This window comes from uncultured Roseovarius sp. (assembly GCF_963972555.1).
GTDB lineage: Bacteria > Pseudomonadota > Alphaproteobacteria > Rhodobacterales > Rhodobacteraceae > Roseovarius > Roseovarius mucosus.
In genome coordinates this window covers 1-55369 of record NZ_CAXAUM010000022.1, presented here as the reverse complement: position 1 = coordinate 55369, position 55369 = coordinate 1, and the positions used below count along the sequence as shown (strand labels likewise).

Sequence of the window (55369 nt, the reverse complement as noted above, 5' to 3'; positions counted from 1 at the left end):
AGATTGCCGCCGATGGCCTCAAGCCCCTTGGGGTTGGTAAAGCCGACAAGGTCGATCTGACCGAGCAACTGTGCTTGGGCCGTATCCTGAAAGAACGCAAAAACCTCGCCTTCGGCGTTTACGGTGATGCTGCGGGCATCCTCTGGGATGGTGATTTCGGGGGCGACGGGAAAGCCTTCGGAATTGACGATGACCCCATCCGCCGAGCGTTTGAGAGCGCCGTCGCGGGTATAGCCGGACTGGCCCGAGGGCAATCGGACCTCGAGATAGCCGCTCCCGTCGATGGCGAGGTCGAGATCGCCATTGGTCTGGGTCAGCGACCCTTGCGCCAGTTGCACCGAAATCGCCGAGGGCCGCACGCCGAGGCCCAGTTGTACCCCCGTGGGCAGGACCGTGCCATCGGCAGCATTGATAGTGCCTGCGCGGGCCAACTGCTGATAGTGCAGATCGGCGAACTCTGCCCGGCGCGCGTTGTAGCCGGTGGTGGACATATTGGCGAGGTTGTTCGAAATCGTTTCGACCCGCATCTGCTGGGCGGCCATTCCGGTCGCCGCGATCTTGAGGATATGCATGGCACACTCCTGGGTTATCGGATGAAGGACTCGAGGGCGGAGGTCACGCGCTCATGTTCGCTATCGAGAAAGCTCTGGCCCATTTCATAGGCGCGCTGCACCTCAATCATGCGGGCGACCTGGCCGATGGGATCGACATTGGCACCCTCCAGAAACCCTTGGTGGATGTGCCCCTCTTCGACCGGCTCAATCTCGCCATCGGCGCGGAACATGACGCCATCCTCGCGGACCATGGCAAAGCCGTCGACGGGGCGCACGAGACCGATCTGGGCCAAGGGGCGACCGTTATCGCTCAGCGTGCCGTCGGGCGAGAGGCCGATATTCGTGGCGTCGGGCGGAATGAATACAGGCGCCCCGCCGGCATCCAGCACCCGAAACCCGTCAGGCGTCACCAGATCGCCCTGAGCCGAGAGCGTGAAATTGCCCGCGCGCGTCAGGCGCTCGCCCGAAGGGGTCTCGATCAGGAAAAAGCCTTCGCCCTCTATCGCCAGATCAAGCATGCCGCCGGTGGGGGCAAGTGGCCCTTGTAGCATAGAGGTCATTCGCACATTGCCGCGTGCCATCGAGAGCGATGGACCGCCTTCGGTTTGCTTGACGAATTCGGAAAAGATCAACCCCTCCTGACGATAGCCGGTGGTTGCGGCATTGGCGATGTTGTTGGCGACAACCTGCAATTCGCGCAAAAGCCCGGTCTGTCGGGTGAGCGTCGTGTAACCTGCGCTTTCCATCTCAGCCTCCTGTGATGATCGGGATGAGCCGGTCCTGAAAGAATGTGACCAGCGTTTGCGTCATGAACCCCATGGTGATCCAGAATACGACGATGATCGCGCCCAGCTTGGGCACGAAGGTCAGGGTCAGTTCCTGTATCGAGGTGAGGGCCTGAAAGAGCCCGACCACGAGGCCCGCCACCAGCGCCACGGCGAGGATGGGCAAAGAGATGATGACCGATATCCAGAGGGTTTCGCGCAACGTGTCAAAGAACAGGACCTCGTTCAGCATCGGATCAGACCGGCATGCGGAGGATTTCCTGATAGGCCTCCACCACACGGTCGCGCACCGTGACAGCGGCCTCAACCGCGAGTTCGGTTTGTGCGAGCGCTTGCACGAGAGAATGCGGATCGGCCTTGCCGATCATGCTCGCCTTGGCGAGGGTCTCGCCCTCGGAGAGCGTGGCAGCAAAATCCTTGGCGAGGGTCTGAAAGGCGCTGCCGGCGGCGGCCTGACCAGCCAGCGGTTCGGTGGCCTGTCGCGAGGCAGAGTATTTCTGGGCGGCATTCAGTGCTGTAATATCCATTCTGGATCTCCTTTATCGGCGTAACAGGTCCATCAGCCCGGCGGACATCTGCCGCACCTGATCGAACATCTTGAGATTGGCCTCGTAACTGCGCTGTGCTTCGCGGGCGTCAGCGATTTCGATCATCAGATCGACGGTAGACCCCTGATAATGCCCGCTCTCATCGGCAAGCGGGTGGCTGGGATCGTAGATCCGCTGCGGTTCGCTGCGGTCGAGGTTGACTCGGCTCACTGCGACGGCGCCATCGGTGCCAGTCCCGGTGAGGGTCGTTTCGAACGACACGGTTTTGCGCCGATAACCGGGCGTGTCGGCATTGGCGATATTCTCGGACACATGGCGCAGGCGTTGGGCCTGTGCCTTGAGACCGCTGGCAGAAACGGAAAGGGCGTCGGAAAAATCGCTCATGTCCTGCCCCTATCGCCGCCCGATCGCCGTGCGCAGCACGGTGAGCGAGGATTTGTAGATCGCAAGCGCGCGGTCATGTTGCCGTTTCACATCGACCGCACGCAGCATTTCGGTCTCGAGCGTGACCGAGTTGCCATTAGGGTCCGCGACCGCAGTCGGATCGTCGGCCACAGTGAATTCAAGGCGCGTCTCGGACCCGAGCATATGCCCATCTCGCGTGATGCGCGGTGACTGCGCACCGCCATCCGAGTCGTAGACCTGCGCGAAGGCTGCAATGTCGCGCGCGGCATAGCCCGGCGTATCGGCATTGGCCATGTTCTGCGATACCACGGCCTGACGGGCACCCGCATGCTGCGCCAACGCATGGGCCATGCGAAAGATTTCCATAGTCTCAAACATCGGGGCTTCTCCCTCGATTGGCTTCAACCAAGGCTTAACCCTGATTCCTTTAGAAATTGTTTGCGGGATCAGGATTGGAGCAATCGATGCAGAGACAGGACATGGCGGCGTTGCGGGCGGAACTCTCTTCGTTGCGCATGTCGCGGGTGATGGGGCGGGTCAGCGCGGTTCAGGGAAATACCTTGAGGATCAGTGGCCTATCCTCTGAGGCGCGGCTTGGTGACAGGGTGGATATCCGGCGTCGCTCGGGCGCCCCGCTTACGGGCGAAGTGATCCGGCTCGAGGCGGCCTCGGTGATGGTCCTGCCTGATTCCAGCCCTGAGGGGGTCGCGCTTGGCGACCGGGCGATGTTGGGGCAGGCCGAGTTCATTGCGCCCTCTGCGGGCTGGTTGGGTCGGATCATTGATCCCTTTGGCACCCCGCTTGATGGTCGCCCTATGTTGCGGGGGGCCGAGGCACGGATGCTGCGGGCTGATCCCCCAGCACCTGCGCGGCGACGTGCGCTTGGCGTACGGCTGGAAACCGGGATGGCGGCGTTCAACACGATGCTACCCATCGTGCGCGGCCAGCGTGTGGGCTTATTTGCCGGATCGGGCGTCGGCAAATCCATGCTGCTTGGGCATCTGGCGCGGCATATGCAGGCGGATGTCGTGGTGATTGCCCTCATTGGCGAACGCGGGCGTGAATTGCGAGAGTTCGTCGAGCATGTCCTGGGGCCAGAGGGTATGCGCCGCAGCGTCATTGTTGCTGCCACCTCGGACCGCTCACCGCTCGTTCGTCGTCGCTGTGCCTGGACGGCGATGGCGGTGGCCGAGTTCTTTCGTGATCAAGGGCAGCAGGTGCTCTTTCTTGCCGATTCGATCACACGTTTTGCCGAGGCGCATCGAGAGGTGGCGACGGCAGCAGGAGAAATGCCGGCACTGCGCGGATATCCCGCATCAACCTCGCATCTCATCATGTCTCTTTGCGAGCGGGCGGGGCCGGGGGAGGATGGGGCAGGGGATATCACCGCGCTCTTGACTGTCCTCGTCGCGGGCTCGGATATGGAGGAACCGATCGCCGACATTCTGCGCGGGGTTCTTGACGGACATGTGGTGCTGGATCGTCAGATTGCGGAACGTGGACGCTATCCAGCGATTGATCTCTTGCGGTCCGTATCGCGCAGCCTGCCACGTGCCGCAACCGAGGAGGAGAACGCACTGATTTCACGTGCGCGTGGCCTTTTGGGCAGCTACGCCAGATCTGAGACAATGATCAGGGCCGGTCTCTACTCAGAAGGCAGCGATCCAGATCTGGATCAGGCGATCCGGGTGTGGCCTGAGTTGGACGGATTCCTGGCCGAGAAAGAGTCGGTTTCGGTCAAAAACAGCTTTGCCCGCCTTGGTGTCATCCTGCGGCGGGCAGGCACCCCACCCGCGCGCGGAGCGGCGCGTTGAGCAGGCTCATGCGGTCATATGCCGTGCCCGTGCGCCGCGTTCGATGGCGGCGGCATGCAATCTATCGATCGTGAGTTCATAGCGAATCTCTTCGAGCAGACGCAGCTCGCGCTCGTTCAAAGTACCATCCGCCGCGGCCACATCACAGGCAAGCGCATAGGCCGTCTCGAACAGCCGTTCGGGCAGATTGGCACGCACCAGACCAAAGAGCGCATCAAGACCGTCTTCTACCGTGAAAAGATCGAGCACGGTTTGCGACATCAGCTTCAGCCGATCCAGATCGTAATCGGCAAAGATCGGTAGATTGTTCACCGTGCTCTCTATCTTGATGAGTTCGGCGGTGCGCATGTCCTCGTCTGAGGCCGAGACAGCGATCATGACCGCCACAAGACAATCCTGCGGTGTGAGCGGGTGGGGCATCGGTTCGGACATATGCGGGCCTTTCGCGCGGGGCTATGTTGCGGTGCAGAATATTGACTGTCACGCCCCCCGGCAATAGGAAGCGCAGATGCCGCGCCGGGATTTTGGCGAGGCGCAACCTGGAGTGTGACAGATGTCCGACCTGCGCGACGCCGCGATGAATTCGAAAGCCTGGCCTTTTGAAGAGGCGCGCCGCGTGCTCAAACGCTATGAAAAAGCACCGCCGGAAAAGGGCTATGTGCTCTTCGAGACGGGCTATGGCCCCTCGGGCCTGCCGCATATCGGCACCTTTGGCGAGGTGCTCCGCACCACGATGATCCGCCGCGCCTTTGAGGTGATCAGCGATATTCCGACCCGGCTGATCTGTTTTTCCGACGACCTCGACGGCATGCGCAAGGTGCCGGGAAATGTGCCCGACCGCGAGATGCTGATGGAGCATCTGCAAAAGCCCCTCACCTCCGTGCCGGACCCCTTTGGGACGCATGAGAGCTTTGGCCACCACAACAATGCCATGCTGCGGCGGTTCCTCGACACCTTTGGGTTCGAGTATGAATTTTATTCGGCCACTGAATTCTATCGCTCTGGCAAGTTCGACGCCGTGCTCTTGCGCGCCGCCGAACGCTATGACGCGATCATGAAGATCATGCTGCAATCCCTGCGCGAAGAGCGGCAACAGACTTATTCGATCTTTCTGCCGATTCATCCCGAAACGGGCCGCGTGCTCTATGTCCCGATGAAAGAGGTGAACGCCAAGGACGGCACCATCACCTTTGACGACGAGACCGGGCGCGAATGGACCCTGCCGGTGACGGGCGGCAATGTGAAACTGCAATGGAAGCCTGATTTCGGGGCCCGTTGGGCGGCACTCGGTGTGGATTTCGAGATGTATGGCAAGGATCACTCGACCAACACGCCGATTTACGATGGCATCTGCCGCGCGCTGGGCGCGCCCGCGCCAGAGCATTTCACCTATGAACTCTTCCTTGACGAAAGCGGACAGAAAATCTCGAAATCCTCGGGCAATGGCGTGTCGATTGACCAGTGGTTGACCTATGCGGCCACCGAGAGCCTGTCTTACTTCATGTATCAAAAGCCCAAGACCGCCAAGCGGATGCATTTCGATGTGATCCCCAAGGCGGTGGACGAATATCACCAGCAATTGCGCGCCTTCCCCGATCAGACGCTGGAGCAGCAATTGGCCAATCCGGTCTGGCATATCCACGGTGGCAATGTTCCCGAGAGCCGGATGGTCGTGCCCTTCTCGATGCTGCTCAACCTTGCCTCGGTCTCTGCCGCAGAGGACAAGGAAACGCTCTGGGGGTTCATCCGTCGCTATGCGCCGGACGCGCGCCCCGAGACCCATGCCGACCTAGATGCCGCCGCAGGCTATGCGGTGCGCTATTACGAGGATTTCGTAGCCCCCGAGAAGGTCTATCGCGCGCCCACCGATCTGGAGCGTGAGGCGCTGATGGACTTGCGCGATCAACTGGCCGCCTATGATGGCCCAGCTGAGGACGAGGCGCTGCAATCCATTGTCTATGCGGTTGGTCGTGACCGTTTCGAGCCGCTGCGCGACTGGTTCAAGGCGCTCTACGAGGTTCTGCTGGGGGCCTCGCAGGGGCCGCGCTTTGGCGGGTTCATAGCGCTCTATGGCGTCACGGAAACCGTGGCCCTGATCGACAAGGGGTTGGCGGGCGAGCTGTCCTGATCAGGGGCGTTGCGCAGTCATGGGGCTCTTGCTACCCTTGGCGAAAACAAAGGGGCGAGCGATGCGTATCTTGGCAATCCTGACCGCCGCAGGTGTTGCGGCCTGTGCGGCGACCCAATCCATGCCCGACGCGGGCGAAGGGGCCGCGATCTATGACGCCAACTGCGTCCAATGCCACGGGGCATCGGGCAAGGGTGACGGGCCTTGGGCCTCTGGTTTCACGCCGCGCCCGGCGGATTTGACGCGGCTCTCGAACGATGGGGTGTTTCCCCGCGCGCATGTGCTGTCCGTGATCGACGGCTACGACCGCACAGGCCTACCGGGACAAGAGATGCCGGAATTCGGTCTGTTACTGGAGGGCGACACCGTGCCGCTCGACGTGGGTGATGGCAGGCTTACACCCACACCGCGCCCACTTGCGGCGCTGATGGCCTATCTCGAAAGTATCCAGACCAAATAAAAAGGGGGCTGACCGGGATGCGGTCAGCCCCTTCTTGCGTTTCAGGAACCGTCAGGCGTTCGGCAGGATCACGATCTCTACGCGGCGGTTCTGTGCCTTGCCCTCGCTGGTGAGGTTCGACGCGACCGGCTGATCCTCGCCACGGCCAAAGGCGCGGATACGGCCATAAGGCACGCCGCCGCTGGCAAGCACATCCGCAACCGCATTTGCGCGACGTTCGGACAGGCCCTGATTATATCCTGCATCGCCGTCGCTGTCGGTATGGCCTACGACCTGCACGGTGGTGTCGGGATAGGCCTGAAGGCTCTGCGAGACCTTGAAGAGGTCGTCACGCAGGGCAGGAGCAACGGTGGCTCCGTCCACCGGGAAGAGAATGTCTTGCGGCATGGTCAGGATCAGGCGGTCGCCGGTATTGACGATCCGCACATCGCTGTCGAGTTGCTGGCGCAATTCCGCCTCTTGCCGGTCCAGCGCACTGCCGATGGCGGCGCCGCCCACGGCCCCCAACACGCCACCAAGCAGCGCGCCCTTGCCCTTGCTGTCGCTGACAATTGCGCCGGTCCCAGCCCCGATGAGGCCGCCGATGATCGCCCCCTGCTGGGCCTTTTGATTGGGGTTGGGGCCGCCCACATAGCCCGGATCGGTGCAGGCCGCCGCCAGCAGCAGGGATGCGCCAGAGAGCATCAGCAAGGATTTTTTCGCTCGTATCATGGTATTCGCCTCTTCGGTTCAACTGGCCCGATGGATCGGGTCTGGTGCGATGATATGCAATATCACGCGGTATCCCAAGGGACATTCACGGGGAAAAGACGCGCTTGGCGTGCAACTTTCCGCCTACCCGTCGGCGCGCGCGCCCTCCCAAGCGAGCATGGCGCGTTTGACTGGCAAGCCCCAGTGATAGCCGCCCAGCGCGCCAGATTTGCGCAAGGCCCGGTGGCACGGGATGAGATAGCTGACCGGATTGCGGCCGACTGCTGTACCCACAGCCCGCACCGCGCGCGGGTTGCCGATGGCGCAGGCGATTTCCGAATAGGTGGTCACGTGACCCGACGGGATTTGCAACAGCGCCTCCCAGACCTTGATCTGGAACGGCGCGCCGATCATGTGGAGCGCAGCCTCGCCGCGCCCGCCAAAGGCTGCATCTACCCAACCTGCGATCCTTTCGGGAGCCTCGGTGTAAATGGCCTTGGGCCAGCGAGAGCGCATGTCCGCCATCGCCACGTCACGCCCGAACTCCTCGGAAAAGGCCAGACCGCAGAGACCACGATCCGTACCCATGGCAAGTGCCTCGCCAAACGGGCTGTCGAACCAGCCGTAATGGATCGTTAACCCGTCTCCCCCGCGGGCGAAGTCACCGGGGCTCATCGCCTCCCACCGCAAGAAGAGGTCGTGGAGCCGCCCGGTGCCTGACAGCCCGGCCTCATCTGCCGCCGCGAGGGTGGTGAAACGTTCGGTGAGCAGCGCCTTGGCATGTCCCAGCGTCAGGTACTGCTGATAGCGTTTCGGCGACACTCCAACCCATTGCGAAAAGAGCCGCTGGAAATGCGCGGCGCTCATGCCCATCTCGCGCGCCAATTCTTCGAGTGTCAGTGCCGTATCGCGGCTGTCGATGAGGTCAATCGCGCGGCGCATGACGTGGTAGTGATAACCGGGTTCAGGTTGGGCGTTCATTATGGTCGTCCTGTCGTTGCGCAAGCAAGATATGACGCCCTATTGCAGTATGCGACCCGAATGTTGCGCATCCCGCCAAATCCCGGCATAGAGCAGCCATGGCACGCCAACTTGACTATCACACGATCCGCGAGATTTTTACCCGGTTTGAGGCCACAGAGCCGGAGCCCAAGGGTGAGTTGGAGCATGTCAACGCCTATACGCTCGTAGTCGCCGTGGCGCTCTCGGCGCAAGCCACCGATGTCGGCGTCAACAAGGCGACGAGGGATCTCTTTCAGGTCGCTGACACGCCACAAAAGATGCTCAATCTGGGCGAAGAGGGCCTGATCCAGCATATCAAGACGATTGGCCTTTATCGCAACAAGGCCAAGAATGTGATGAAGCTGAGCCGCATCTTGGTCGAGGAGTATGGCGGCGAAGTTCCCAATTCCCGCGCGGCACTGCAATCGCTACCCGGTGTCGGGCGCAAGACGGCCAATGTCGTGCTCAACATGTGGTGGCAGTACCCGGCGCAGGCGGTGGATACGCATATTTTCCGCGTGGGCAATCGCAGCGGCATTTGCCCCGGCAAATCCGTAGATGCGGTCGAGCGCGCCATCGAGGACAACGTGCCGGTGGATTTTCAGCGCCACGCGCATCATTGGCTCATCCTGCACGGCCGCTACACCTGCAAGGCGCGCAAACCCGCCTGCGGCACCTGCCTTATTCGTGATCTCTGCTTATTCGAGGACAAGACTCTATGACCAAATATCAGGCCGTTGGCATCGGCAATGCCGTGGTGGACGTGATCAGCCAATGCGACGATGCCTTTCTCGCACGCATGGGCATCGAAAAGGGCGTCATGCAATTGATCGAAACAGAGCGTGCCGAATTTCTCTATGAAAACATGACTGACCGGCGGCAGGCCCCGGGCGGGTCGGTCGCCAATACCATAGCGGGACTGGGTGCGCTTGGCCTCTCGACCGGATTTATCGGACGGGTCAGCGATGATGACCTCGGGCGCTATTATGCCGCGGCGATGACTGAGGTTGGCACCGACTTCGTCAACGCACCGCGTGGCGATGGCGTGCTGCCCACCTCGCGGTCGATGATCTTTGTCTCGCCCGATGGCGAGCGCTCGATGAATACCTATCTGGGCATTTCGACAGAACTTGACGATGCAGATGTGCCCGAAGCGGTGGCCGGGCAGGCCGAGCTTTTGTTCCTGGAGGGCTATCTTTTTGACAAGCCCAAAGGCAAGGCGGCGTTTCAAGCAGCGGCACGCGCCGCGCGGGCCGGTGGCGGCAAAGCGGGGATCACCCTGTCGGACCCGTTCTGCGTCAATCGGCACAGGGATGATTTCAGGGGGCTGTTGCGCGAGTTGGACTATGTGATTGGTAACGAGCACGAATGGTGCGCGCTCTATGAGACTGAGGATCTAGGGGCGGCATTGGAACAGGCTGCGTCTGAAAGCGGTCTCATTGTCTGCACCCGTTCGGGCCATGATGTCGTGCTGGTGCAAGGCGATGAAACCGTGACCGTGCCGGTGCATCGCGTGACCCCGGTCGACACCACTGGCGCGGGGGATCAATTTGCCGCTGGCCTGCTCTACGGTCTTGCAACCGGTCGGTCATTGACTGTTTCCGGGCGCATGGGGTGTATCGCGGCGGCCGAGGTGATCGGCCATTACGGTGCGCGGCCTGAAGCGGACGTCAAGGCGCTCTTTGCGGCTGAAGGGTTGATCTGAGAGGTTGGCGTCTGGCGGCAGAGCGTGGAGTTTGAGTATTTTTGCCAAGAAGAAGCGCAAGGCTTTATTAACCTTGATGTGAGATCCTTGGCCTGCAGTACAGGCTGGAGAGCCGATGACCGCCCATGAAGAAGCCGCGCCCGGGTGTTGCGTGTGTCAAACCCGGGCGCGCGTTTCCATGTTTCTTTATGGTTCAAATTTTTCGGAGTGAATTGGCCGCAGGCCAAGAGGGGCAGCACCCCTCTCGCTGCAAACGCGCTTACTTGTCGCGGAACTGCGCCTCGCGCTTTTCGGCGAATGCGGCCATGCCCTCTTTCTGATCTTCAGTCGCAAAAAGCGAATGGAACACGCGGCGCTCGAACAAGAGCCCTTCGCGCAGTGTGGTCTCGTAAGAGCGATTGACTGCCTCCTTGGCTGCCATTACGGAAATCTGCGATTTTTCGGCAATCTTCTGCGCTACCGCCATCGCCTCTTCCATCAGCTTTTTGGCAGGCACCACGCGGCTCACCAGCCCCGAACGCTCTGCCTCTTCAGCATCCATGAAGCGCCCCGTAAGGTTCATGTCCATTGCCTTGGACTTGCCCACCAGCCGTGTCAGGCGCTGCGTGCCGCCAATGCCCGCGATCACGCCCAGATTGATTTCGGGCTGGCCGAACTTGGCGGTGTCCGAGCAGATGATGAAATCGCACATCATCGCAAGCTCGCATCCGCCACCCAACGCATAGCCCGATACGGCGGCGATGATCGGCTTGCGCACCCGGCAGATGGCGGCGCTGTCGGCGGTAAAGAGGTCCTCGGTGAAGACATCGACAAAGCTCTTCTCGCTCATCATCTTGATATCGGCCCCGGCGGCAAAGGCCTTTTCCGAGCCGGTGAGAACGATACAGCGCACTTTCTCGTTCAGTTGCGCCTCTCCCAATGCCTCGGCGAGTTCCGACATCAACTGCGCATTCAGCGCATTGAGCGCGTCGGGGCGGTTGAGCTTGATGAGGGCGACGTGGTCTTCTATTTCGACGATGATCGTCTCATAGGCCATGAAATCAGCTTTCATTTGTTGTCATCAGGGCCGATTCATTACCATTGTTGGCCGCGCGTTCAACCTATCTTTGACACTGTGTGCAATAGAAGCTGGATCGCCCGGCCTGAGTGACACGCGCGATATGGCCTTTGCATCCGGCGCTGCGGCAGGGTTCGCCTTCGCGCCCGTAGACATCAAAACTGTGCTGGAAATAGCCCAACTCCCCGTCAGCCTGTCGAAAATCCCGCAATGAAGACCCGCCAGCGGTAATCGCATCGGTCAAGACTGCGCGGATGATCGGCACTAGGGCAGCGGCACGTTTGCCCGACAGGGTTCCCGCTCGGCGCAAGGGCGAGATGCGCGCGCGAAAGAGCGCCTCGCAGACATAGATATTCCCGAGACCCGCAACGATTCGCTGATCCAGCAGGGCGGATTTGATCGGCGTGTTGCGGCCTTTGAGAGCGGCCACAAGATAGGGTTCGTCGAACGTATTTCCCAAAGGCTCGGGCCCCAGCCGGGCGAGCAGGGGGTGCGTCTCCGCAGTCATGGTGGGCAGCAGGTCCATTGCCCCAAAGCGCCGCGGGTCGTTGAACGTGATCCGCGCGCCTCCCTCCATATCGAGCACGACATGGTCGTGTTTCTCGGGCGCCGGGTGTTCGTGGACAAACCGGCCCAAGGGATCGCCCGACACCAGCATGCGGCCCGACATGCCCAGATGAATGAGCAGGCTCTCACCCGATGTCAGATCGGCGAGAATGTATTTCGAGCGTCGCCGGAGCGCCGTCACCGTCTGACCCGTCAGGCGGGCGGCCATGTCGGGCGGGAAGGGCCAGCGCAGGTCGGGCCGGTTGACAGTGGCGCGGGCAATGACCTGACCCACCATCACCGGGGTCAGGCCGCGGCGGACTGTCTCAACCTCGGGCAATTCTGGCATATCGGACCTCTATCGGGACAAGGGGCGCATTGTAACCCTCTGTCATAGCCCTATAAGAAAGGCGAGACACAAGAGCGGCAAGGCCATGAACGAGAAAACCACGCATTTCGGATTTCAGGATATCCCCGAGTCAGAGAAGGCCGGGCGCGTGCGCGGCGTTTTTGGCAGCGTGGCCAGCAAATACGACGTCATGAATGACGCCATGTCCCTTGGAATTCACCGGATCTGGAAGGATGCGATGATGGACTGGTTGGCCCCACGCGCAGGCCAACGCCTGCTCGATGTGGCAGGGGGCACTGGGGACATCTCGTTTCGTTTTCTCAAGCGCGCCGGGTATGGCCAAGCCACCGTGCTAGATCTGACAGAGCCGATGCTGGTCGAAGGACGAAAGCGGGCCGAGGCCGAGAGCATGGCCGATAGCCTCGATTGGGTGGTGGGCGATGCGATGGCGTTGCCCTTTCCGGATGCAAGTTTCGACGTTTACACCATCAGCTTTGGGATCCGAAACGTGACCCGCCCGCAAGAGGCGCTTAACGAGGCGTTTCGTGTGCTCAAACCCGGCGGGCGGCTGATGGTGCTCGAATTCAGCCAGATTCCAAATGATCTGATGCAAAAGGTCTATGACCTCTACAGTTTCAACATTATCCCGCGGTTGGGGCAGATGATTGCCAATGATCGCGACAGCTATCAGTATCTGGTTGAATCCATCCGCCAATTTCCCGACCAGGAAACATTTTTGGGGATGGTGCGGCAGGCCGGTTTTGAACAGGCGAAATATCGCAATCTGAGCATGGGCATCGCCTGTCTGCATTCCGGCTGGAAGATCTGAGCGATGCGTGGCCCGCACAACATTCTGCGCCTCATTCGTACCGGGGCGACGCTGGAACGCACGGGTGCGATGGGTCTCATCATGGATGCTTTCGAAGCCCCGCCTTTGGTGCGCGGCACGATGCGTTTTCTGGCCTGGCCGTTTCAGTGGTTGGGCGACAAGGGCGATCTCGCGACCCCGCCCGCGCCGCGCGCGCTGACCGCTCTTGGACCTGCTTATATAAAATTCGGCCAAATCCTCAGCACGCGCCCCGATTTGGTGGGCGAGGAATTGGCGACGCATCTGCGGGTCTTGCAGGACAAGTTGCCGCCCTTCTCGGTCGATGTGGCCAAGCGCAGTATCGCGCAGGAATTGGGCCATCCGGTCGAAGACATCTTTGACGATTTCAGCCAGCCGGTTGCCGCCGCCTCGATCGCGCAGGTTCACAAGGCGCGGCTGCGCGAAACGGGCGAGGAGGTGGCTGTCAAAGTGCTGCGTCCGGGCATCGAGCGGGCGTTTCGCCGCGACATCGACGCCTTTTATTTTGCCGCGCGCATGGTCGAGCTTTTGGCCCCCGGCGCACGACGCCTCCGCCCGACAGATGTGATTTCCCATTTCGAGGGCGTCGTAATGGGCGAACTCGATCTGCGGCTTGAGGCGGCCTCGGCCTCGGAATTCGCGGCCAATACCGCCAAGGATGCCGGGTTTCAGTTGCCAACGGTGCAATGGCCTCTTTCTTCGCGCCGAGTGATGACCATGTCTTGGGCCGATGGTTTGCCGCTTGGGGACAATGCCGCGCTGGATGCCGCAGGACATGATCGCGCCGAATTGGGTGAACGGGTGTTGCAGCTTTTCCTCAGCCACGCTCTGCGTGATGGCTATTTCCACGCCGATATGCATCAGGGCAATCTCAAGGTTTCCGGGAACGGCGATATCATTGCCTATGATTTCGGTATCATGGGGCACATCGACGAATACACCCGCCGGGTTTATGCCGAGATCCTTTATGGATTTATCAAACGTGATTACCGCCGCGTCGCCGAAGTGCATTTTGAGGCGGGCTATGTGCCTGCGGATCGCGATGTCGATGCCTTTGCCCGTGCGCTACGCGCTGTGGGAGAGCCAATCTTTGGCATGGATGCCAGCAAGATTTCCATGGGCAGCCTGCTCAGTTATCTCTTTGAGGTCACAGAGCGGTTCGGCATGGAAACACGCACCGAACTGATCCTGCTGCAGCGCACCATGGTCGTAGTCGAAGGTGTGGCGCGTAGCCTCAATCCGCAGATCAATATCTGGCAGGTCGCGAAGCCCGTGGTCGAGGATTACATCAAGCAGACGATTGGCCCCCGCGCTGCCTTGCGCGATATGGGGCGCACGGCCATGGTGCTGTCGCGCTATGGTCCACGTCTGCCGGGACTGGTTGAAGCGGCGCTCATCCGGCAAACCGCAGCGCCGGTGCCGATCAAGCGTGCGGTCTGGCCAGGGCGTGCGCTTTGGGCGGGGCTTGGGGCGCTGGTCGGGGCGGTTGGTGTGGCGCTCGCGGCATTTCTGGTTGGGATGTGACGGATTTCTGCGCATAACAGAGGCAATCCGGCCAACAGCGGAAACTCACGTTGCCGTGTCGCGCTGTGATCGTTATGGTCGCCCGGGAGAAGTTGCAAGGCGCTCGGAACCGGTGAACAGTCGATGACAATCAGATTGCGAAACATCTTGGGCGCGGTGGCCATTCTGACGGGGGCCACCGGCGCATCCGCAAACGATCTGGTCACGACTATCACGAACAATTACGGCACGCCGGGCGGTCTAATCGACATGCCGACCGCCGAAATGGCACCGGATGCGCAATTGTCCACGACCGTTTCCTATTTCGACGGGTTCAGCAAGACCACGCTCAGTTTTCAGGTGGCCCCGTGGCTGACGGGCAGTTTTCGCTACGCTGGCACGCGGGATCTCACGCCGCAATTCGATACCTTCTACGACCGCAGCTTCGACTTGCGGTTTCGACTGTTCGAGGAAACCGATTATTCACCCGCCATTGCCGTCGGCCTTCAGGATTTCCTGGGGACCGGGGTTCTTGGCGGGGAATATGTTGTTGCCACCAAATCCGTTGGCACGCGGCTGCGGTTGACCGCCGGTCTGGGATGGGGGCGGTTCGGATCCAACAATTCGATCGGTGGATTTGGCACCAGAGCGCCGTTCAACTTTGCCGGGGTCGGCACCGGCGGGGATGTCAGCATCTCGAACTGGTTCAAGGGTGATATCGGCCTGTTTGGTGGCTTCAGCTACGAGGTATCGGACAAGCTGTCCTTTGCCCTCGAATATTCCTCCGATAGCTACGAAACCGAACGACGCGCCGGCATTTTCGAGCAGAGCACCGCGATCAACGCCAGCCTGACCTACCGGATTGCGCAGGATGCAAGTGTCCGCGCCTTCATTCTGCATGGCGAAGAGATCGGCGTGAACTTCACGATCGGGATCAACCCGCGTGGCATGCCCGTACCGGGCGGTCTCGAAGCTGCGCCGCTGCCGGTTGCGGTGCGCGATCCCGACGCCGCCCGCGATCTTGGGTGGGCAGACCAGCCAGCCGCGCGTGCACAGGTTGCAAAATCGCTCGACGAAACGCTGGCTCTGGATGAGATTGACCTGATCCGCCTGCGGCTCGAAGGACGTGCAGCTTATGTCGGCATCCAGAACGAGACTTACGACCGGACCTCTCAGGCGCTCGGCCGTACCGTGCGCGCCATGACCCGCGCACTGCCAGCCTCGGTCGAGGACTTCCACGTCACGCTCTACACCAAGGGTATCCCGGCGAGCACGGTCAGTTTCAGCCGAACTGACATTGAGCGTCTGGAACACAAGGCCTCGGATGAGGCGTTGGCGGCGGCAACCTTTCGCGACAGCCTGCGCTTTGGAAATCTTCCCGAGCCCCTGCCGGGCAAGTTCCCGCGCTACGGCTGGAGCATTTATCCCTTCACGCGGATCAGCCTCTTTGATCCCGACGAACCACTGCGCTTTGACGTAGCATTGCGTGTGCAGGGGCAGGCGGAATTGGGGCGGGGCTGGATGGCTCGGGCGGCAACATCGGTCAAGCTGTTCGGTAATCTGGATCAATCCAACCGTTTCAGCAATTCGCGCATTCCGCGCGTGCGCTCGGATGCCGCGCGATATGCCCAATCCGATGCGCCGCGTGTCGACTGGCTGACACTCAGCAAGTATCAGCGACTTGCGCCGGATTACTACGGGCGGATTACTTTGGGATATCTGGAGCAGATGTATGCCGGCGTCTCGACCGAGGTCCTCTGGCGACCCGTGGATAGCCGCATCGCCATTGGCGCGGAACTGAACTATGTCCGCCCGCGCGATTTCGATGGCGATTTCGGGCTGCGCGATAGCAACACGCTCAGCGGAACCATCCCGGATTTCAACGGGCATGCTTCGGTCTACTACGATTTCGGCGGGGGCTATCATGCGCAGGTTGACGCAGGGCGCTATCTGGCAGGCGATTGGGGCGTGACCATCGGTTTTGACCGAGAGTTCGCCAACGGCTGGAAGGTTGGGGCCTTTGCAACCAAGACCGACGTCTCGGCGCAGGATTTCGGTGAAGGGTCCTTTGACAAGGGCATCCGCATCACTGCCCCGATTTCATGGCTGTTCGGCAAGCCCACGCAGCAAGCGCCAACCGCGGTGATCCGCCCACTGACCCGCGACGGGGGCGCGCGCGTCAATGTGACGGGCCGGCTGTATGAAACCATTCGCAATTCGCACGAGCGCGACACCGTGGCAAGCTGGGGGAAATTCTGGAGATGATCGCTGCGTCCCTGCCTCGGCTGAGCCTTCTGGTTTGCGCCATGGTTCTTGCCGCCTGTTCGAACCAGCGCAGTTCGGAGAATGTTTTTACCGTCACCAAGAGAGTGATCGAACAACGCCGGGTCAAGCCTGCGGTCCCTGATCCGCAAGTCGTGCAAGCGGTAGCGATCGACGCGCTCGCCAAGACGACAGGCCCTGTGCTCCTCTACCAATTGGAGGATCGCAAGGCCGTCGCCATCCTTCGACCGATTGCCCAAAATGGCGCTTATCAGACCTGGGCCGCCTATGGCAGTTCCGAGCGGCTGAGTGCCACCACATTGAACGGTGTGCTGGTCTCGACACGCGGCCTTGGAAATGACCTGATGTCGTCCCGGGTAGAACCGCTTCTCGAGGTCGTCGCGCGTCGCGAGGATGGGGTAGCCACGATCCAGCAACGCTATCTGGATGGGGAAAACCAGATTGTGAACCTGAAATCCGACTGCAAAATCACGCGTGGCGAGACCGAAATGCTGGCCAGTGTCAGTGGATCAGTTCCAGCGGTGCGGATGACGGCGGAATGCTGGCAGGCCGATCGCAGCGTCGAGAATTCCTATCTGGTCGATGCAAATGGCGCAGTGGTACAATCCCGTCATTGGGCGGGGCCGACCATGGGCTATAGCACCATTCAGCGCCTGCGCTGACCGATCAGAGCGCGCTATCTGCGGACTTGGCTGCGTTGGGATTTATGAAATATTCGTCATCCGTCGGCAGCGCCCGTCGCCCCGCCAGATAATCGAGCGTGGTTTCGCAGCGCAACCCGCCAAAAAAGCGTGCGAGCACATGATCAAAAATTTCCGGGCCGCCTGCTTCGGCAAAGAGTGTCGCGCAAGACTGGAGCTTGAGCGCGTCGATTGGACCCAAAACCTTTTCGGCAGAAATATCCTCAAGGGCCACCATCGCGGCGCAGGTTTCAATCAGCCGCGGCCCTAAAACGGGATGCGCCAAGTAGGCGCGCGCATGATCCAGATCGTCAATGGCAAAGGATTTCGCGAACTCAGAGCGCCCCAGCCCCTTGACCTGCGGTAACGTGAACCAGGCCCAGTGATGCCTCTTTTCCCGATTCCGAATTTCGGTCAGAGGCAGCGGCCAGATCCGATCCTGTGTCGATACGAAACGCTCCAAATTCATGGCGTCACCTTTTGTTGGTTAATACTGGATCATGTCAAAATACCTGGAAGGTTTAACCCATGTTCGCGTGCGCAATCCAGCGCAATCTCATACCCCGCAACCGCGCCACCGTCGATATTCCGGTGATCCGGCAAGAGGTGGCGGCCCTTGGCATGAGCTATGGCTATCGCCATCTGAACCATGCGCAGGTTACCCCCCTACACGGCGTCGCGTTCAGGAATTGCGGCGACGCCACTTACGTCTGTGTGAATATTACAGCGCTGCATCAGGATTCGAGTGCTCGCTTCGTGTTCGAACCTTGTTGGATCAATCTGCAAATCGTCGCGGCCGCTGCCACGCAGGATTTTAAAACAACCAGTGCCAATGAGTGGCTCTTGGCCCTTGTGCCTTATACTCATGGGAGAATCCGCTTTGTAGCTGAGGCCACAACACCTGATGAGGCGCGCCTTTTGGGCAATGATCCTGACGCGCCCTTTTTGTCATGGAGCGACGGACAAGGGATTATGCGCGGGCCGTGACGCTTGCGCGCCCCTGATATGCGCCGGCAGAGCGGTTCGTGAGCCCATTGGGCACCGCCCCTGACCCAAGGCGGCGATGGTCATGGACGGGTCCGCTTGCTTGGGCTATCAGGCGGGCAATGCAGACTACTCAAGAGGCGCATCATGTCCGGCCACGGCACCCCTATCCCCATGACCTCTCACCGCTCCGGGCCGCTGTCCGGTGTCGCCGATGTGCCGGGGGACAAGTCGATCTCGCACCGCTCGCTGATCCTGGGCGCGCTGAGTGTGGGTGAAACCGTTATCACCGGGCTTCTCGAAGGCGAAGACGTGCTTGATACGGCCAAGGCGATGCGGGCCTTCGGAGCAGAGGTGACGCGCGACGCGGCGGGCGTATGGCATGTGCATGGCGTGGGTGTGGGTGGCTTTGCAGAGCCCGACCACGTCATTGATTGCGGCAATTCGGGCACGGGCGTGCGGCTGATTATGGGGGCAATGGCCACCTCGCCGATCACGGCTACCTTTACCGGCGACGCCAGTCTGAACAAGCGCCCGATGGCGCGGGTCACAGACCCCTTGGCCCTTTTCGGGACACAGTCGGTCGGGCGCGCAGGCGGGCGGCTTCCCATGACCATCGTGGGTGCGGCCGAGCCTGTTCCAGTGCGCTACGTCGTGCCTGTGCCCTCGGCGCAGGTCAAGAGCGCGGTGCTCTTGGCGGGTCTGAATGCGCCGGGGCATACCGTGGTGATCGAACGCGAGGCGACGCGCGATCACACCGAACGTATGCTGGCCGGGTTCGGGGCAGAAATCACCACCGAAGAAACCGAAGAGGGCCGGGTCATCACCCTCACCGGTCAGCCGGAGTTGCGCCCACAGACAATCGTTGTGCCGCGCGATCCCTCGTCGGCGGCCTTTCCTGTCTGTGCCGCCCTGATTGTTCCCGGTTCGGATGTTCTGGTGCCGAATATCGGGCTTAACCCGACACGCGCGGGGCTCTTTACCACGCTGCGCGAGATGGGGGCCGACCTCAGCTATGAGAACCTGCGCGAAGAAGGTGGCGAGCCTGTCGCCGACCTGCGCGCGCGCTTTTCGCCGGACCTCAAAGGTGTCGCGGTGCCACCCGAACGCGCGGCCAGCATGATCGACGAATACCCTGTCCTCTCGGTGGTGGCGGCCTTTGCCAGTGGCGAGACGGTGATGCGCGGCGTCAAGGAATTGCGTGTCAAGGAAAGCGACCGGATCGAGGCCATGGCCGCCGGATTGCGCGCGGGCGGTGTCGAGGTCGAGGATGGGCCGGATTGGTGGATCGTGCGCGGGCGTGGTCATGGCAATGTGCCCGGCGGCCAGACCTGTGCCAGCCATCTCGATCACCGGATTGCCATGTCTTTCCTCGTGATGGGCATGGCCAGTAATTCGCCGGTTCAGGTTGATGATGCCAGTCCAATTGCCACCTCCTTTCCGGTTTTCGAGGCACTGATGGCGCAACTTGGCGCAGAGATACGGCGTGACTGAAATGCGAGCGCTCGGTCGATCGCGGGTCATGCAAATGCACGTGATCTGCACGTGAGTCCCATTGTGCGCGCGAAGGCGCTGGGCCTAGACTCGCCCTATGGATGACTACACCCGCCCTGCCATGCCTCCCGTGCCGCCTCCTGTGAAAACCGGCCTGCTGCGCACGGTGGTGCGCTTGGCTGCTTTGGCAGTTTTGGCCTTTGCCTTGCACCTCTTGTTTGCGTGGGCTGAAGGCTACATCCTTGAAAATGAACAGGGTTGGGCGATGCCGGGGTTCCTCGTGGTGGCCTTGCTGATTTATGCCGTACTTATCGCGATCCCCTTTGTGCCGGGGATCGAAATCGGGTTGATGGTGTTGGCCGCAGGCGGGGGCGATATCGCGCCCTTTGTCTGGCTGGCCACAGCCTCTGGCTTGACGATGGCCTACATGGTGGGGTGCAAAGTGCCCTATCGCTGGCTACACCGTGTTTTGCTCGATCTGCATCTGACGCGTGCCTGCCGCATGTTGGAAGAGTTTGAGACCCTGTCGCCGCCAGAGCGTGCCGGGTTTATCGCGGCGCAATTGCCGGGGCGCTATCTCGACTGGATTGTCCATTATCGCTACTTGCACCTAGCGGTGCTGATCAATGTTCCGGGCAATTCGATCATTGGCGGTGGCGGTGGCATTGCCTTTGTCTCAGGCCTTTCCGGCGTTTTTCGCGCGCCTCTGGCGGTCTTGACGCTCTTTGTGGCGACGGCCCCGGTGCCGCTGACGATCTGGCTCTTTGGCTGGTCGCTGACCTGACAGGCCCTGCCGGAGCGCAGCATGCCGCCTGCCGACGATTTTCTGACGCTTGTGGGCTGTCGGACAAGCGCCTATGGCTTATGTTCCGCCCAAGCAGCGCCTCAGAAGCAGGATTTCGCATATGTCGACCGACCCACTTGTCGTTTTCACGCCCTCCGGCAAACGCGGACGTTTTCCCAAGGGAACGCCGGTTTTGACGGCCGCGCGCCAGCTTGGCGTCGATCTCGATTCGGTATGTGGCGGGCGCGGTATCTGCTCGAAATGCCAGATCACGCCAGGCTATGGCGAATTTTCCAAACATGGCGTCACCGTCCACCCCGACGCTCTGTCAGAATGGAACGCGGTCGAGGAACGCTATGACCAGAAACGCGGCTTGAAACCGGGCCGCCGTCTGGGCTGTCAGGCACAGATCATGGGCGACGTGGTGATCGACGTGCCCCCCGAAAGCCAAGTTCACAAACAGGTTGTGCGCAAGGCCGCCTCTGCCCGCGTGATCGAGATGGATCCGGCCACACGTCTCTATTTCGTTGAGGTGGACGAGGCCGACATGCACGAACCCACCGGCGATTTCGAGCGGTTGAAACGCGCGCTCAAGGCTCAGTGGGAGATCGACAACATCCGCGCCGATTTGAGCCTTTTGTCCAAATTGCAACCTGTGCTGCGCAAGGGCAAGTTTCAGGTGACGGTCGCCCTGCACCGCGGCCATGTCGAGAGCCCGGCACAGGTGCTGGAGATTTGGCCCGGACTGCATGAAGGCGGCCTCTTTGGTCTGGCTATCGACCTGGGTTCGACCACGGTCGCGGCCCATCTCACCGATCTGGAAACGGGCGAGGTCAAGGCATCATCGGGCATCATGAACCCGCAGATCCGCTTTGGCGAGGACCTGATGAGCCGCGTCAGCTATGCGATGATGAACCCCGGCGGTGACCGCGAAATGACAGCGGCGGTGCGCGACGCGATCAACACCTTGGCCGAGGAAATCGCCAAAGAGGCCGGGATTGATGCCAACCTCATCGTCGAAACGGTGTTTGTCTGCAACCCGGTGATGCATCACCTCTTGCTGGGGATCGACCCAGTGGAATTGGGCCAGGCCCCCTTTGCGCTGGCCACCTCGGGCAGCATGGCCCTGAACGCCCGGGAACTGGATCTGAGCGCGATCAATCCGCGTGCGCAGGTCTATGTGTTGCCCTGCATTGCGGGCCATGTCGGGGCCGATGCCGCCGCCGTGGCGCTCAGCGAAGAGCCCGGCAAATCCGACGACCTTGCGCTCATCGTCGATGTGGGCACAAATGCCGAAATCCTCTTGGGCGACAAGACGCGCGTGCTGGCTTGTTCGTCGCCCACAGGTCCCGCGTTTGAAGGCGCGCAGATTTCCAGTGGCCAACGCGCCGCCCCCGGCGCCATCGAGGCTATTCGCATCGACCCAGTGACCAAGGAACCCCGGTTTCGGGTGATCGGCTCTGACATCTGGTCGGATGAGGACGGTTTCGATGAGGCTGTGGGCGACGGAGGCATTACCGGCATTTGTGGCTCTGGCATTATCGAGGCTGTGGCCGAAATGCGCATGGCGGGGCTATTGGATGAAAGCGGTCTGATCGGATCATCAGGGGCCACGGGCACGGCGCGCATGATCGAGGACGGGCGCACCCATTCCTATGTCATCCACGATGGCAGCGCCAAGGGCGGTCCGGTTATCACCGTGACTCAGGGCGATATTCGCGCCATCCAGCTTGCCAAATCGGCGCTCTATGCCGGGGCGCGCTTGTTGATGGATGAGCGCGGCGTGGACAAGGTTGACCGCGTTGTTCTGGCCGGTGCCTTTGGCGCGCATATCTCGCCGCTGCATGCGATGGTTCTGGGCATGATCCCCGATGTGCCGCTCGACAAGGTGACGTCGGCGGGCAATGCGGCAGGCACCGGCGCGCGTATCGCGCTTTGCAATGTCGCTGCCCGGCGTGAGATTGAGCGCGTGGTGGGTGAGATCACAAAGGTCGAAACCGCCATCGAGCCAAAATTCCAGGAGCATTTCGTTGCCGCGAATGCGATCCCGCACAAAACCGATCCTTTCCCGGAACTGTCCAAGATCGTGATCCTGCCCAATCCCAACTTTAACACCCATGGCGATGGCAGCGACGGAGGACGGCGCAAGCGGCGACGGTGATAACGCAAAATCGATGCTTTCCATTGTCATAGGGGCAGGATATGAACGCGCACATTCTGTGAAAAGGTAATCAGATGAAACAGTTGTTCGTGCCAGCCCTTCTGTCAATTTCCCTCCTGAGCGCATGCGGAGGTCGCACGCCTGACCCAGTCGCCGAGGTGCAGCCCGGTGACAGCGCCCTCAGCTGCACGCAGTTGCGCGGCGAGATCACGGCCAACACCCGCGCCATCGAAGGCCTGATCAAGGAACAGCAAACCAAGACCGCGCAGAATATTGTTGCCGGGACCGCAGGCGCCTTTCTGCTCGTGCCGTGGTTCTTTATGGATATGAAGGGTGCCGCAGGTGACGAAGCCCGCGCTTATCAGCGCCGCAACGAATCGCTGGTCAGCCGCTACAATGGCATGGCCTGTAAACCAGAGATGAAGCTGGCAAAGCCAACGGCAACTGCCGAGTAAAGGCATCCCCATAGCAAGCAGGTGGTCGATGCGCTTCGGCCTATGGGCTTGCGCTTGGTCCTCTGCCACGCGACACTTGCAATGTGTCGGAGGGCAGAGCATGGCAGATCTCGAGCAACGCATTGCACAGGGCCGCGGTGATGAGCCCGCAGACCTCGTACTGCGCGGTGCTCAGGTGTTCGATCTTGTCACCGGGGATATGATTTCGGGTGATGTGGCTATCTGCGGTGACTCCATTGTTGGCCTCGGTGCGAGGTATGATGGGCGCGAGGTGATTGACCTTGCAGGGCTGATCCTTGTGCCCGGCTTTATCGACACCCATCTGCATATCGAAAGCTCGCTCGTAACGCCCTTTGAATTCGACCGCTGCGTGACGCCGCATGGCGTGACCACCGCGATCTGTGATCCCCATGAGATCGCCAATGTTCTGGGGCTGGAGGGCATCCGTTATTTTCAGGCGGCTTCCGAACATACCCTGATGGACATCCGGGTGCAGCTCTCGTCCTGCGTGCCGTCGAGCCATATGGAGACCTCGGGCGCCGAGATTGACGCCGAGAACCTGCGCGCGGTGATGGGGCATGCTTCGGGGATCGGTTTGGCCGAGGTGATGAATTTTCCCGGTGTGATCTATCGCGATCCGGGGATGATGGACAAACTGCGGCTCTTCGAGGGAGGGCATATCGACGGGCATTGCCCGCAACTCTCGGGGCGCGATCTCAACGCTTATTGCGCGGCGGGCATTCGCACTGAGCACGAGGCGACCACCGCCGAAGAAGCGCGCGAGAAACTGCAACGCGGCATGCGCGTGCTCATTCGCGAGGGCTCGGTCAGCAAGGATCTTCATGCGCTCGCCCCACTGCTGTCGGATATAACTGCCCCCTACATGTGTCTCTGTACCGATGATCGAAACCCGCTCGATATCGCGGAGGAAGGGCATCTTGATTACATGATCCGGGTGCTGATCGCAGAAGGGGCATCGCCTCTTGCCGCCTATCGCGCGGCATCGCTCTCGGGGGCAGAGGCGTTTGGGCTGCGCGACCGGGGTCTGATTGCGCCAGGTCGACGTGCGGATATCGTGGCCGTGGGGTCGCTTGCGGCTTGTGATGTGCAGCATGTGTTCTGCGCCGGGCGGCGTGCTGATGCGGCGGCCTTTGCCGCGCGGGGCACCGTGCCCGCGATCGGGCGACATTCGGTGCGTGCACCCGCGATCGGCCCGCAGGATTTCCGCCATGCCAGCAATCGCGCGGAGACGGATGTGATCGGCATAATAGAAGGCAAGATCCTGACCGCGCATCTGCACGAACGGATTGAGCCGGTGAACGGAGATAAGCGCCCCGACGTCGCACGCGATCTCGTTCGAATCGCGGTGATCGAGCGGCACGGCAAGAACGGCAATATCGCAACCGGATTCGTGCACGGTTTTGGGCTCGAATCCGGGGCTATTGCCTCGACCGTTTGCCACGACCACCACAATATTGCCTGTGTCGGGGTGGATTATGCGGATATGGCCCTTGCCGCCACGCGGCTGGGCGAGATTGAGGGGGGCTTCGTCGTTGTGCAAAGCGGGCAGGTTTTGGCGGAACTACCCTTGCCGCTCGCAGGGTTGATGAGTCTTGAGCCCTTCGAGGCGGTCCAAGCCCGTCTTGTCGACCTGCGCGCTGCGGCACGATCTCTTGGTGTCACCTTGCAGGAACCCTTCCTGCAACTGGCCTTTCTCGCGCTGCCGGTCATCCCGGCGCTCAAGATCACGGATCGCGGTATGATTGATGTCACCCGGTTCGAAATCTTGAGCTAGAACGCCTTGAACGTCAGGGTCGTTTCAGTACGCTCGATCCCGGCGATATCCAGTAGATTGTCGTTGATGTATTTACCGACATCCTCGGTCTCGGGGATGTAGAGCTTGAGCAGCAGGTCAAAGGGACCGGAGGTGGAGTAAAGCTCTGAATGAATTTCGCGCAGGGCGATGGCCTCGGCCACCCGATAGGAATGCCCCGGTTTGCAGCGGATATTGATAAAGACGCAGCGCATGTATCTCTCCTGTTGCTCAGCCCCATAGGGCTTTTACTCGCGGGCAATTGCAACGGCAAAATCAGAGATTTCTCATTGCAGCGACGTAAGCCACACAAGGGAAAGCTCGTATCAATTCCCGCGCGGAACCGATTGCAGCAGCGTCAGAGCGATGGCCTGCGAGGATTGGACATTTAAGCCGGCCACCTGATCACGCAACAGGAAACGTCGGATCAATTGTTCGCGCAGGCTTTCATCGCTCAGATCCGAGAGGGAACCAATGTTCAACTGTCGCGCGCTGCGCGATTTGATCTCGTCCAACTGCCGGTCAAGATCTGCCTGTGCGAAACTGTCTGGCAGACCAAGCGCTACCTCGAACACGCGCCGCAGGGGTGGGTTTCCTAAAATTCGAAACCAGCGCGTGTCCTCGGATTCCGCGTCGCCTGCGATGTCGCCCAGCTCGCGCTGGACGTTCAGGGCCAGACGCAGGGCCTGATCCTGATCTCCGACAGCGACCTCAAACTCCCGACGCCTGAATTTCTCGGTGATTTCGGTGCCGAAACTCAAGAGTTGCGTGCGCGGGACCGGGCGGTCTGCAAAGGCAAACGCTTCGGACAGTTGTTTGTAACGGTCATCCGCAAGGCGATTGGCAAGCGCGTCGTCCCGAATCGTGCCTTCCTCAAGGATGGCGCGGATAAAGGCACGGCTGTCGATATCCTCCTGAAGCCCAAAGGCTCCCAAGGCCACCCGTAACAGTCGGCGATCAGAGACCAATCCCTCTGCCGTTGTGATCTTGCCGATGTTCTGCTCGAAATACTCGGTATCGCGCACGATCTGCGGGGATTTGTTGAACAGATCCGTCTGACGCTCAAACGTGCGTGACAAGAGCGCCCAACCCGGCAATCCTCCAATGGTCAATACAGGGCTAAAGTTCATGATGCGCGATGCGCCAAGAGGCGCTCTTCACGCGGCAGCAGGACGCGCAGCGCCTTGAGACATTTGTAGTGTTCCCCATCCAGAAGTGCCTGCGTGGCAAGGGTCAGCTGGGCTCGGCTGTCGGGATCGCGCAACACCTGACTCAACTCCTCGATGCGGCGCAGGACCTGACGGCGTGCGTCCTGAGGATCGCCATCGCCCGAGAGTAGAAGCTGTGTGGCAAAACAGGCCCGGCGCACAGGAGTCGTTGCGCTTTCGGGGTGAATCGCATCCCGAAGGCGCAGTATATGCGCATTCGGCGTCATGATGGACAGCCGCGAGCGACGATCGCCATTCTCGATCACGGCACCGTTGATGAGCACCCGCTCCTTCGGATTGAGTTTGAGGACAAGGCCGCTCATTGGTCTGCCCTCCGGTCACTCAGCCCACGCATGATGGCGGTGTTAATGTCGATCAAGGGCTGTAGCGATGCCTTGGTGTTTAACACCGCACTGCTATGCTGATGACAAAACTGCGCGAGATAGACAATTCGCGCCCGCAGGGACGCTGGCAGCGGATTCTGAGCATCGGCCACATCGGTCGCAAGGATGGTCCAGAGCCGCCGGTTGTCATGCAAGGCCGCCGCAAGATTGACCATATCCTGTTGGTCCTTTCCAGCAACCATCACAAGGCGTTGGGTTACGCGGGCAAAGGCATCATATTCCAACCCACGGTCAGTCCGCACGGACCGGGCTTGGTCGCGATAGGCGCTCTGCGCAAGACGGGTCGCATTCACGTCATGTCCTTTCAAATTCAGTCTGTCACAGGTCACGTGTCAGGGACGCCCCGAAGAGCGCCCCTAAGTGGTTTAGTTCCTGAACAGCGACAGGATTGCCTGCGGGGCCTGATTGGCGATGGACAAGGACTGTGTCGCCAACTGCTGTTGCACCTGCAATGCCTGCAATCGCGCCGAGGTCTCTTCCAGATCGGCATCGACCAGCGCGCCGATGCCGGATTTGATCGCATCCGTGACCTTGCTGACAAACTCGTTTTGATCCGAGATCCGCTTGGCCGAGGCACCTAGCGCGGCCGCGCCATCCACCGCCGTCTGGATATGAACTTCAATCGCCGCGAGTGAGGTATCGGCAGCCGCAGAATCCGACACGTCGATGTCGCTCAGGTCAAGATTTGTTTCGAAATCGACAGAGGCCACAGTGATATTCGAGGCTGTCACTGTGCCGGTTGCGTCGCGGTCAAGCGACGATAGTACGGTGATGTCACCACCTGCCGTATTGAGCAGGTTCGCCCCGTTGAATTGTGACGCGCCGATGATCGACGTGACCTGATTCACCAACTCGTCGACATCGTTCTGGATCTTGCCGTGATCGACGTTCTCACCGGTTGCGGCGACGACCTTCTCCTTGATCTCATTGAGGAGGTTGGTGATTTGCTCGGCCCCGGCCGATGCAACGGCGACGGTCGATTCCCCTAAGGACAGCGCATCAGACACGGCCTTAAAGCCGCTCACATCGGATTCCATCACTTTGGAAATGGCGAAGATTGCGGAATTGTCCTTGGCCGTCGCCACGGCCTTGCCCGTCGAGATCATATCCTGGGTCTTGGCGAGGTTGGAGTTCACGGATTGCAGGGTCTGAAGAGCCACCATGGCGCTGTTGTTGGTCAGAATACTGGACATATCAAGTTCCTTTCGGGTTTGGCGTATTTCGCCATTTCGGTGTCCGTTTCCCAGTTGGGGAACGATCTGGGCTGTCTTTCTGACGATTGCAGGATGCGGGATGCCCCGGCTGCGCCATCCGTTCGGGATGCAAGAGGCAGAGTGCCTTCAAGATGCTAACGGAGTGCTAAACCCCTCTGCCGAAACTCCGAGAATTTTAGCCAAACTGTCAGGCGCGTTTTTCGAGATGGTGCGCAATCTCGCCGGGAATGGAGTGTTTGCGTCCATTCTGGTCATATGTGTCCAAGGAACGTCGAATGCGCCGATGCGCTGCGAGGCGGGCGGCCACGGTGCGAATCCCCTGCAACGCCCCATCAAGCAGCGCCTGATTGCGGCTCAGCTTCCCGTGAACCGCTGTCAAATCGCCAGCTGTCGTTGCACTGGCGTTCAGCGCGTCAATCAGGCGTTCCTTTTCCGAAATGAGCGCCGTGATCTGCGAGAGATCCCCGCGCAGCAACGCGTTGCGCTCCTCCTCCAGAATGACATCAAGCTGCTGGATCAAGCGGTTGCTATTGTCAGGCGTCATTGGCGCGCTCCATCATGGATTGAAAAAAGACATCCGCAAGCCCGATGCCCCCGGCCTTGACCATCTCCTGCGCCAAAGCCTCTCGATGAAAGGAGGCGAATTGCGATTCGCCCGTGCTTGCCCCGAAACCGTCGCTCTTGGGCTCAAGCCCCCCGAACTTGAGCATTTCGGCGAGAAAACTTGCCTCCAGTCGCTCGGCCACAAGCCGGGTGGGGCTCGGGGTATGTGCTGGCCGGTCCACGGAACCGGAGGCGACAGATACTGGATCAGTCATTGGAATCCCTCAAATTGATCACATTAGGCAAGAGAAGAACCGAAACCGGTAAAGAAGCAGTAACCGGTTTCTGCGATCTTCGACGAAATCGTCACGCCATGACTGAGGGGGCCGATGTCTGCTATACCCGCCACGAATTCTCTGCACCCCACGCTTGAGCGCTCACCGGCATCGCTGACCGGTTTGCGGACGGTGGCCGTCGGTGCCCTGCCATCTGAAGGCGCGCGAACATTCGCTGGCGTCTTCCGAAGTGTTGAAGAGGGTGCAGTGGAGCGGCAAAGCGAAGAGGAGGATTTGTCAGATTCCGGGCTTGCCGCATCCCCCGCGGACGTCACCCGGACCCAGCCCCACGAGGGGTCGTTGCCTGAGGCTGGTTTGCCGGTCACCGCTGCCGCGTCCGGACCCCGCGTCGGATCGGTGCCCACATTGTCGGACGCCACCCACCACCACGCGCAGGTAGTGCCAATGCCCTCTGAAAAAGTGTCTTCTGATATGGGCCGTGTTTCTCTGTCAGAGCCGATCAAGGATCACTTACCCACGCAAGATTCCCTGAACTCTCTCAATCGCACGCAACCCTTGGTCGGGCAACCGCAAGCGGATGAGGGCAGGCCCCCGGGTCAGGGGCAAAAAAAAACGCCTTGGGCTGCCGATTACACGGCTGCTCCCCCTGTCAATCAATCGCAGGGTCCTGCGCCAGAGACCTCGCAAGAGGGATCCAACCAAATGGATCAAGATGCAAGGGCAGCGGCAAGGACAGAGTTGGAAGAGCGCGACAAATGGCTCTTGGAATCGCGCGCGGGCCTGGCCAAGCCTCAGCCCCAGGCGTTGACTGAATTCGGCCTTTCCCTACCACCAGGTATGCGCAACTGGGCCGGGCTTGAAGGCCCAGCTCTGGCCGCTTTTGCGGGGCAATCTGAACTTGACCCGGACAATGCTTCGGATTCAGATCCGACCACCGGCTTGCCGTGGGAGGCGAGATTTGGTTCGGGCCAGCCTTTTCTTTCGCAGAGGGATCTAGGGCCATCGCCCCTGGCACCGTTGGCGATGCGATCACCGGGGCTCTCCGACCTCAACGCACGGGATGCCTTTTCACTAGTTACTCTGTCTGCCGACGCAAAAGCGACTGATCTCGGACACGAGGGGGGCACGCCAACGGGCACGGAAGTGTCCGACTGGCGCGTCGTCCCCTCTACAGGACCAAATCAGCCTCTTAGCGGATTGGCACGACCCGATCTTGCACAGGCGATTGCCCGGCAAATTGCGGTGGCGGTGCAATCAAGTGATGGGGGGAAACCGACCGTTGATCTCAGGCTCGCGCCCGAGGAACTGGGCCGGGTGCGCCTGAGGGTGAGCAGCCATGAGGGTGTTGTGACCGTTGCGGTCGTCGCGGAGCGTTCAGAAACGCTTGATCTTTTGCGGCGGCATGTCGAGGCGCTTGCGCGGGGGCTGCTGGATGTCGGGTATCAAGAGGCGCGATTCTCCTTTACCGGGCAGAACTCCGGCGAGAACGCGGCCAAGGCACCTAAAGCACAAGGTTTCCACCAGGCCGAGGAACCGGGATTGGGCCCTATTCTGGATATGTCCTTGCCCCCGACGTTGCTTTCGCTCGCGATGGCGGGCGCACGCATCAATGTTTTAATTTAGAGGAAACAAGATGGATGTGACGACGATTTCACCGGGCACCGCGTCGGGTCGCGCAGCGGCAGCCGCCCCTCAGCTGGATGCCACCGCTGCGCGACCCGCGACCGGATTCAGCTCTGATTTTGAGACCTTTCTCAAGATGCTCACGACCCAATTGCGCAATCAGGACCCCCTCAATCCAATTGAATCCTCGGATTTTGCCGTGCAACTGGCGACTTTCTCGACGGTCGAACAACAGGTTCTGACCAACGACCTGCTCACCGATCTGGGGGCGCGACTGGGCGCACGGGGCTTGTCGCAAGTGTCCGGATGGATCGGGATGGAGGCGCTGGCAACCGGCCCTGTCGCCTTCTCCGGGCAACCGATTTCCCTGATTGCTACAGTCGACTCCCAGGCGGATGCCGCCGAAATTGTTGCAACTGACGCCCAAGGCATCATCGTGAACCGCCAAGCGATCCCGGCGCGCTCTGGCCCGATTGTTTGGTCTGGCCTCGATCCGGCAGGATTCCCGCTCGCGCAGGGGGAATACACGCTCACGGTGCACTCCCTCGCGGATCAAGAAACCCTCGCGCGCCATACCGCAAGCTTTTATCGTCAAATCGCCGAAGCACAGTTCGAGGCGGGCGAGACCGCCTTGATTCTCGAGAATGGCGAACGGATCGCCCCGGCGCAGGTTCTTGGCCTGCGTCCGGCACCGAGATAGCGGTTCGCTCGTGATGTTGGTTTTGCGTATGGCTTGGCGTGCCCTGCCGTCATCATCCCACGAACTCTTGCGCGGCTTGGGGCAGCAGATAGGGCACATGTCCAAGCGGCAGCGTGCTGACCCTGAGAGCGCAGCCGTAAACCGCCGAGAGTCTGCCAGAGGTCAGTACCTCGTGCGGCTTGCCGGCACCCGCAATCTCGCCCTGTTGCACCATCACGACATGATCGGCGAACATCGCGGTCAGGTTCAGATCATGCATCACCGCGACCACACCGCCCCCCGCCTGCGCATAGTTGCGAGCAATCCGCATCACGCTCAGCTGTTGGCCGATATCGAGGCTCGATACCGGTTCGTCCAGGAAGAGCCAGTTTGCACCGCCCGGTCCAACAGGTTCCCAGACCTGAGCGAGAACGCGCGCCAACTGGACCCGCTGCTGCTCGCCGCCCGAGAGATCCTGATAGAAACGATTGGCCAGATGCCCCAACCCCACGCGCGCCAGCGCGCGGTCAGGAATGTCGGCGCGGGTCGCATGTTGTCCCGCGCCATGCCCGATACGCACCAGTTCGATCACCGTGAAAGGGAAAGCGATCCGCGTGGCCTGCGGCAACACCCCGCGCCGCGCGGCAAGGGCTGTGGCCGCATGCGGATGCACATCCAGGGGGCCAAGCCGTACCACGCCCGCAGCGGCGGTCTCGCCGGTCAACACCCTCAACAGGGATGTCTTGCCAGAGCCGTTCGGGCCCACAATGGCCGTGATCTCGCCTGCTCGGGCCGAGAGACTCGCATCATGCAGGATGGTCTTGCCCCCAATCGCGAGCGTGATCGCTTGCGCGCATAGCATCAGAAATCCCCCATCGGGCGCTGCCGTAGCAAGATCCAAAGAAAGACGGGTGCACCGACTACGGCGGTAACTATTCCGATAGGCAGTTCCGCCGGTGCGATGATCACCCGGCTGACAATATCCGCGCCGAGCAACAGGCTTGCGCCCAACAGTGCCGCGTTAACAAGAAGCGGGCCATGGTCTGGCCCGGTCGCCAACCGAAGCAGATGTGGCACCACGATGCCGATAAAGCCTATCCCGCCCGAGACTGCGACGGCACCGCCAGTGGCCGCTGCTACCGCGAGAATGGCCAGCGTCTTGACCCGTTGCACCGGAATGCCCAAGTGAAGCGCCGTCGCTTCGCCAAAGGCCAGCCCGTTGAGACCGCGCCCAAGCGTCATAGCCCCCGCCATGGCCATAAGCAGGATCGGCGCGGCGGTGGCCACCTTGGCCCATGTTGCCCCGGCCAGCGATCCAAGTCCCCAGAATGTCAGATCACGCAATTGCTGATCATCCGCCGCATAGACCATGAGGCCCGATACCGCGCCCGACAAGGCGCCAAGAGCAATCCCCGCCAGAAGCATGGTTGCCACCGACGTCCGTCCGCCGCGCGTCGCGACGCCATAAAGCAGAAGCACCGAGGCCCATCCCCCCAAGAACGCCGCGACCGGGACCAGAAATGGCCCCAGACTGTCGCGCAGCGCGATGGGCAAGAGGCTGCCCAACACAATTGCCGTGACCGCCCCAAGACCGGCCCCGGCGCTGACCCCCACGATCCCCGGATCGGCCAGCGGATTGCGAAAGAGCCCCTGCATCACCGTGCCCGAAACCGCCAACGCCGCGCCCACCAGCACCCCCAAAAGCACGCGGGGGAGGCGCACCTCCCACAGAATGATGCCTTGCACGGGCGTATCCGCCGCCCCGGCGCTCATCACCGACCAAAGAGATACGCCCGAAGCCCCCGTTTCGAGGCTGATGGCGCAGGTCAGAACCAGACAGAGACCCAGCCAAAGATGCGCTCGGCGCGCCCGCGCCCGGCGATCCTGGCGATGGTCGTGGGGCAGCGCATCAGCTTGGGTCACGGTCATCGTGCGCGGCCTTCGCGGTGCCATAAAGTGCCCTGTTCAGATCCAGCGCCGCCCTAGCGGTGCGCGGCCCAAAGCCCAAGAGATAGAGCCCATTCATCCGCACAATCGATTCAGTCGCACGCGCGGGCGTGACCCGGATCGAAGGCAGGGCAAAGAGCTGTTCGTCAAGGATGGCATGATCCCCCGTGCGGTCCATCATGAGGATCACGTCAGGGGCGGCTTCTGCCACGGCTTCGTCGGTCATTTGCTTGTAGCCGTCAAACTCCGTTACAGCGTTGATGCCTCCCGCCATTGCGATGATCGCGGCGGCTTGCGTGTCGCGCCCGGACGCAAGGATGCGCCCGCCTTGCAGGCTGAGGATGAAGAGCACGCGCTTGCGCGCCGTCTCGGGCAGCTGCGCCGTGCGTTCTGCGGCGGCCTCGAGTGCGGCGCGTGTCTCTGTCGCCAAGGCTTCGGCGCGGTCGGGCACGCCCAGTGCCGCGCCGACGGCGGCGATCTTGGTCAGGATGCCCTCTGCGCTTTGCGCCTCGGGGATGCTGACAAAGGTCACGCCAGATTGCGCGAGGACCTCGATCGCCTCGGGTGGGCCAGCCCCTTCTATGGCCAGGATGAGGGATGGCGCGACCGAGAGCACGCCTTCGGGGCTGAGCGCGCGGGCATAGCCCACGTCGGGCAGTTCCGTCACTTTGGGCGGAAAGGTCGAGGTGGTGTCGCGCGCGACCAGCCGATGCCCCTGTCCCAAGGCATGTACGATCTCTGTCACCGATCCGCCGATGGAGAGCACGCGGTCTGCCTCTTGCGCAAGGCTCGCCCCGGCCAGAGCCAAAACCGCCACCTGGGCCAAGAGCAACCGGCGCGTCAGGGTGCGTCCGCTCATGTCAGCGCCTCCGCATCCGCCTTTTGCAGGCCCGGCAAGGCCTCGACGATCTGGCCAAAGGCCGCGCGGCTGTCGCGCCCCTCTTTGCCCAACCCGAAGATCTGAAAGATCAGCGACCCTTGGGCGTCGAACGCTTCGACGGAAATCGCGGCACCGCGTTGGGTGGGTTTGTCCACAGCCCAGACCTCGGCCACGTGATCCAGCCGCAGATGCAGGTTAAAGCCCGGATCCATCACGTTTTGCCACGGCCCCATGGGTTTGAGCGTGACAATCGGGCCCGAATGGATCTGGATACAGCCCCGATTGCCGACAAAGATCATCACCTCGGTGCCCGACAGTACCAGTTTGGTCAGCAGCATATTCACGGCTCCGGTCGCCAATGCACGCACAAACGGCGCACCCGCGATGCGGTAGGCCCCCAGCCGGTTCATTCGTAACCTGGACGTGAGGCGCAGGAATTGATGCGTATCGGTCATGCGCCGCCATTCCTCGCGCAGAATGTCGAGTTTGTCGGTATTGGATTTCGCGGCCTCGGGGGGCTGGCGCGGATCGACCGTGAGGGTCGGGGATTGTTCTGGCAGGGCCAGCGAGAGGCGCAGCGCCTCCCATGCGGTCAAGGACGAGGTATCGCGCAGGAAAATCTTGTGTACCGCGTCGCCTGAAGCATCGAACACTTGCAGGCTGCGTTTGGGGCCAGAGTCGGTCTCGGTCTCGACCATGAAGGCATGCCGCCAATGGCTTGGGAACATCCTGAGGTCGATCTCCTCGGTCAGCACCATCGCCGCGTGTTGGCCGGTGTGATAATTGTCATACCGCCCCACTTTTTCATGCACGCAGCTCTCGTTGCGGGTGAGGGCCATCACCTCACCCAGCCGTTGAGCAGCTCCAATCACCTGATCGGGATGGGCGGCGATTGCGGTCACGCCGCGCCCGACATGAGCGGCGACAAGCTCTGCTTCACTGATTCCAAGGCGGTCCGCTTGATCGCGGCTGCGCATCTTGGGGTTCTCGGCCTGAAAGGCGCGGATTGCGTCGGGGGTAAGGGGAGCGGGGTTTGTCATGCCGGCCTCATGTCTGGGTGGATGGGCTGGCTGCATCGCACCTCGGGCGCGGACGTGGCTCTGAGCTGCGATCCCTGAAATCCGGATCGCAATCTTGACTCTTTTACTCATAAAAGATTAAGGAGCGCAAGGCCGATCCGGAAAAGATCGCGCAACTACTGAAACCAAAAGAAAAAACCGTGCCAGCCTTTCGCAAGCACAACGGTGTGACAGCCATTGTCAACGAAACGAAAGGGACACGTGATGACATCGCGCAGGCGCTGCATATTACTTACAACAACCTGCCTCTGCATTGGGCTTGGCCAAGGATCTGCCGGTCTCGCTCAAGAGACCTTACCGCAAGAGGGCTTTCTTGGCACCCTGACGCTCGGAGAAAGCAAGCGCGCGGTGCAGACCGAAACCGCCACGCCTACGACCGTGATCGACGAAGAGGAAATTGGCGACCGTCAAGCCGGGTCTGTGGCCGAGCTGCTGGTAACGGTGCCTTCGGTGGCCCTGCTCAACGGCGACACGGCGCAGGGGTCTGGCATCTCGATCCGGGGCTTTGGCTCGAATGACACATTCGGCACGGATCAAAAGGTGTTGATTCAGGTCGATGGTGCCACGCGCGGGTCCGAGGAGCTTTACCGTATCGGAACGCAGCTCTTTACCGATCCGTTCCTCTTCAAGGAGGTCGAGGTGATCCGGGGCACGGTCGGGTCGTTCGAATTCGGGTCTGGCGTTGTGGGCGGCGTCGTTCGGCTCGAAACCATCGACCCCGAGGATGTGACCGAAGGCGAGACCGGCTTTGGCCTGCGTCAAACGCTGGAATTCCAGACCAACGGTAATGGTGTGACGTCTTCGACCATCGGGGCGTGGCAACCGACCGAGAATTTCGGCCTGCTCTTCAACTATGTCAGCCGCAGGCTGGGTTTCCCCAAGGATGGCAGTGGCACTGTCATCAACCCGCTCAGGGCGCGGATCGACGATCCCTCGATGTTGATCAAGGCCAAGTATCGCTTTGGCGAGGACAAGGCCCATTCCATCGAGGCCAGCTATCAGGACACCCAAAGCTCGCAATTCGACGTGCCGTTCGACAGCTTTGGCAATCTCACCTTCTTCGGCAACGTCGACCGCGAGGTCGAGAGCCAGACAAGCATCCTCAAGTACAATTTCAACCCGCTCAACGATCTGGTCGATCTGACGCTGCAATATTCGCATGTGGATGAATCAATCCTTCAGGCCCCTGTCTCTTGCCCAGGCAGCCCACCGGCTCCGATCAGCATTTGTTCGGCGCTGCTTGATGCGGACCATGATTACGAAACGACCACGCTTACGCTCAAGAACAAATCCCTGTTCGATACCGGCGCATTGCGCCACGATCTGACAGCGGGGGTCGAATACATCAACCGCGAGCGCGTCAATGCCTTTGCCGCACCGGGGGGAGAAGATAACCGCTGGGCGATCTTTGCTGTGGATGAGATCGACATCGGCCGCTCTTGGACCGTGACGCCCGCGATCCGCTACGAGACATCCGAGGTCGAGGGCGATACCGCCCCCAACGACGGGCGCTTTTCCGAGGATGCGCTGATGGGCGGTCTGTCGCTGCGCTATGCGTTCAACAACGGTTTCGCCCTGTTCGGCAGCGCCGCCTATACCGAGGTCTTGCCGATCATCGACGATCTGGAATTCCCTATCCGGATTGGGCGGAGCGAAAAATCGCGCACCTATGAGCTTGGCTTTTCCTATGACCGTCGCGGTCTCTTGCGCGACAGTGACAGTCTGGCGCTCAAGGTCACGTATTTCGACAGTGAACTTTGGGATGTGAATTCCTTTGTCGATACCACGCCCGCCCAAGCCCTACTGGATGAAATCCAGACCCAAGGGCTGGAGTTTGAGGCGTCCTATGCCATGGAAAACGGCTTTTACGTCGATCTCAACGCCACAATCTCCGATGGTGAAGAGGTGGACGCCTTGGGCGGGGTCCGTGATTGGCGCAACCTTGCCGCCAACAGCCTGCGCGCCACGGTGGGTAAGGTTTTTGACGACACCTATGACCTGAGTTGGGAGGTTGTCAGCGCCGACTCCATCACCGTGAATGGCGTGAGGGACGAGGGGTATACGGTCCACAACCTGCGCGCCACCATCGCGCCCAAGCGCGGTGTCTGGGAGGGAACCGAATTTCGCGTCGGCATCGAGAATCTGTTCGATGAGCAATACATGCCCAACCTGGCCACCCGCCCGGCGGTAGGGCGAAATTTCAAGCTGACGCTCGCCAAGACATTTTAAGAACGGATCAGGGGGCAGGGCGCTTCGACTTGCCCCCTTGCTACCGCAGCTTCGAACCGTGCCAACAGCTTTCAGACCTTGCGCGTGCTGGATCGCTCGATCACGCTGGCGACGAGCGAATCCAACCCTTCGCCTCGATACGCCGTGTACGGTCGGCAGGGTCCGACGAGACACCATGGTGAGGGGAATTTGAACACCAAGGAGCCAAGGCATGAAAGACATTGATCCCGATGCAACACCGGTCATCCCAAAGCCACTGAACCTGATTGGCAACGCGTGGGTCCCCGCACTCTCGGGCAAGGTGATGGATGTGCTGTCGCCCATCGACGGCTTGCCCTTTGCCCAGATTGCTGACAGCGACGCCGCCGATATCGACGCGGCGGTCGCAGCGGCGCGTGCGGCCTTTGATGGCGGCGAGTGGTCCAGACTAACCGCCGCAGAGCGGGGCCGCCTGATGATCCGCCTCTCCGAGCGTATTCTTGAGAATGTCGAACCGCTGGCACAGCTCGAGCGGCGCGATAACGGCAAGCCGATTGCGCAGGCGCGCACCGATATGAAAGTCACCGCCCGCTATTTCGAGTTCTATGGCGGCGGCGCGGACAAGGTGCATGGGGAAATCGTGCCATTTCTCAACGGCTATAATGTCGAAGTGCACCGCGAGCCCTATGGCGTGACCGGGCATATCATCCCGTGGAATTATCCTGCGCAGATGTTTGGCCGTTCGGTCGCTCCGGCGCTCGCCATGGGTAATGCCACGGTCCTGAAACCCGCTGAAGACGCCTGCCTCAGCGCGTTGCGGATTGCTGAACTGGCGATCGAGGTGGGCTTTCCCCCTGGTGCCATCAATATCGTCACCGGGCGCGGTGCCGTGGCCGGTCAGGCGCTGGCGGATCATCGGGGGATTGATTTCATGTCCTTTACCGGGTCGCCAGAGGTGGGCGTGATCGTCCAGACCGCTGCGGCCAGGAACTTCATCGGCTGCACGCTGGAACTGGGGGGCAAGTCACCGCAGATCGTGTTCGACGACGCTGACCTTGAGGCGGCGATGCCGGTGCTTGTCAATGCGGTGATCCAGAATGCCGGGCAGACCTGCTCGGCGGGCACCCGCGTGCTCTTGCAGCGTGGCATCTACGACCGCGCCGTGGCCGAATTGACGGCCCGGTTCAGCGCCATCGCCGCCTCGGATTCCGGCGAGGATGCGGTGCTTGGGCCGCTCATCTCCGCCAAGCAGAAAAAGCGGGTCGAGACTTATATCGCCGAGGCCGATGCGCCGCTTATGGCCCGTGGCAGCATCCGCCCCGATGCGCCAAAAGGCGGTTATTACGTTGCCCCCGCCGTGTTCGGCCCATGCGATCCCAAGGCGCGGATCGCACAAGAAGAGGTGTTCGGCCCGGTGCTCTGCCTGATCCCGTTCGAGGATGAAGCAGAGGCGATTTCGATTGCCAATGCCACTGACTATGGCCTTGTCGCCGCCGTCTGGACCCGCGATGGCGGACGCCAACAACGTGTGGCCAAGGCGATGCGCTGTGGTCAGGTGTTTATCAACGGCTACGGCGCGGGTGGCGGCGTCGAATTGCCTTTTGGCGGCATCCGCAAGTCGGGCCATGGCCGCGAAAAGGGCTTTGCCGCGCTGCTCGAATTCTCGCGGATCAAGACGATAATCAACCATCACGGCTAGGCCGCGCTGCGGGTGGCACTGACAAGACCAAAGGAATGCAAGATGAGACTAAAGGGAAAACGAACACTCGTGACTGGGGCCGCCTCGGGCTTTGGCAAAGGGATTGCCGAGGCTTATATCCGCGCAGGTGCCAAGGTGGCAGTGGTCGATGTGAACGAGGCTGGCGCAGAGGCCGTTGCGCGGGAGCTTGGTGAGAATGCCATCACCGTGACCTGCGATGTGTCCAAGGGCGATCAGGTTCAGGCCGCCGTCGATGCCACGGTTGCCGCCTTTGGGGGGCTTGATGTCGTGGTCAACAATGCCGGTTGGACCAATCCAAACAGCCCCCTGATGGACACCGACGAGGCGACCTTTCGCAAGATTTACGACATCAACGTGCTGTCAATCTTTCACATGACCAAGACCTGTGTGCCGCTCTGGCGCGCTGCCGGGGGCGGGGTGATGATCAACATCGGCTCAACCGCAGGCATCCGCCCGCGCCCGGGTCTGACCTGGTATAACTCGTCCAAGGGGGCGGTGAACCTGATGACGCGCTCTTTGGCCGTGGAACTTGCCCCTGACAAGATCCGCGTCTGCTGTATCGCCCCGGTGATGGGCGCGACGGGCCTGCTGGAGCAGTTCATGGGTATGCCCGACACGCCCGAGAACCGCGCGCGGTTCATCTCGACGATTCCGATGGGCCGGCTGTCAGAGGCGCGCGACATCGCCAATGCGGCCCTTTATCTGGCCTCGGATGAGGCGGATTTCATCACCGGCGTGGTGCTGGAGGTCGATGGCGGGCGGACGATATGAGAATGGGTGCGCGCTTCGGGACAATGCGCCGACCGCTCGGATCAAGGGGTGCCACGCCTTGATCGTGCGCCCATTTGCGGCAAGCTTGCCACAGAGCACTTTGCCGCAACAAGGAACCCCATGACCCCCTTTCGCTTCCTTCATAGCTCGGACCTGCATCTTGGCCGCGCCTTTGGCGGCTATCCCGAGGGTATACGCCACCGCCTGCGTGAGGCGCGGCATGGGGTGATTGCCCGGCTGGCCAAGGCCGCGCGCGACGGCGGGGCAGGGGTGGTTCTGCTCGCGGGTGATACTTTCGATGCCGAAACGCCAGCCCCCGACACATTGCGGCAAGCCCTCAGTGCGATGGGTGAGGAAGACGATTTGACTTGGGTGCTGCTGCCCGGCAACCATGACAGCCTTGCGGCCTCCGAACTCTGGCGGCGCATCGCGCAGGCCTCCCCTGCGAATTTGCGCGTCATCGCCTCCGATGCCCCGGTCGCTCTTGCCCCCGATCACTGGCTTTTGCCCGCGCCCTGCACGCAGCGCCGCCCGGGGCGCGATCTTACCGAGGCAATGTCGGCCCCTACGCCCTACGGCGCGCGGCGCATCGGGCTTGGGCATGGGGCGATCACCGATTTCTCGGGCGAAGAAGGTGCCCTTGGCATCATCCCGCCCGACCGGGCCACGCGCTCGGGTCTCGATTATCTCGCCCTTGGCGATTGGCATGGGCAGATGCAGGTGACACCTACTACTTGGTATTCCGGCACACCAGAACCGGACGGGTTCAAGCATGACACACCGGGGGCCGCACTCCTCGTGACACTCGCGGGCACAGCAGAGGTGACGCCGGTCGACACCGCGCAGTTTCGCTGGCGCCGGCCGACCCTAGACGTTTTGCCCGGCGAAGATGTGATAGCGCGCCTTGCCGCCGCCCTTCCGCAGATCCGCGCTCGTGATCATCTGGTGCGCCTCACCGTGACCGGACGCTTGCCTTTGGCCGAGCGCGCCGCACTCGAGGGTGATCTGGCCACGCGCGCCCCGGCTTTCGGCTGGTTCGCGGCGGACCTCTCTGCTCTGGCCGTTGAGGCGATTCCCGAAGACCTCGATCAGATCGACCGTGCCGGCGCGCTGCGTCAAGCCGCCGAGGTTTTGATGGCCGAAGCGGGGGATGCCACGCTTTCGCAATCCGACCGCGATACGGCGTCAGCGGCGCTCGCCCGACTCTATGCCCTTAGCCAGGAGGTGAGGACGTGAGGCTACGCGTCATCGAGTTGACCAACGTGCGCCGCTTCGCGGGGCAGCGGGCGCGCCTCAGCCAGATTGGCGACGGGATCACCGTGCTCTCCCAGCCCAATGAATTCGGCAAGTCGACCTTTTTCGACGCGTTGCACGCATTGTTCTTCGAACGGCATAACAGCCGCAATGCCGCCATCAAGGCTCTGCAACCGCATGCTGGGGGCGCGCCCGAGGTTGCGGCCGAGGTAGAACTCGCAGAGGGGCGCTTTCGCATTGCAAAGCGGTGGCTCAACCGCCCGCAGGCGCAGGTGCAGGATGCCACTGGCCGCCTGATCGCTCAGGCGGACGAGGCGGAGGCGTGGATTGACCGGCTTATGGGTGGGGGGCTGGCAGGCCCGTCTGGCCTGCTCTGGGTACGGCAAGGGTTGATGGGGTTGGAACCCGAGGGCAGCGGCGCGGATGACAAGCGTGAGCGTGAGCGCGGGTTGAATGCGCGACGTGATCTTTTGTCCTCCGTCGCGGGTGAGATCGACATGATGACCGGCGGACGGCGGATCGACGGCGTGATTGACCGTGTGACCGACGCGCTGATGCGCTTGACGACATCCACCGGACGCCCCAAGGCCGGAGGCGAATGGGCCCGCGCTGTTGAAGAGGCCGCAACACTCGCCAGCGAAGAAGCCGAGTTGCGTCCGCGCGCCGCGCGGCTGTCGGGTGACCTCATCCGTCGGGCCGAGATTCAGCGCAACCTTGCCCGCTTGACCGAGCCCTCCGACATCGCCGGACGTGCGCAGACCCTCGCTCAGGCCGAGGCGGAGCATCAAGCCGCGCAAGCGCATCAGGCCGAAGTTGCAAAGGCCGAAACCGCCCTGCGCCTTGCCCGGTTGGATGCCGAGCATCTGCAGCGCGATGTGCTGGCAGCAGAAGGCCGTGCCGCCCGCCTAGAGAAGGCAAAAGAGACGATGTCGAAGGCCGAGGAAGTCGCAAAAAGAGCTTATACCCGCTTTGCCAACCTGGCCGAGTGCGACCAGGCCGCTGCCGAGAGCGCCGAGGATCTTGCCGCCAAGGCGCGCGACCTGCGCCGCCGCCTGCAACAGGCCACCCGTGCTCAAGCGGCGCATGCAGCACGGATCAAGGCGCAGGATCTCCAGCGCCGGTTGGACCGTGCCACCGAACTTCTGGCGGTGCTGTACAAGACCGAAGCCGCGCGGGCGGGCATCCGCGTCACGGCCAAACTGCTTGACGCCGCCGACAAGTCCCAAAGTGACCTCGATCTGGCACGCGCGCGGGCCGAGGCACAGGCCGTGACGATCACGGCGTACCCCGACGGCCTCCCGGCTTTGCGCAATGGTCAGCCCCTTGCCGCGCGTCCCACGCCGATCTTTGCCGCGACTGACATTGCCTTGCCGGGCTTTGGGATGTTGCATATCGACCCAGGTCTCGCGCGCGGCACGAACAGTGCCGCCGAAATTGAACGAGCAGGCAAGACGCTAGCGCGTCTCTTGGCGGAGGCGCAGGTTGACACGCTAGCCGACGCCCGCACCCAATGGGCCAAAGCTCAACGGCTTGAGGCAGAGGCCAAGCAGGGTGCGGCTCTCTGCGCCGAAGTGGCGCCTGAGGGTGTTGAGGCGCTGCGCGAGGCCCTGGCGCGGGCGCTGGCCGCCGCAGCTGAGGCCCCGCAAGAAGCTGAAGATGTTGATGGCTTGACCAAGGCGCTCACCGCTGCCGAGGCCGACGAGGAGATCGCGCGCGCCACCGCGAAGGCGGCGCATGATCTGGCCGTGGCCGCAGGTGAAACCCGCGCCGCTGCCGAGGCCAACCGCAGTAGCGCAGAGCGGCAATTTGAGGCCGCCCTGTCCGAAGCCGGGGATCCGGATGCGCTGGCCGCCCATATTGCCGATCTCCGGGCCCGCCAGCCCGCGCTTGCCAGCGCCTGTGTGGAGGCCGAAAGGGCATGTGATAACCTGCGCGCCACCGCCCCGGACCTTGTCACTACCAAGGCCCGGTTGACCCGCGCCAAGGGAGCGGTCGATCAGGCCACGCGCGATCTGGCCATGGCCCGCGAGAACCTTGCCAGCCTCAACGCCACTATCGCGGCACTGGCCGAAGAAGGGATTGAGGAACGTCTATCCGCCTTGGCCGACGCCCGCGTCGAATCTGAGGCGCGCGCCACCCGCTACGAGGCCGAGGCGCGGGCCCTCACCCGTCTGCGCCGCGCGTTGGACGAGGCGCGAACTCTCGCGCGCGAGGCCTATTTCGGCCCGGTCCTGCGCGAGTTGCAGCCGCTTCTTTCGATCCTCTATCCGGGAGCGCAGCTATCCATTGACGACACCAGCCTTTTGCCGGCGATTCTGACCCGCAATGGTCAAGCGGAATCGCTCGACATTCTTTCGGGCGGCACCCGCGAACAGGTTGCGATTCTGACACGGCTGGCCTTTGCGCGGCTATTTGCGGCCTCGGAACGTCCCGTCCCGGTGATTTTGGATGATGCCCTAGTTCATTCCGATGATGATCGCATCGAAGCCATGTTTGATGCGCTCCATCGTTCGGCGCGCGAACAGCAAATTCTTGTTCTCACCTGCCGACAACGCGCCTTTTCGGCTTTGGGTGGCACGCGCGCAGAGGTGACGGTTGAGGCAACATGAGCACGGCCTCTGGGCCCGTGCTGCCAGAGGACCAACGTGGGGCACGCCACCGGCAATCCGTGCAGAGATCTCATGCCGCGCTAGGAGGGAAAGCGGAGCCCGACCTGCAGACCAGGGCCCGCATCTTCGAGGGACAGGGTCGCATCATGCACCTGCGCAATTCCCGCAACAAGGCTCAGCCCCAATCCATTCCCGGGGGTCATGCGGCTACGATCCAGCCGGTAAAGTCGGCGCAGCACCAGATCCCACTCAGCCTCGGGGATGCCGGGGCCGTTATCCGTGACCGCCAGATACACATGGGCCTCTGACTGACACAGAGCAACGGTGATCCGGCTACCTGGCGGGGTGTGATGCATGGCATTCTCAATGAGATTGGCAAGAACCTGCCCCAACAACGTGCGATCCCCCATCACCGGACGCACCGGGCCATCCGGGAGGGCGCAAATCAGAGTTTGCCCATTCTCAGTGGCTGCGGGTTCGTAGACATCACAGAAGGTCCGGCATAGCTCGGACAGGTCCACCGGCGCAAACCGCGCCCGTGGCGAGCCGCTTTCGATCTGTGCCAGTTGCAATAGCGCGTGAAAGATCGACACGATCCGGTCGAGTTCCGCCTGTGCCTTTTCCAGCATCTCCCGCGCATCCCCAGTCAGATCCGGGCTCTGACTCAGATCGTCCAGATGTACGGCAGCGCGCTGAATCGGGGTCTTGAGGTCATGGGCAATATCCGATGAAACCTGCCGCAGGCTCTCGACCACATCCTTTTGGGAGCGGGCCATCTGATCAATCTTGGCGCCAATTCGGGCCAGATCGTCAGACCAGCCTTTAACAGCGCCCACCCGCGCTTGCAGGTTGCCCGAAGTCAGCTGATCCAGCGTTCCGCTGATTACCGCCACATGCCGCGCGCCGCGCCGCGCCAGAAACAGTCCGCCCGACAGCGCCACAAGAACCGTCGGCAGCAGCGATATACCCAGTATGTTTAGAAAAGTTTCCCGCAGCGCGTCGATATGCGCAAGACTGCGTGCCACAGTGAGTTGACCACCACGCAGCGAGGTGGTCAGCGCCAGAAACCGCCCCTCGATTTCCGGGTTTCCCGGAAGATAGGACAGAATCCGATAGCCATCCGCATCGCGCGCTACCAGCGCGTTGCCATAGTGCCGCCCGTTCGGAGCGAAATAACTCAGCACGACTCGTTCGGGATCGGTATTGCGTGCTTCCGCCTCGACCAAAGAGGCGAGTGCGGCGGCAGAAGGGGCCGCGTGAAATCCGGCCATATCCTGCGTAAGATCGGCGCGAAGCGTCTCCTCAAAGGAGGCTTGCGTGTAAAGATAACTCGCAAGGAGCCCCAACAGCGATACGAGCGAGAACAAGAACACGAGGCCAGCCGCCAGGCGTATCGGCATTGAGCGGAGAAGTGAGACACGGGTCAGGATCATCCGTCAATCCGATAACCTGCACCGCGCACGGTCTTGATAAGCTCTGTCGCGAATGGCTTGTCCACCTTGGCGCGCAAGCGGCTGATATGGGTTTCAACCACATTGGTCATCGGATCGAACGAGATGTCCCAGATCGCCTCGAGCAGCATCGTGCGTGTCTGCACGCGCCCCTTGCGGCGCAGCAGATGCTCAAGAATTGCGAACTCTCGTGGCAAAAGGTCGATCTCCTGACCCTCCCGCGTCACCTTGCGGGCAATCAGGTCCATTTCCAGGGGACCTGCGCGCAACACGGTCTCTTGTTCCAGTGCATGCGGACGCCGCGCAAGCGCTGCAACCCGTGCCGACAACTCGCCAAAGGCAAAGGGCTTGACCAGATAGTCATCCGCCCCCGCGTTCAGCCCGCTGACCCGCTCTTCGACACTCCCAAGCGAGGTCAGGAAAAGAACCGGCGTGTGATTACCCGCCCCGCGCAGGGTCTTGACCAGTGTCAGCCCGTCAATTTCGGGCAACATCCGGTCGATGATCAGAACGTCATAGGAGCCGCTCGTTGCTTGGATCAACGCCTCCCGCCCATTGCTGACCAGATCGACAGTATGCCCCTCTTCGCGCAGACCTCGCGCGATATAGGCCCCTGTCGTTGCATCGTCTTCGACCACGAGCAGTTTCATGTCATCCTCTCGATGTGCGTCGCCTGCAAACAGCTATCCTCGTTCGACCTGCATTGCACCCGCTTTTGGCCGCGCCTGCCTTTCCTAAACTATTTGTATAGTCGGGCACATCCGGCTGTGAGACCTGTGCAGCATATGGGCAGCATCGGACGCAACACAACGGAGCTTTCAATGATGTCCTCCACACCTCTTTCCCGTCGCCTTGCAGGGTCCGCAGCCCTTGTCGCCGTTCTGGGCGCAACAGGCCTTTCACTGGGGGCCGCCGACCCGGCGCTGGCGGTGCCTGCGGGCGGATATGGCGATCTCGTCGCCGCCGTCTCGCCCGCGGTTGTCTATATCGAAGTCACCGCCAAGGCGCAGCCAACCAACATGTCCGGCGAATTACCCGAGGGCCTGCCCGAAGAGTTGCGCCGTCAGTTCGAGCGGATGATGCCCAGAGGTGAGATGCCGGCCCGTCAAGGTCTTGGGTCAGGCTTTATCATTTCCGAAGACGGCAAGATCGTCACCAATAACCATGTGGTCGAAGGTGCCGAGACCGTGACCGTCAAACTCGCGGATGGCCGTGCATTTGACGCGACCGTGGTCGGTAGCGACCCGCTGACCGATGTGGCCGTGCTTCAACTCGATACGGAGGAATCCCTGCCCTTCGTGCGCTTCGGCGACTCCGACGCAATGCGGGCCGGGGATGAGGTGGTCGCGGTCGGCAATCCCTACGGTTTGGGCGGCACGGTCACATCCGGCATTGTCTCGGCGCTGTCGCGCAACATCAATTCCGGCCCCTATGACGACTATATCCAGACGGATGCCGCCATCAACCGGGGCAATTCCGGCGGGCCGCTCTTTAACAACGCGGGGGAGGTGATCGGCATGAACACCGCCATCTTCTCGCCCGATGGTGGATCGGTCGGCATCGGCTTTGCGGTGCCGTCGGACCTTGTGCAGCATATCGTGGCGGATCTGTCGGATGACGGCACGATCACCCGTGGCTGGCTTGGCGTGCAGATCAAGCCGATGCCCGAGGATATCGCCCAAGTGCTGGGATACGAAACCCCCAGAGGGGCAGTGATCGAGAATGTGACGCCGGACAGCCCCGCCGCCAAAGCCGGACTCAAGCAAGGCGATATCATCCTCAACTTCAACGGGACCGAGATTTCCGAGTTGCGCGACCTGACCCGCGCTGTGGCGGCGGCCGCACCCGAGGCCGTCGTGCCGGTCACGGTTCTGCACAAAGGTGCGGAAAAGACCCTCGACGTGACGGTTGGCACATTGGCCAATCCGAACGCTTGAGGAAGAACCGCGTCGGCGCATCCAAGCGGCGCCGACGCGGATGATCCGGCCTCTCTTGACTAATCGATGCTCAGCTGGTGCAGGCCGACCGTTTTGCGGTCTTGGATAACCTCAAGGTCACCCTCAAGCCATTGTCCAAGCTGTACTCTTGCGATCCAAGGACCCTGTCACGCCAAGATGGGTGAGGCCATTCTTTCGGCCTCAAGCAACATCAAAGAGCGGCCAGTATAAGCGCAGGAAGTCCCACCATTCCTGCGCAAATGATACCAATTGAAATGCCTAGGCCTTTGAACATTTTGCATTTTCCTTCTTTGCCGGTGTCATTTGTGGCGAGATAGGGCGATGCGCCGAGAAAAAATGCGGCAGGCTGACGCACTTCCCATCTGCTCACGCCACTTCAGTTTGAGGTTCGGTTTCTCCAAAACTCATTCGGGCCATGTTTCATTAAATCAGGGGGAATGGCCCCAATCGTCGGACGATCTCTGACGTCGCCGCGTGAGATGATCCCACGCCGCAGCGTCTGAGTGATCTGTCTGCGGGGGCATAAAAGCGGACACTTGCGCCCTGCACACAGCCCGCGCGGCTTAATCTAATGGAGAATTTAGAAAGATTGGCTGGGGTGGTAGGATTCGAACCTACGGTACACGGTACCAAAAACCGACGCCTTACCACTTGGCTACACCCCAACGTGACGCGCTAATTACTCTGGAGCTTGGCGCGGTTCAAGGGTGCTTGGCAAAAAAAAAGAGATGCAATCCGGATGACGCGGCATCCATCTGATAAAAATACATAAATTCATTGTCTACGGGGATGGTTACTCGAAAGTCTCACCCTCCGTGACCCCCCAGAGCGCCGATTTGGGAGCCCAGCCATCATAGCCACCGGCGGATACTGCGCACCAGTCCGCTTGGCATTCCTCGAGTCGCGCGATTACGCCCTGTTCCAGACGGGCCACTACCATGGCATTCGCTTCGGGCTTGGCCAGCAGATCCAGCATCTCGACCTCGACACTGGCGGTGCGCACGCCAGAGAGAAGTGTGTAATGCACCCAGCCGCCCGCTCCGTCCCGGTCGCGCACCCGGCGCCAATGGCCATGCTCTGCCGTGATCTCGAGCGGCATGTCGCGCCGCTTGAAGATCCAGTCGATGCGATGCGTCAGGCTAGGGCCGCGGCGAACATTACCCTCAGCGGCCTTCATCGACACAAAACGCGGCAGCGGCAGGTTCGTGACCGGCCCGCGTTCTTGAGCCAAGGCCCCCACGGGGCCCAGTCCCATCACCATGACAAGGGCGGCAAGCCCGGATTTCATCGCCGTCATTCGAATTCTGCCCGCAAACTGCAAGGGGGTTCTTGTGCCCCGCTCTTTCCTGCGCCACTCTGGCAGTAACGCGCCTGAAAGGAAAGTTTCAAGGAGGGCTTCATGCCATCTGCACGCCTGAGTGTTGTCGTTACGCGACGCCTGCCCGAGCCGGTCGAGACGCGGATGCGCGAACTTTTTGATGTTCGCCTGCGCGAGACGGACGCGCCCATGACACGCGAGGAACTGGCCCGCGCGGTCAAGGAGACGGATGTTCTGGTGCCGACCCTGTCCGACCGGATCGACGCTAGCCTGATTGCGCAGGCCGGGGACCGGCTCAGGCTGATCGCCAATTACGGGGCGGGGGTGGATCACATCGACGTAGGCACCGCGCGTCAGCACGGAATCCTTGTGTCGAACACGCCGGGCGTTTCGGCTGACGACACTGCTGACATGACGATGGCACTGATGCTCAGTGTCACGCGGCGCCTGCCGGAAGGGCTGGCGATGATGCAAACGGGCAATTGGAGCGGCTGGTCGCCAACGGCGCTTTTGGGGGGCAGGATTGCCGGTCGCAGGCTGGGTATCCTCGGAATGGGCCGGATCGGTCAGGCGGTGGCGCGGCGCGCGGCGGCCTTTGGCATGCAGGTGCATTATCACAATCGCCGCCGCCTGCGTCCCGAGATCGAAGAGAGCCTTCAGGCGACCTATTGGGAAAGTCTGGATCAGATGGTGGCGCGCATGGATGTGATCAGCATCAATTGCCCGCATACGCCCTCGACCTTCCACCTGATGAACGCCCGGCGCCTCAAGTTGATGAAGCCGGAGGCGGTGATCGTCAACACTTCGCGCGGTGAGGTAATCGACGAAAACGCGCTGACGCGCATGTTGCGTGCCGGAGAGATCGCGGGCGCGGGTCTTGATGTCTATGAGCATGGCGCCGACATCAACCCGCGCCTGCGCGAACTCAAGAATGTGGTGCTCTTGCCGCATATGGGCTCTGCCACCGTCGAAGGGCGGATCGAGATGGGCGAAAAGGTGATTATCAACATCAAGACCTTTGACGACGGCCACCGCCCGCCGGATCAGGTCGTCCCCTCGATGCTGTGACGGCTCGCCTTTGGCGTCCCTCTGGCCTATGACGGCGCGATGACCCAGCCAGAGCCTTTTGAAATCTTCCTTGCCGCCGCACCGGGGCATGAAACCGCCCTCGCAGAAGAGGCGGTGCAGAAAGGCTTTGGCCCTGTCACGACTGTGCCCGGCGGGGTAAGCTTCATGGGCCTCTGGCCTAATGTCTGGCGCGCCAATCTCGTGTTGCGCGGGGCAGGGCGGGTGCTGGCGCGGATCGGGGCGTTCCGCGCGATGCACCTAGCCCAGTTGGACAAGCGGGCGCGGAAATTCGATTGGGCCGCGCATCTGCGCCCGGATGTGCCGCTGCGAGTCGAAGTCACCTGTCGCAAGTCCAAGATCTATCATGCGGGGGCGGCGACAGAGCGGATCGTCAAGGCGCTGACCGAATCCTTAGGCGTGTCCGTCACAGAGGATGCACCCATGCGCCTGATGGCACGGATCGAGGATGATCTGGTCACCTTCAGTCTTGATACATCAGGCGAACCGTTGCATCGGCGCGGGTATAAAGAGGCCGTGAACAAGGCGCCCCTGCGAGAGACCTTGGCGGCGCTTTTTTTGCGCCAATGCGGTTACGACGGGCGCGAGCCGGTGCTTGATCCGATGTGTGGTTCCGGCACCTTTCCCATCGAGGCGGCAGAAATTGCGGCGGGGCTGATGCCCGGTCGCACACGGCGCTTTGCCTTTGAGGATATGGCAGCCTTTGATCCAGCCGTTTGGTCGGCGCTGAAGGCCGCAGACACGCCACGCGCCACAACCCAGCGGTTCATGGGGTTTGACCGCGACGCGGGCGCTGTGCGCATGGCGTCCGAGAATGCGGACCGCGCCGGGGTTTCCGGGATCACGCGCTTTGCCTGCCAGCCGCTTTCGGCGCTGACCCGTCCCGAGGGGCCGCCAGGGCTGGTAATGGTCAACCCGCCCTACGGTGCACGGATCGGCAATCGCAAGCTCCTTTTTGGCCTCTATGCCAGCTTGGGCGAGGTGTTGCGCCGCGAGATGACCGGATGGCGCGTGGGTATTGTCACCAGTGACGCAGGGTTGGCCAAGACCACCGGGCTGCCCTTCTTGCCACCGGGGCCGCCTGTGGCGCATGGTGGGCTCAAGGTGACGCTCTGGCGCACTGATCCGCTCTAGGGAGACTGCCACATGCGCGCGCTGGTTCTGATCCTTGTCATGGTCACAGGAGGGGCGGCTTGGGCGCAACAGGCTGCCGATACCGTCGCACCCGAGGGGGCCGGGGCAGGGGTCTTGCAGGTGCCTTTGCCGCTTGCGGCGGCGCAGGCGGCCAAGGACGCGGGCCAGCCGGTCGAATCGCACAACTGGATGATCGCCGCGGCCCATCCGCTTGCCGTCGAGGCGGGGGCGCGGGTGCTGCGCGAGGGTGGCACGGCGGCGGATGCGATGATCGCCACGCAGCTTGTGTTGGGGTTGGTTGAGCCGCAAAGCTCAGGGCTTGGCGGGGGGGCCTTTCTTGTCTGGCACGACGGCGCAAGCGGCAAGATCACCACGCTTGATGGGCGTGAAACAGCGCCCTTGGCGGCAATCCCTACACTCTTTCAGGATGCGACGGGACAGCCGCTCGCCTTTTTTGATGCGGTGGTGGGCGGGCGTTCGGTGGGCACGCCCGGCACCCCGGCGCTTCTGGCCGATGCGCATGCCCGATGGGGGCGGGCCGATTGGGCAGGGCTGTTTTCCGAGGCCATCGCCCTGGCTGAGGGCGGTTTTCCCGTCAGCCCGCGTCTCGCGGGGCTGATTGCCGAAGACGCCGAACGCCTTAAGCTTTTCAGGGACACACGCGACTATTTTCTGCCCGGCGGCACACCGCTCGCAGCAGGGCAGACCCTGCGCAACCCGGACTATGCCGACACGCTGCGCCGTCTGGCTGATGAGGGGGTATCGGCGTTTTACTCGGGCGAGATCGCGCTTGATATTGCCGAGCGGGTGCAGCGGTCCGGGGGCAATCCGGGCGTCCTCAGCCCCCTCGATCTGGCCATCTACCGGGTCAAGGAACGGCGCGCGCTCTGCACGCCTTATCGCGGCTATGAGGTTTGCGGGATGGGGCCGCCCTCTTCGGGGGCAAGCACGGTGGGGCAGATACTCGGCCTGCTGGAACCTTTCGATCTTTCATCTCTTGGGCCTGAGAGCCCCGAGGCTTGGCGCCTCATCGGCGACGCCAGCCGCTTGGCCTTCGCTGACCGGGGGCGCTACTTGGCGGACAGTGATTTCATACCCGTGCCGCTCAAGGGTTTGCTTGACCCTGACTATCTCAAGGGCCGTTCCGAGCTTTTGCTTGGGGACGATGCTTTGCCAGAGGTCACGCCGGGCCAACCCGATTTCGATCACGCCTCTTTCTGGGGGGATGATCGATCGTTGGAACTGCCCTCGACCTCGCATATCTCGATCGTCGACAGCTACGGCAACGCCCTGTCGATGACGACGACGATTGAGAACGGGTTCGGGTCGCGCCTGATGGTGCGGGGGTTCCTGCTCAACAACGAGCTGACCGACTTCTCCTTTGCCACCCACGACAACGGTCGGCCCATTGCGAATGCATTGGCCCCCGGCAAACGCCCGCGCTCTTCCATGGCGCCCACGATTCTGCGCCGCGACGGTGCCCCGGTGCTTGTGCTGGGCAGCCCGGGGGGAAGCAGCATCATCGGCTATGTCGCCAAGACCATCATCGGCTGGGTGGATTGGGGCCTTGATGCGCAAGAGGCGGTGAGCTTGCCGCACCTGGTCAACCGGTTTGGTCCCTATGACATCGAACCCGCCGCCGCGGCTCTGGTGGCACCTCTCTCCGACATGGGATTTGAAACACGCCAGACGGCGCTGACCTCTGGCCTGCATGTTATCGCCATTGGCGCAGAGCTATCAGGTGGAGCCGATCCCCGCCGTGAAGGGCTTGCCTATGGCGAATGACCGATTTTGAGTATTTGGGCCATAAGGAAACCAGTCTGCTTTCATCTGGCCTGAAATACCTCAGGGGGTCCGGGGGGCAGCGCCCCCCCGGCTGCTCAGCCCTCGGCCAGATCGCGCAGGATGGGGCAATCGGGCCGCGCATCCCCGGCGCATTCGCGCACCAGATGTTGCAGCGTGGCTTGCATAGACTGCAACTGCACGATTTTTTCTTCGATCTGCGTCAGATGCTCCTGGGCCAGCTGTTTGACATCGCTGCTGGCGCGGTCCTGATCTTCGTAGAGCGCCATCAGCTTGCGGCAATCTTCGATGGAAAACCCGAGCGCGCGGGCGCGGCCCAGAAAGGCCAGCTTGTGACTGTCGCTCTGGCGAAAGACACGGTAGCCATTGGTGTCGCGTAGGGGCCGGATAAGACCGATGTCCTCATAATACCGGATCGTCTTTGGGGGCAGGCCGGTCTCGCGGGCCACGTCCGAGATATTCATGCCGCACCTCCCATCACCGGGCGCATCCGTCTGAGGCGGAGCGCATTGGAGAGAACGAAGACCGAAGAAAGCGCCATCGCACCTGCAGCCAGCATTGGCGACAAGAGGAGGCCGCTCACCGGATAAAGAACCCCCGCCGCCACCGGAATGAGCGCGGCGTTATAGGCAAAGGCCCAGAAGAGGTTTTGCCGGATATTGCGTAGTGTGCGATGCGAAAGCGTCTGCGCCTCGACCACGCCGGTCAGGTCGCCCGACATCAGCACCACGTCTGCCGCCTCTATGGCTACATCCGTACCGGTGCCCACGGCGATTCCCACATCGGCCTGTGCCAACGCGGGCGCATCGTTGATCCCGTCCCCGACAAAGGCAAGCGTGCCAAATTGCTCTTGCAGCGCACGCACTGCCGCCACCTTGCCCTCGGGCAGCACCTCAGCCTCGACATGGTCGATACCAAGGTCGCGCGCGATGGCGCGGGCTGTGGTCGCACTGTCGCCGGTGATCATCGCGGTCTTGATCCCCTTGGCATGGAGGGCGGCGATGACCGCAGCACTGGTCGGTTTAACCTGATCGGCGATGCCCAACACCGCCACCAGACGCCCATCGATTGCGATGTGGATGGCGGTCTGTCCCGCCTCTGCAAAGCCATTGGTCTCTTTGGCCAGAGCGTCGGTCTCGATGCCCTCGCGCGTCATCAGTCGCGCCGCGCCGATCAGAATACGCAGGCCCTCGACCTCGGCGCTCAGCCCATGACCGGTGATGGCGCGAACGGCGCTCGCCCCCGGCACCTCGAGACCCCGCCGCGCCGCTTCGGCCTCGACCGCGCGAGCGATTGGGTGTTCAGAGCGCGCCTGTGCCGCCGCCGCCAGCCGCAGCACGCTGTCCGCATCCTGCCCCGCCACCACGGCAATCCGCGTCACCTCGGGTTTGCCGCGCGTCAGCGTGCCGGTCTTGTCAAAGGCAATGGCGCGCACCTCATCGAGCCGCTGCAAGGCCTCGCCCTTGCGAAAGAGCACGCCCAGTTCCGCCGCGCGCCCGGTGCCCACCATGATCGACGTCGGCGTCGCCAACCCCATCGCGCAGGGGCAGGCGATGATCAGAACCGACACCCCCGCGACCAGCGCGTGGGTCAGAACCGGGGCCGGGCCCAACAGGAGCCAGACCGCCACCGTCACAAGTGCAATCGCGATCACCACCGGCACAAATATTCGCACCACCCGATCCGCCAGCGCCTGCACCGGCAGTTTGGCGCCTTGTGCTGTCTCGACCATGGCCACGATTCGTGCCAGAACCGTATCCTGTCCGACAGCTGTCGCGCGAAAGCTGAGCGCGCCGGCGCCATTGACCGTGCCGCCGACGACGCTGTCACCGGGGCCCTTGGCCACCGGCAGCGCCTCGCCGGTGATCATGGATTCGTCGATATGCGAGTGACCCTCTGTCACCTCGCCATCAATCGCTACCCGCTCGCCTGGGCGCAGATGAATCAGATCGCCAAGGGCGACTTCATCTATAGGCAGATCGCTGACCTTGCCCTTGCGCTCGACCCTTGCCGTCTTGGGCTGTAACCCGATCAGCCGCTGGATCGCGGCCCCCGTACGGCCCTTGGCCCGCGCCTCGAGCCAGCGGCCCGTGAGGATGAGGGTGACAATGACTGCCGCCGCCTCGAAATAGACCGCGCGCGTGCCTTCGGGCAAAAGCGTAGGGGCCAAGAGCGCCACCGTGGAATAGGTCCAGGCCGCACTCGCGCCCAAGGCCACGAGGCTGTTCATGTCCGGCGCGCCCTTGAGCAGCGCGGGAACGCCCAGACGGTAGAATTGCCGCCCCGGCCAGAGCAGAACCAGCGTGGTCAGCCCGAACTGCACCGACCAGGACAGTCCCATGCCAAGCGTCGTCATGATCAGATCATGCAGAGCCGGGATCATGTGCCCCCCCATCTCCAGCACAAAGACCGGAAGTGTCAAAAGACCGGCGATCCAGACCTGTCGGCGTGCATGGCCGATCTCTTCCGCGCGCCGGGCTGTGGGGTCCTCGCCGCCGGGGGTGTGCAGTCGTGCCGGATAACCCGCCTCGGTCAGGGCACGCGCCAGAGCGCGCGCATCCGTGCTGCCGGGCAAATAGCGTACGCGGGCCGTTTCCGTGGCAAGATTGATCTGCGCCTCGAGCACGGCGGGCAGGGCCATCAGCGCGCGCTCGGCGCGGCCCACGCAAGAGGCGCAGGTCATGCCGCTGACGGCAAGTGTCACGGTATCCTCGCGGGCCGGGTAGTTGGCCGCCCGCAGCGCAGCCACGATTTCGGTGGCCTCTGCTCCATTAAGGCTCATCTGCGCAGTGCCATTGGCAAAATTGACCGAGGCATGGCTAACTCCGGCCACCGTGCCAAGCGCCCGCTCGGCTCTCCCGGCACAGCCTGCACAGCTCAGCCCCTGTACCTCGATTCTCATGTTGCTCGGCTCGGCCATGGCGATTCCTCTTATGATCTGAGGGTCAGATAGGGCTTCCAGTGACTGTAAGGTCAAGGGCGCAGGCACGAATTGTTGGAAAACAGGGCGATTTGCAGGGAAAAAAGGCGCTGCGAAGAAAAATTCATTTTTCTGTAAAAAACCCCTTGCGACTCCTTGGGGCTAACCGTAAATACCCCTTCACCGGCGCTGCTGAGGCGGTTGCTGGGACGCGGAA

The 55369-nt window shown here is 61.8% G+C and carries 54 protein-coding genes and 1 tRNA gene (1 of these 55 cut by a window edge); 26 read left to right on the top strand and 29 right to left on the bottom strand.

Translation table 11 applies throughout. The features are described 5' to 3' along the window. The 6 genes in view from flgG to AACZ65_RS16515 are tightly spaced (at most 14 nt apart) and all read right to left on the bottom strand, a layout consistent with a single transcriptional unit that may run on beyond the window. Positions 1 to 572, bottom strand: partial view of a flagellar basal-body rod protein FlgG gene (flgG, locus tag AACZ65_RS16540; protein WP_339672692.1) — the 5' portion only. 214 nt of this gene lie to the left of the window's left edge; only the first 572 of its 786 coding nucleotides appear in the window; its start codon is at positions 570 to 572; the stop codon falls past the left edge of the window. A 14-nt stretch (positions 573 to 586) separates the two neighbouring features. After that, on the bottom strand, positions 587 to 1300 hold the full coding sequence (locus AACZ65_RS16535) for a flagellar hook-basal body complex protein (protein WP_339672690.1): 714 nt from the start codon (positions 1298 to 1300) through the stop codon (positions 587 to 589). Position 1301: 1 nt separating this feature from the next. Continuing rightward, complete coding sequence (locus AACZ65_RS16530; RefSeq protein ID WP_297539035.1) at positions 1302 to 1571, bottom strand: flagellar biosynthetic protein FliQ; 270 nt, start codon at positions 1569 to 1571, stop codon at positions 1302 to 1304. Between the two features lie 4 nt (positions 1572 to 1575). Continuing rightward, entirely contained in the window at positions 1576 to 1866 is a 291-nt protein-coding gene (gene fliE, locus AACZ65_RS16525; RefSeq protein ID WP_339672686.1) for a flagellar hook-basal body complex protein FliE, read from the bottom strand. Between the two features lie 12 nt (positions 1867 to 1878). Then, positions 1879 to 2271 carry a flagellar basal body rod protein FlgC gene (gene flgC / locus AACZ65_RS16520; protein ID WP_037276752.1) on the bottom strand — a complete coding sequence of 131 codons (393 nt, stop codon included), beginning with the start codon at positions 2269 to 2271 and terminating at the stop codon, positions 1879 to 1881. Between the two features lie 9 nt (positions 2272 to 2280). Further along, positions 2281 to 2670: a FlgB family protein gene (locus AACZ65_RS16515; RefSeq protein ID WP_339672684.1), complete on the bottom strand. Its 390-nt coding sequence runs from the start codon at positions 2668 to 2670 to the stop codon at positions 2281 to 2283. 86 nt (positions 2671 to 2756) lie between these two features. Here AACZ65_RS16515 and AACZ65_RS16510 point away from each other — a divergent pair, with 86 nt between their 5' ends. Further along, positions 2757 to 4106 carry a FliI/YscN family ATPase gene (locus AACZ65_RS16510; protein WP_339672682.1) on the top strand — a complete coding sequence of 450 codons (1350 nt, stop codon included), beginning with the start codon at positions 2757 to 2759 and terminating at the stop codon, positions 4104 to 4106. A 6-nt stretch (positions 4107 to 4112) separates the two neighbouring features. On the opposite strand, the gene AACZ65_RS16505 is transcribed toward AACZ65_RS16510, so the two are convergent. After that, a complete protein-coding gene (locus tag AACZ65_RS16505) occupies positions 4113 to 4538 on the bottom strand; it encodes a tellurite resistance TerB family protein (RefSeq protein WP_037276759.1) in 426 nt (141 codons plus the stop codon). A 121-nt stretch (positions 4539 to 4659) separates the two neighbouring features. Between AACZ65_RS16505 and AACZ65_RS16500 the strand changes: the two genes are divergently transcribed. Further along, a complete protein-coding gene (locus tag AACZ65_RS16500; protein ID WP_339672679.1) occupies positions 4660 to 6234 on the top strand; it encodes a lysine--tRNA ligase in 1575 nt (524 codons plus the stop codon). Between the two features lie 61 nt (positions 6235 to 6295). Further along, the gene (locus AACZ65_RS16495) at positions 6296 to 6694 is read left to right on the top strand and encodes a cytochrome c (protein ID WP_037276762.1); all 399 of its coding nucleotides are present in this window, start codon (positions 6296 to 6298) and stop codon (positions 6692 to 6694) included. Positions 6695 to 6745: 51 nt separating this feature from the next. On the opposite strand, the gene AACZ65_RS16490 is transcribed toward AACZ65_RS16495, so the two are convergent. Both AACZ65_RS16490 and AACZ65_RS16485 read right to left on the bottom strand, forming a co-directional pair. Further along, the gene (locus AACZ65_RS16490) at positions 6746 to 7405 is read right to left on the bottom strand and encodes an OmpA family protein (protein WP_339672677.1); all 660 of its coding nucleotides are present in this window, start codon (positions 7403 to 7405) and stop codon (positions 6746 to 6748) included. Positions 7406 to 7528: 123 nt separating this feature from the next. Then, complete coding sequence (locus AACZ65_RS16485; protein ID WP_339672675.1) at positions 7529 to 8365, bottom strand: bifunctional helix-turn-helix domain-containing protein/methylated-DNA--[protein]-cysteine S-methyltransferase; 837 nt, start codon at positions 8363 to 8365, stop codon at positions 7529 to 7531. Between the two features lie 98 nt (positions 8366 to 8463). On the opposite strand from AACZ65_RS16485, the gene nth reads away from it, so the two are divergent. Both nth and AACZ65_RS16475 read left to right on the top strand, forming a co-directional pair. Further along, positions 8464 to 9108, top strand: coding sequence for an endonuclease III (nth, locus tag AACZ65_RS16480; protein WP_339672673.1), 645 nt, complete (start codon positions 8464 to 8466; stop codon positions 9106 to 9108). Beyond that, the gene (locus AACZ65_RS16475) at positions 9105 to 10091 is read left to right on the top strand and encodes an adenosine kinase (protein ID WP_339672671.1); all 987 of its coding nucleotides are present in this window, start codon (positions 9105 to 9107) and stop codon (positions 10089 to 10091) included. Before nth ends, AACZ65_RS16475 begins: the two co-directional genes overlap by 4 nt. A 259-nt stretch (positions 10092 to 10350) precedes the next feature. On the opposite strand, the gene AACZ65_RS16470 is transcribed toward AACZ65_RS16475, so the two are convergent. After that, positions 10351 to 11127 carry an enoyl-CoA hydratase gene (locus AACZ65_RS16470; RefSeq protein WP_339672702.1) on the bottom strand — a complete coding sequence of 259 codons (777 nt, stop codon included), beginning with the start codon at positions 11125 to 11127 and terminating at the stop codon, positions 10351 to 10353. A 64-nt stretch (positions 11128 to 11191) separates the two neighbouring features. Next, positions 11192 to 12043, bottom strand: coding sequence for a bifunctional DNA-formamidopyrimidine glycosylase/DNA-(apurinic or apyrimidinic site) lyase (gene mutM / locus AACZ65_RS16465; protein WP_339672669.1), 852 nt, complete (start codon positions 12041 to 12043; stop codon positions 11192 to 11194). 85 nt (positions 12044 to 12128) lie between these two features. Between mutM and ubiE the strand changes: the two genes are divergently transcribed. From ubiE to AACZ65_RS16445, 4 genes are all read left to right on the top strand, one after another. Continuing rightward, positions 12129 to 12872 carry a bifunctional demethylmenaquinone methyltransferase/2-methoxy-6-polyprenyl-1,4-benzoquinol methylase UbiE gene (gene ubiE / locus AACZ65_RS16460; RefSeq protein ID WP_339672668.1) on the top strand — a complete coding sequence of 248 codons (744 nt, stop codon included), beginning with the start codon at positions 12129 to 12131 and terminating at the stop codon, positions 12870 to 12872. Positions 12873 to 12875: 3 nt separating this feature from the next. Next, a complete protein-coding gene (ubiB, locus tag AACZ65_RS16455; RefSeq protein ID WP_339672666.1) occupies positions 12876 to 14414 on the top strand; it encodes a 2-polyprenylphenol 6-hydroxylase in 1539 nt (512 codons plus the stop codon). A gap of 123 nt (positions 14415 to 14537) precedes the next feature. After that, positions 14538 to 16658, top strand: a complete 2121-nt coding sequence (locus AACZ65_RS16450) for a YjbH domain-containing protein (RefSeq protein WP_339672665.1) — start codon at positions 14538 to 14540, stop codon at positions 16656 to 16658. Beyond that, a complete protein-coding gene (locus AACZ65_RS16445) occupies positions 16655 to 17338 on the top strand; it encodes a YjbF family lipoprotein (RefSeq protein ID WP_339672664.1) in 684 nt (227 codons plus the stop codon). The genes AACZ65_RS16450 and AACZ65_RS16445 overlap by 4 nt, the downstream gene beginning before the upstream one ends. 4 nt (positions 17339 to 17342) lie before the next feature. Here AACZ65_RS16445 and AACZ65_RS16440 read toward each other — a convergent pair whose 3' ends face one another. Continuing rightward, positions 17343 to 17825 carry a DUF1810 domain-containing protein gene (locus tag AACZ65_RS16440; RefSeq protein WP_339672662.1) on the bottom strand — a complete coding sequence of 161 codons (483 nt, stop codon included), beginning with the start codon at positions 17823 to 17825 and terminating at the stop codon, positions 17343 to 17345. Positions 17826 to 17884: 59 nt separating this feature from the next. On the opposite strand from AACZ65_RS16440, the gene AACZ65_RS16435 reads away from it, so the two are divergent. The 6 genes from AACZ65_RS16435 (at position 17885) to ade (ending at position 25029) form a co-directional block, all read left to right on the top strand. Next, positions 17885 to 18343 carry a UTRA domain-containing protein gene (locus tag AACZ65_RS16435; RefSeq protein ID WP_339672660.1) on the top strand — a complete coding sequence of 153 codons (459 nt, stop codon included), beginning with the start codon at positions 17885 to 17887 and terminating at the stop codon, positions 18341 to 18343. A gap of 144 nt (positions 18344 to 18487) precedes the next feature. After that, on the top strand, positions 18488 to 19834 hold the full coding sequence (aroA, locus tag AACZ65_RS16430; RefSeq protein WP_339672658.1) for a 3-phosphoshikimate 1-carboxyvinyltransferase: 1347 nt from the start codon (positions 18488 to 18490) through the stop codon (positions 19832 to 19834). A gap of 97 nt (positions 19835 to 19931) precedes the next feature. After that, entirely contained in the window at positions 19932 to 20618 is a 687-nt protein-coding gene (locus tag AACZ65_RS16425) for a hypothetical protein (protein ID WP_339672656.1), read from the top strand. 121 nt (positions 20619 to 20739) lie between these two features. Further along, positions 20740 to 22779, top strand: a complete 2040-nt coding sequence (locus tag AACZ65_RS16420; RefSeq protein WP_037276774.1) for an ASKHA domain-containing protein — start codon at positions 20740 to 20742, stop codon at positions 22777 to 22779. A 74-nt stretch (positions 22780 to 22853) separates the two neighbouring features. Next, positions 22854 to 23234 carry a hypothetical protein gene (locus AACZ65_RS16415; RefSeq protein WP_339672654.1) on the top strand — a complete coding sequence of 127 codons (381 nt, stop codon included), beginning with the start codon at positions 22854 to 22856 and terminating at the stop codon, positions 23232 to 23234. 100 nt (positions 23235 to 23334) lie between these two features. Continuing rightward, a complete protein-coding gene (ade, locus tag AACZ65_RS16410; protein ID WP_339672651.1) occupies positions 23335 to 25029 on the top strand; it encodes an adenine deaminase in 1695 nt (564 codons plus the stop codon). Here ade and AACZ65_RS16405 read toward each other — a convergent pair. The 7 genes from AACZ65_RS16405 to AACZ65_RS16375 form a co-directional block, all read right to left on the bottom strand. Then, a complete protein-coding gene (locus AACZ65_RS16405; protein ID WP_037276777.1) occupies positions 25026 to 25262 on the bottom strand; it encodes an Lrp/AsnC ligand binding domain-containing protein in 237 nt (78 codons plus the stop codon). The two genes, ade and AACZ65_RS16405, sit on opposite strands and share 4 nt — an antisense overlap. 111 nt (positions 25263 to 25373) lie before the next feature. Continuing rightward, positions 25374 to 26177 (bottom strand): DUF1217 domain-containing protein, encoded by an 804-nt coding sequence (locus AACZ65_RS16400; RefSeq protein WP_339672650.1) that lies wholly within the window; start codon positions 26175 to 26177, stop codon positions 25374 to 25376. Then, complete coding sequence (gene flbT / locus AACZ65_RS16395; protein WP_037276781.1) at positions 26174 to 26578, bottom strand: flagellar biosynthesis repressor FlbT; 405 nt, start codon at positions 26576 to 26578, stop codon at positions 26174 to 26176. The genes AACZ65_RS16400 and flbT overlap by 4 nt, the downstream gene beginning before the upstream one ends. Then, positions 26575 to 26952, bottom strand: a complete 378-nt coding sequence (gene flaF, locus AACZ65_RS16390) for a flagellar biosynthesis regulator FlaF (RefSeq protein ID WP_339672648.1) — start codon at positions 26950 to 26952, stop codon at positions 26575 to 26577. The genes flbT and flaF overlap by 4 nt, the downstream gene beginning before the upstream one ends. Before the next feature lie 72 nt (positions 26953 to 27024). Next, positions 27025 to 27852: a flagellin gene (locus AACZ65_RS16385; RefSeq protein ID WP_037276785.1), complete on the bottom strand. Its 828-nt coding sequence runs from the start codon at positions 27850 to 27852 to the stop codon at positions 27025 to 27027. Between the two features lie 208 nt (positions 27853 to 28060). Continuing rightward, positions 28061 to 28417, bottom strand: a complete 357-nt coding sequence (locus AACZ65_RS16380; protein ID WP_339672644.1) for a flagellar protein FlgN — start codon at positions 28415 to 28417, stop codon at positions 28061 to 28063. Beyond that, complete coding sequence (locus AACZ65_RS16375; protein WP_339672641.1) at positions 28407 to 28691, bottom strand: rod-binding protein; 285 nt, start codon at positions 28689 to 28691, stop codon at positions 28407 to 28409. Before AACZ65_RS16375 ends, AACZ65_RS16380 begins: the two co-directional genes overlap by 11 nt. Positions 28692 to 29414: 723 nt before the next feature. On the opposite strand from AACZ65_RS16375, the gene AACZ65_RS16370 reads away from it, so the two are divergent. Together AACZ65_RS16370 and AACZ65_RS16365 are read left to right on the top strand one after the other, a co-directional pair. Next, on the top strand, positions 29415 to 30335 hold the full coding sequence (locus tag AACZ65_RS16370) for a flagellar hook-length control protein FliK (protein ID WP_339672639.1): 921 nt from the start codon (positions 29415 to 29417) through the stop codon (positions 30333 to 30335). A gap of 10 nt (positions 30336 to 30345) precedes the next feature. After that, complete coding sequence (locus AACZ65_RS16365) at positions 30346 to 31035, top strand: flagellar hook capping FlgD N-terminal domain-containing protein (RefSeq protein WP_339672637.1); 690 nt, start codon at positions 30346 to 30348, stop codon at positions 31033 to 31035. A gap of 52 nt (positions 31036 to 31087) precedes the next feature. Here the strand turns inward: AACZ65_RS16365 and AACZ65_RS16360 are convergent, their stop codons facing one another. The 4 genes from AACZ65_RS16360 to AACZ65_RS16345 are packed head-to-tail and all read right to left on the bottom strand — an operon-like array spanning position 31088 to position 34881. Beyond that, entirely contained in the window at positions 31088 to 31876 is a 789-nt protein-coding gene (locus AACZ65_RS16360; RefSeq protein ID WP_339672635.1) for a heme ABC transporter ATP-binding protein, read from the bottom strand. Further along, positions 31876 to 32943 (bottom strand): iron ABC transporter permease, encoded by a 1068-nt coding sequence (locus AACZ65_RS16355; protein WP_339672632.1) that lies wholly within the window; start codon positions 32941 to 32943, stop codon positions 31876 to 31878. The genes AACZ65_RS16360 and AACZ65_RS16355 overlap by 1 nt, the downstream gene beginning before the upstream one ends. Next, on the bottom strand, positions 32924 to 33820 hold the full coding sequence (locus AACZ65_RS16350; protein WP_339672630.1) for an ABC transporter substrate-binding protein: 897 nt from the start codon (positions 33818 to 33820) through the stop codon (positions 32924 to 32926). The genes AACZ65_RS16355 and AACZ65_RS16350 overlap by 20 nt, the downstream gene beginning before the upstream one ends. After that, on the bottom strand, positions 33817 to 34881 hold the full coding sequence (locus AACZ65_RS16345) for a ChuX/HutX family heme-like substrate-binding protein (RefSeq protein WP_339672628.1): 1065 nt from the start codon (positions 34879 to 34881) through the stop codon (positions 33817 to 33819). The genes AACZ65_RS16350 and AACZ65_RS16345 overlap by 4 nt, the downstream gene beginning before the upstream one ends. Before the next feature lie 387 nt (positions 34882 to 35268). Here AACZ65_RS16345 and AACZ65_RS16340 point away from each other — a divergent pair, with 387 nt between their 5' ends. From AACZ65_RS16340 to AACZ65_RS16320, 5 genes are all read left to right on the top strand, one after another. Continuing rightward, on the top strand, positions 35269 to 37149 hold the full coding sequence (locus tag AACZ65_RS16340; protein WP_339672626.1) for a TonB-dependent receptor: 1881 nt from the start codon (positions 35269 to 35271) through the stop codon (positions 37147 to 37149). Between the two features lie 211 nt (positions 37150 to 37360). Next, on the top strand, positions 37361 to 38827 hold the full coding sequence (locus tag AACZ65_RS16335; protein ID WP_339672624.1) for an aldehyde dehydrogenase family protein: 1467 nt from the start codon (positions 37361 to 37363) through the stop codon (positions 38825 to 38827). A gap of 42 nt (positions 38828 to 38869) precedes the next feature. Beyond that, on the top strand, positions 38870 to 39619 hold the full coding sequence (locus AACZ65_RS16330; protein WP_339672622.1) for an SDR family oxidoreductase: 750 nt from the start codon (positions 38870 to 38872) through the stop codon (positions 39617 to 39619). Between the two features lie 120 nt (positions 39620 to 39739). Next, positions 39740 to 40855 (top strand): DNA repair exonuclease, encoded by a 1116-nt coding sequence (locus AACZ65_RS16325; protein WP_339672620.1) that lies wholly within the window; start codon positions 39740 to 39742, stop codon positions 40853 to 40855. After that, positions 40852 to 43482, top strand: coding sequence for an AAA family ATPase (locus AACZ65_RS16320; RefSeq protein ID WP_339672617.1), 2631 nt, complete (start codon positions 40852 to 40854; stop codon positions 43480 to 43482). Before AACZ65_RS16325 ends, AACZ65_RS16320 begins: the two co-directional genes overlap by 4 nt. 80 nt (positions 43483 to 43562) lie before the next feature. On the opposite strand, the gene AACZ65_RS16315 is transcribed toward AACZ65_RS16320, so the two are convergent. Both AACZ65_RS16315 and AACZ65_RS16310 read right to left on the bottom strand, forming a co-directional pair. Continuing rightward, entirely contained in the window at positions 43563 to 44882 is a 1320-nt protein-coding gene (locus AACZ65_RS16315) for a HAMP domain-containing sensor histidine kinase (protein WP_339672615.1), read from the bottom strand. A gap of 29 nt (positions 44883 to 44911) precedes the next feature. Then, positions 44912 to 45583 carry a response regulator transcription factor gene (locus AACZ65_RS16310; RefSeq protein ID WP_037276800.1) on the bottom strand — a complete coding sequence of 224 codons (672 nt, stop codon included), beginning with the start codon at positions 45581 to 45583 and terminating at the stop codon, positions 44912 to 44914. A 135-nt stretch (positions 45584 to 45718) separates the two neighbouring features. Here AACZ65_RS16310 and AACZ65_RS16305 point away from each other — a divergent pair, with 135 nt between their 5' ends. Beyond that, positions 45719 to 46870, top strand: a complete 1152-nt coding sequence (locus tag AACZ65_RS16305) for a Do family serine endopeptidase (RefSeq protein ID WP_339672612.1) — start codon at positions 45719 to 45721, stop codon at positions 46868 to 46870. Between the two features lie 611 nt (positions 46871 to 47481). On the opposite strand, the gene AACZ65_RS16300 is transcribed toward AACZ65_RS16305, so the two are convergent. Both AACZ65_RS16300 and AACZ65_RS16295 read right to left on the bottom strand, forming a co-directional pair. After that, positions 47482 to 47556 (bottom strand) — tRNA-Gln (locus AACZ65_RS16300). Positions 47557 to 47684: 128 nt separating this feature from the next. Next, positions 47685 to 48179, bottom strand: a complete 495-nt coding sequence (locus AACZ65_RS16295; RefSeq protein WP_339672610.1) for an SH3 domain-containing protein — start codon at positions 48177 to 48179, stop codon at positions 47685 to 47687. Between the two features lie 111 nt (positions 48180 to 48290). Here AACZ65_RS16295 and AACZ65_RS16290 point away from each other — a divergent pair, with 111 nt between their 5' ends. The 3 genes from AACZ65_RS16290 to ggt are packed head-to-tail and all read left to right on the top strand — an operon-like array spanning position 48291 to position 52214. Then, a complete protein-coding gene (locus AACZ65_RS16290) occupies positions 48291 to 49277 on the top strand; it encodes a D-glycerate dehydrogenase (RefSeq protein ID WP_339672608.1) in 987 nt (328 codons plus the stop codon). 39 nt (positions 49278 to 49316) lie between these two features. Beyond that, a complete protein-coding gene (locus AACZ65_RS16285; RefSeq protein WP_339672606.1) occupies positions 49317 to 50429 on the top strand; it encodes a class I SAM-dependent RNA methyltransferase in 1113 nt (370 codons plus the stop codon). Between the two features lie 12 nt (positions 50430 to 50441). Further along, on the top strand, positions 50442 to 52214 hold the full coding sequence (gene ggt / locus AACZ65_RS16280) for a gamma-glutamyltransferase (protein WP_339672604.1): 1773 nt from the start codon (positions 50442 to 50444) through the stop codon (positions 52212 to 52214). A gap of 95 nt (positions 52215 to 52309) precedes the next feature. On the opposite strand, the gene cueR is transcribed toward ggt, so the two are convergent. Together cueR and AACZ65_RS16270 are read right to left on the bottom strand one after the other, a co-directional pair. Then, positions 52310 to 52696 carry a Cu(I)-responsive transcriptional regulator gene (gene cueR / locus AACZ65_RS16275; protein WP_339672601.1) on the bottom strand — a complete coding sequence of 129 codons (387 nt, stop codon included), beginning with the start codon at positions 52694 to 52696 and terminating at the stop codon, positions 52310 to 52312. Next, the gene (locus tag AACZ65_RS16270) at positions 52693 to 55152 is read right to left on the bottom strand and encodes a heavy metal translocating P-type ATPase (RefSeq protein WP_339672599.1); all 2460 of its coding nucleotides are present in this window, start codon (positions 55150 to 55152) and stop codon (positions 52693 to 52695) included. The genes cueR and AACZ65_RS16270 overlap by 4 nt, the downstream gene beginning before the upstream one ends. Positions 55153 to 55369 lie beyond the last annotated feature (217 nt).

Excerpts from the sequence above, each read along its gene's own strand:
- AACZ65_RS16350 (WP_339672630.1), bottom strand. The coding sequence starts at position 33,820 with ATGAGCGGACGCACCCTGACGCGCCGGTTGCTCTTGGCCCAGGTGGCG.
- cueR (WP_339672601.1), bottom strand. The coding sequence starts at position 52,696 with ATGAATATCTCGGACGTGGCCCGCGAGACCGGCCTGCCCCCAAAGACG.
- AACZ65_RS16270 (WP_339672599.1), bottom strand. The coding sequence starts at position 55,152 with ATGGCCGAGCCGAGCAACATGAGAATCGAGGTACAGGGGCTGAGCTGT.
- AACZ65_RS16510 (WP_339672682.1), top strand. The coding sequence starts at position 2,757 with ATGCAGAGACAGGACATGGCGGCGTTGCGGGCGGAACTCTCTTCGTTG.
- AACZ65_RS16445 (WP_339672664.1), top strand. The coding sequence starts at position 16,655 with ATGATCGCTGCGTCCCTGCCTCGGCTGAGCCTTCTGGTTTGCGCCATG.
- AACZ65_RS16400 (WP_339672650.1), bottom strand. The coding sequence starts at position 26,177 with ATGAACTTTAGCCCTGTATTGACCATTGGAGGATTGCCGGGTTGGGCG.
- AACZ65_RS16475 (WP_339672671.1), top strand. The coding sequence starts at position 9,105 with ATGACCAAATATCAGGCCGTTGGCATCGGCAATGCCGTGGTGGACGTG.
- AACZ65_RS16370 (WP_339672639.1), top strand. The coding sequence starts at position 29,415 with ATGGATCAAGATGCAAGGGCAGCGGCAAGGACAGAGTTGGAAGAGCGC.
- AACZ65_RS16365 (WP_339672637.1), top strand. The coding sequence starts at position 30,346 with ATGGATGTGACGACGATTTCACCGGGCACCGCGTCGGGTCGCGCAGCG.
- AACZ65_RS16345 (WP_339672628.1), bottom strand. The coding sequence starts at position 34,881 with ATGACAAACCCCGCTCCCCTTACCCCCGACGCAATCCGCGCCTTTCAG.
- AACZ65_RS16450 (WP_339672665.1), top strand. The coding sequence starts at position 14,538 with ATGACAATCAGATTGCGAAACATCTTGGGCGCGGTGGCCATTCTGACG.
- AACZ65_RS16360 (WP_339672635.1), bottom strand. The coding sequence starts at position 31,876 with ATGCTATGCGCGCAAGCGATCACGCTCGCGATTGGGGGCAAGACCATC.
- AACZ65_RS16440 (WP_339672662.1), bottom strand. The coding sequence starts at position 17,825 with ATGAATTTGGAGCGTTTCGTATCGACACAGGATCGGATCTGGCCGCTG.
- AACZ65_RS16375 (WP_339672641.1), bottom strand. The coding sequence starts at position 28,691 with ATGACTGATCCAGTATCTGTCGCCTCCGGTTCCGTGGACCGGCCAGCA.
- AACZ65_RS16500 (WP_339672679.1), top strand. The coding sequence starts at position 4,660 with ATGTCCGACCTGCGCGACGCCGCGATGAATTCGAAAGCCTGGCCTTTT.
- AACZ65_RS16285 (WP_339672606.1), top strand. The coding sequence starts at position 49,317 with ATGACCCAGCCAGAGCCTTTTGAAATCTTCCTTGCCGCCGCACCGGGG.
- AACZ65_RS16295 (WP_339672610.1), bottom strand. The coding sequence starts at position 48,179 with ATGAAATCCGGGCTTGCCGCCCTTGTCATGGTGATGGGACTGGGCCCC.
- AACZ65_RS16415 (WP_339672654.1), top strand. The coding sequence starts at position 22,854 with ATGAAACAGTTGTTCGTGCCAGCCCTTCTGTCAATTTCCCTCCTGAGC.
- AACZ65_RS16425 (WP_339672656.1), top strand. The coding sequence starts at position 19,932 with ATGGATGACTACACCCGCCCTGCCATGCCTCCCGTGCCGCCTCCTGTG.
- AACZ65_RS16315 (WP_339672615.1), bottom strand. The coding sequence starts at position 44,882 with ATGCCGATACGCCTGGCGGCTGGCCTCGTGTTCTTGTTCTCGCTCGTA.
- fliE (WP_339672686.1), bottom strand. The coding sequence starts at position 1,866 with ATGGATATTACAGCACTGAATGCCGCCCAGAAATACTCTGCCTCGCGA.
- AACZ65_RS16385 (WP_037276785.1), bottom strand. The coding sequence starts at position 27,852 with ATGTCCAGTATTCTGACCAACAACAGCGCCATGGTGGCTCTTCAGACC.
- AACZ65_RS16335 (WP_339672624.1), top strand. The coding sequence starts at position 37,361 with ATGAAAGACATTGATCCCGATGCAACACCGGTCATCCCAAAGCCACTG.
- ade (WP_339672651.1), top strand. The coding sequence starts at position 23,335 with ATGGCAGATCTCGAGCAACGCATTGCACAGGGCCGCGGTGATGAGCCC.
- AACZ65_RS16535 (WP_339672690.1), bottom strand. The coding sequence starts at position 1,300 with ATGGAAAGCGCAGGTTACACGACGCTCACCCGACAGACCGGGCTTTTG.
- AACZ65_RS16310 (WP_037276800.1), bottom strand. The coding sequence starts at position 45,583 with ATGAAACTGCTCGTGGTCGAAGACGATGCAACGACAGGGGCCTATATC.
- AACZ65_RS16330 (WP_339672622.1), top strand. The coding sequence starts at position 38,870 with ATGAGACTAAAGGGAAAACGAACACTCGTGACTGGGGCCGCCTCGGGC.
- AACZ65_RS16290 (WP_339672608.1), top strand. The coding sequence starts at position 48,291 with ATGCCATCTGCACGCCTGAGTGTTGTCGTTACGCGACGCCTGCCCGAG.
- aroA (WP_339672658.1), top strand. The coding sequence starts at position 18,488 with ATGTCCGGCCACGGCACCCCTATCCCCATGACCTCTCACCGCTCCGGG.
- ubiE (WP_339672668.1), top strand. The coding sequence starts at position 12,129 with ATGAACGAGAAAACCACGCATTTCGGATTTCAGGATATCCCCGAGTCA.
- AACZ65_RS16490 (WP_339672677.1), bottom strand. The coding sequence starts at position 7,405 with ATGATACGAGCGAAAAAATCCTTGCTGATGCTCTCTGGCGCATCCCTG.
- ubiB (WP_339672666.1), top strand. The coding sequence starts at position 12,876 with ATGCGTGGCCCGCACAACATTCTGCGCCTCATTCGTACCGGGGCGACG.
- AACZ65_RS16515 (WP_339672684.1), bottom strand. The coding sequence starts at position 2,670 with ATGTTTGAGACTATGGAAATCTTTCGCATGGCCCATGCGTTGGCGCAG.
- AACZ65_RS16485 (WP_339672675.1), bottom strand. The coding sequence starts at position 8,365 with ATGAACGCCCAACCTGAACCCGGTTATCACTACCACGTCATGCGCCGC.
- AACZ65_RS16305 (WP_339672612.1), top strand. The coding sequence starts at position 45,719 with ATGGGCAGCATCGGACGCAACACAACGGAGCTTTCAATGATGTCCTCC.
- AACZ65_RS16420 (WP_037276774.1), top strand. The coding sequence starts at position 20,740 with ATGTCGACCGACCCACTTGTCGTTTTCACGCCCTCCGGCAAACGCGGA.
- AACZ65_RS16380 (WP_339672644.1), bottom strand. The coding sequence starts at position 28,417 with ATGACGCCTGACAATAGCAACCGCTTGATCCAGCAGCTTGATGTCATT.
- AACZ65_RS16530 (WP_297539035.1), bottom strand. The coding sequence starts at position 1,571 with ATGCTGAACGAGGTCCTGTTCTTTGACACGTTGCGCGAAACCCTCTGG.
- AACZ65_RS16435 (WP_339672660.1), top strand. The coding sequence starts at position 17,885 with ATGTTCGCGTGCGCAATCCAGCGCAATCTCATACCCCGCAACCGCGCC.
- flgC (WP_037276752.1), bottom strand. The coding sequence starts at position 2,271 with ATGAGCGATTTTTCCGACGCCCTTTCCGTTTCTGCCAGCGGTCTCAAG.
- AACZ65_RS16405 (WP_037276777.1), bottom strand. The coding sequence starts at position 25,262 with ATGCGCTGCGTCTTTATCAATATCCGCTGCAAACCGGGGCATTCCTAT.
- AACZ65_RS16495 (WP_037276762.1), top strand. The coding sequence starts at position 6,296 with ATGCGTATCTTGGCAATCCTGACCGCCGCAGGTGTTGCGGCCTGTGCG.
- flbT (WP_037276781.1), bottom strand. The coding sequence starts at position 26,578 with ATGAGCGGCCTTGTCCTCAAACTCAATCCGAAGGAGCGGGTGCTCATC.
- AACZ65_RS16470 (WP_339672702.1), bottom strand. The coding sequence starts at position 11,127 with ATGGCCTATGAGACGATCATCGTCGAAATAGAAGACCACGTCGCCCTC.
- AACZ65_RS16355 (WP_339672632.1), bottom strand. The coding sequence starts at position 32,943 with ATGACCGTGACCCAAGCTGATGCGCTGCCCCACGACCATCGCCAGGAT.
- AACZ65_RS16505 (WP_037276759.1), bottom strand. The coding sequence starts at position 4,538 with ATGTCCGAACCGATGCCCCACCCGCTCACACCGCAGGATTGTCTTGTG.
- ggt (WP_339672604.1), top strand. The coding sequence starts at position 50,442 with ATGCGCGCGCTGGTTCTGATCCTTGTCATGGTCACAGGAGGGGCGGCT.
- mutM (WP_339672669.1), bottom strand. The coding sequence starts at position 12,043 with ATGCCAGAATTGCCCGAGGTTGAGACAGTCCGCCGCGGCCTGACCCCG.
- nth (WP_339672673.1), top strand. The coding sequence starts at position 8,464 with ATGGCACGCCAACTTGACTATCACACGATCCGCGAGATTTTTACCCGG.
- AACZ65_RS16325 (WP_339672620.1), top strand. The coding sequence starts at position 39,740 with ATGACCCCCTTTCGCTTCCTTCATAGCTCGGACCTGCATCTTGGCCGC.